Source organism: Flavobacterium sp. (genome assembly GCF_965657075.1).
Lineage (GTDB): Bacteria > Bacteroidota > Bacteroidia > Flavobacteriales > Flavobacteriaceae > Flavobacterium.
On record NZ_CBFHMV010000001.1, the window covers coordinates 184,301 to 241,971 of the forward strand.

Sequence of the window (57,671 nt, forward strand, 5' to 3'; positions counted from 1 at the left end):
GGAAGATTTTAAAGAAGGAACAACAGCATTCTTAGAAAAGAGAAAAGCTGTTTTTCCTGGCAAATAATTGAAAATAAATCAGTGTTCGGTTGCTGAATACTTCTAACTGAACACTGAATCTTAAATATCTCCATCCCATTCAGCATAAAATTGCGACAAGAATTTTTCCATAAAAACATGTCTTTCTTGTGCTATTTTTTTACCAGAATCGGTGTTCATTTTGTCTTTCAAAAGCAATAGTTTTTCGTAAAAATGATTTAAAGTTGGCGCTTCACTATTTTTATATTCTTCTTTACTCATGTTGAGGTTTGGAGCAATATTTGGAACATAAATAGGTCTGTTTTTAAAACCACCGTAATTAAATGTACGAGCAATTCCAATAGCACCCAACGCATCTAATCTATCCGCATCTTGTACAATATCTAATTCTTTAGAACTGAATTTTTTGTCAAAATTTCCACCTTTGAAAGATATATTTTCAATAATTCTTAAAATATGTGCAATAGTTGTTTCATTAACATTCTCTTCTTCAAGAAATGTACGAGCTATTTTTGGACCAACTGTTTCATCACCATCATGAAATTTACTATCAGCAATATCATGTAGTAAAGCACTTAACTTCACGATTTCTAAATCACAAGTTTCATGTTCAGCAATCAATAGTGCATTTTTGTAAACTCGTTCAATATGAAACCAATCATGGCCACCTTCTGCATTTTGAAGTTGTTCTTTTACAAATAAGATGGTTTTATCGATAATTGACATTAGTGTAATTTAAAAAAAATCCCAAAATTCTAAATTTATTTCAGAATTTAGAATTTGGAATTTTTACAATTTGATTTTAATATTTTTATTTTATCAAAGCCGGTTGAACCCATTTGAAAATGTGACTTTCTTGAGGAATAACTAGTCTTTCAGAAATTCTAGCCATACGAGCAGGTAATTTCATTAAAAAATCTCTTGCTTTTTCTGCTTCATCAGTAAGTCCAGTGATTTTATCAATTTCCCATTTGTCAATTAATTTTTGCATAATATCCACATAATCGTTTGCTGTATAAACGCCAATACGTTGAGCTGAATCTGAAAATTGTTCAAAAGCTGAACTGATTTTTTGTCCACTTTCTCTTAAAAAATGAGCTGGCATTGTAATTTTATGCTTCATCATGTGTTGGAAAGCCAACATCATTTCACTTGGATCAACTTTGAAAATTTGAGTAACAAATTCACTATAAGCATGATGATGACGCATTTCGTCACCAGCAATTAACTTACACATTTTTGACAATTTTTTGTCTCCATATTTTTTAGCAATTTGTGCTACACGATTATGAGAAACATAAGTGGCTAATTCCTGAAAACTGGTGTAAACAAAGTTTTTATAAGGATCAGTTCCAGTTCCAATGTCAAAACCATCATTGATTAGATGTTGTGTAGTCATTTCAATTTCTCGCATATTTACTCTTCCTGAAAGATATAAATATTTGTTTAATACATCACCATGACGATTTTCTTCACCAGTCCATTGGCGAATCCATTGGCTCCAGCCATTTCTACCTTCATTGTCAATGCCTTCAACTTCCATCAACCAAGATTCATAAGTTGGTAAAGCTTCTTCTGTAATGGTATCACCAACTAAGGTTACCCAAAAGTCATAAGGCAAATCTTTTGCAATTTCTCGTAATTCTCTAACTTCTTCGTAAAAATTTTCATTTTGTGAATCGGGTAATAAATCAGAAGGTTGCCAAATTTTTTCAACAGGAATTAAGTATTCATCAACAAAGCTATCAATCTTTTTTTCCAAAAATTGCATCACTTCTAATCTAACATTTTTAATAGACATAAATTTATATTTTAATAGCGTTAACTATTGTTTTTTCTGTTTTTTCAAATAGTTCTTCAAAAGGATAATCAGATATTTTTAAAGGATCATGAATCTGAAAATGAAGTTTGTTTCCTAAACCTAACGGAAATTGCCCAAATTTAGTCATTTTCCATGAATTATTTATAGTAATAGGAACAAAGTAAGCGTCTGGAGCAAATTTATATAACATTTTTAATCCGTTGATGGAAAAAGGTTTAGGAGTTCCTGTTTTGCTTCGGGTTCCTTCTGGAAAAATCACTACAGAATAATTATTTTTATTGATAAATGCACCACATTTTTTAATTTCACTTAAGGCTTGCTTAGGATCTTTTCTATCAATTAAAGCAGAACCGCCATTTCTTAAATTATAGGATACACTCGGAATTCCTTTTCCCAATTCTTTTTTACTTATAAATTTGGGATGCCAAGCTCTCATAAACCAAATAATTGCAGGAATATCGTATAAACTTTGATGATTTGCTACGATAATAAAAGGTACATTTTTAGGTAGTTTTTCCCTTCCATTAAAGGAATAAGTAGTTCCTAAAAGATGCGTATTTCTAACCAAAAACCAGTTTAAAACATAAACACTAATTCTGTGTGCATTGTAACCAAATACATTATAACATACCCATTGAATCGGATGAAAAAAGACTAACCAAAATAGGAATAGAGTATAATAAATTACCGATAAAGGATATGAAAGTAATTTTTCCATAAACAAAAATAATTTTCACAAATGTACTATTATAAATAAAAAAACCATCACAAATTAGACGGTTTTAGTATGCTTGCATAACAGATGTGATTTAATCTAAAATGGTACAAACTCCATTGTCACAACCAACAGTATTTGGTGGCCCTACAACCATGCAATCCGAAACTGCTCCAGTTTGTGTGTTAAAGGCAGAATCCATTTCATGGTATTCATTTACTAATGTTTCTAAAGTTGTCTGATTCACGGTGTTTGGATAAACCAAATACTCTCTTGGACCACCACAAGGCTTTGCTCCAAAAGCTATGGAATTACAAGAAGAAGCATCGGCACAAGAAAATGTAGAAATATAATTTAAAATTTCTTGTTTTTTTATGTTTAATTGTTCCTGAGTTATGTTGTTGTAATTAATATTATCTTCTTCACATTGCATACTTTGAAGAACAAAAGCCAGTAAAATGATTTTTATGGTAAATTTCATATCAGTTTAATTTGTTTATTGTGATTTCATATTTCCATTTTCATAGATGCTATTTTCCTCAAAAAGTTGCGTAAAAATAAAAAATCCCTAACTAATTAATTTAGATAGGGATTGATTTTTTAAAGCCTATCAATTAGCAATATTCGTTGTAAGCGTCTTGTAAGTTTTCAGCAATTAATTCCGCTGGACGACCTTCAATGTGATGACGTTCTAACATGTGCACTAATTCGCCATTTTTGAATAAAGCCATACTTGGTGAAGATGGTGGAAATGGGAACATTTGTTCTCTAGCTGCATCAACAGCCTCTTTATCAACACCTGCAAATACTGTGACTAATTTTGCAGGTTTTTTTTCACCTGCTAAACTCATTTTAGCACCTGGACGAGCATTTCTTGCTGCACAACCACAAACTGAATTTACTACCACTAAAGTAGTCCCTTCTGATTGAATGGCGTTTTTCACTTCGTCTGCACTATATAAATCTTGAAAACCTGCGTCGTTTAATTCAGCACGCATCGGTTTAACCATTTCTTCTGGATACATAATTATTAATTTAGATTTTCGGATATTCTGATTTTAGATTTTCCGATTATTTATTCAAGTGCAAAGATACAATGATTTTTAAAGAATTATTTTAAAGAAACTATAAAATTTTATTATGGTTACATAGAAAATAATCTACCAATCAAAGCTTTAATAAATGGAATTTTTGGACATTTTAGAATAACTTTTAAATCTTCCAACCATGCAGTTTCTTCGTCCAAAAATTTTAGAATTATACCCGAATTTCCATTTTTGAATAAATTGGAAAATAGTTTTGAACCCAAAGCATTATTTTGATATAAAACATCTATAAAAAGTAAATCATAAAACCAAAATTTATCTTTTTTATGAAATTTAGTAAAATCTGAATTTGTTGCTAAAAAGGTAACGAGTTGTTTAGATTTCTTCGTAACATTTTTAAATGTAAAACCGGTACTTGCTTTAGTCCATCCACCAGCTGACCCGATATGGATGATGTTTTTTGAATTATTTTTCCAAAAAAGAAAACATGTCATTGGAATATTACCTTGTTCTTTTTCTACAATTTCGTATTCGGTTATGCCTAAATTTTTGATGTACAGTACAATTTCGGTTTCATACTCTTCTTTGGAAAGCAAATCTTTGGAAAACAAAGTATATTCCAATAAAGCTTCATCTTTAGATGTTGGTAATACATACATGAACCTTGTATTGCCTTTTTGCCTCACTGAAAAATCCATAAAAGTGGCTGAATTTTCATCAAAAACAGGCTCTTTACTTTTTATAAACCAACCAATAAAATGCTGTTGCAATAAAGGATATTTTTTTTGGGAAGTAATTACATTTGGATTAAAGATGGAATTAAAAACTTTGTTGCAAGTAAAACTATTTTGTTCTGTTTTTACCAAACAATGATTGCCTAAATCTGAAAAATCAATTACTTTATCTTGTAAAAAATGTATGTTTTTGTTTTTTGAAATTTTCTTAAAAATAAACTCATAAAAATCTGAACCTTGAATCATTTTATAGTGATAAGGCTCAATGTTTAATTGCTTTCTGAAATTTTCATTGGCAAAAAGAGTGTTTTCCCATTCTTTAGAAATTATTTCTTCAAACCTATTGGAATCATCCCAAAAGCACCAAGTTCTATCATTTGATTTTTTAGCGTCAACATCAAGCAATAAAATAGATTTATCTTTCATTGTGTTGCTAACAATCATTTCGTACACTGTCATTAAGGCTGATAAACCTGAACCTGTAAAAATGTAGTTGTAGTGCTTCATTTGTCAAAGATAGAGAATTTTGATCGTGAAATATATCAATCTATTCTAAATCTCAATCCTAAAAAACCTCTTATTCCTTGATTAGGAGCAAACACATAACTAGTATCAAAAGTTAAAGCATAAGGATTATTTGGTGTAGCTAATGCGTTTCCATTGGTGTCAAAAACAACTTCTTTATCGAAAGGATCGTTTGCTCTTGCAATTAAAAAAGGGTTGTTTTTATTGGGTGTCCAATTTAATAGATTCTTTATTCCTCCATAAATCTCTAATCGGTTTATCTTTTTATAAGTAAATTGTATGTTTTGAATGCTCCAAAAAGGAGAATATTCTCTTCTTGGATCTAAATCGCCTAATAAGGGTAATCGCATTGGTCCGTATAAATTTCCAGTATAATCTATGGATAAATACCATTTAGGAAAGTCATAAGTGATTCCCCAAGTAGCGCTAAATTTTTCTGTTAAAATAGGTGAGCTAACAATTCCATCTCTTTTGTTTTTTGATTCTAAAGCTGTAATTCCAGCCATGGTTTTTAATCCGAAAGGAAAAATAAACTCAGCGTTTGCTGTTATTCCATAGGTTTTGGAATAGCCATTTAAATTTGCATAAATAATTTGATTGGGATTTGTATCATAATCCGGTAAAATTTGATTGTCAAAATGGGTGAACCAGCTAGAGAATTCTAAAACGGAATGCACACTATTTGCCATTTCAAATTTTCTTAAGTAATTAATGTTGATGTTGTATGATTTTTCTGGATTGAGATTTTCTGTAATTATAACATCTCTTGAGCCTGTTAGCGCTGCGTGTTCTTCGGTAAATAAATTCACAATTCTGAAACCAGTTCCTGCATTGATTCTGAAAATATCATTTGAAGTAGGTTTGTATTTATAAGCAATTCTAGGTGTAAAAATAGAACCATGAATAGAATTGTAATCGTATCTTGAGCCAAGTAATAGACTTTTTTTTTCATTAAACGAAATTTCATCTTGGACAAAAAGGCTCACTATTTTGCTTTTATCTGGTTGAAGGGTTGCGGTTGTATTGTCGTTGTAAAATTGATATCTGTACGCTGTTCCTAGCAGGAAATCATGATTTTTTATTTTTTTATCCCAAGTCATTTGGGCAAAAGCTATTTCTTGTTTGGCTAAAAAAAACATATCACCATAAACTGAATTTTGGTTGTGGTTGGTGTATGAAAAAGTGGTTGTTACGTTTTCTGTAAAAGGAAATTCATATTTACCAAGTAGTTCGTATCTGTTGGTATAAATGCTTTCGCCATAAACTTCTGTTCCTCCTCTAAAAGATTTATTCCATTGCATTTCTCCACCCCAACGGTCTTCATAAAAAAGTCTTCCAGCAAAACTTAATTCTTTTCTGCTTTTCCTATCAATACTAAATTTGTTAAAAACTGAAATTCTATCTTGAAGCGTTACATCTGTGAAATTGTCATGGTTATTGTCAATAGGGTTGTTGTAATTGAAATAATTTATTCCTAAAAGGGAATTTGTTTTTTTTCCTATTCTATATTTTGCACCAATGTCAATATTAGTTTCTAACCATGAAGTACTGAATATATCAGCATAAAATAAAGGTGCTGTTTCAGGTTTTTTTGTAATAATATTTATTAAGCCACCAACAGCTTCACTGCCATATAAGGAAGAAGCTGGTCCTTTTACAATTTCTACTCTTTCGATTAAAGAATTAGGAATTCCTGATAATCCATAAACGGTCGATAGTCCACTTACAATAGGCATTCCATCTATAGTAACCATAGTGTATGGCCCTTCTAAACCATTGATATGAATGTCTCCAGTGTTGCAAATGTTGCAATTTAACTGTGGACGAACACCATTTACATTTTGTAAAGCTTCAAAGATATTTGCTGTTGGATTTTTTTTAAAAAAGGTAGCCGTATAAACTTCAACAGGAACTGGAGTTTCTAATCTAGAAACAGGTTTTAATGTTCCAGTTAGTACAATTTCATCTAAAGTGTTTGATTCAGATAATGTACAGTTTAAAGTATATTCTGCTTGATTTTCAAGGGATATTTTTTTACTACTAGTTTTAAAACCAGTATATGAAAACTGAATAGTATAATTTCCCAAAGGAATATTTTCAAAACTGTAATAGCCGTTTTCATCTGCCGCAATACCTTTTTTAAGTTCTACAATTTGAACAGTTGCATAAGGTAAACTTTCATTTTCAGAAGAAACAATTCCTTTAACACTAGTTTGAGCATTTAACGATATGGTACAAAGTATGAATACAAAAATAATTTTCATTAAAAGTTAAAATAAATTTTAGACAAAACTAAAAATATAATTTACCAATGCAAAATAATATTTTATATATTTGCTTAAAATAATAGTTAATGACTACTTCAGAAGAAAATTATTTAAAGGTAATTTATCATTTATCTGTTGTTTCTCCGAAAGGAGTAAATACCAATGCTATTGCAGGAATGCTTGAAACCAAAGCCTCTTCTGTGACAGATATGTTGAAAAAATTATCCGAGAAAGATTTAGTAAAGTATAAAAAATACCAAGGAGCTTCTTTAACAGATAAAGGAACTTTGACTGCCAAAATGATTGTTAGAAAACATCGTTTATGGGAAGTTTTTTTGGTAGACAAATTAAATTTTTCATGGGATGAGGTACATGAAATAGCAGAAGAATTAGAACACATTCAATCAGCTAAATTAATCAATAAGCTAGATGCTTTTTTAGATTTTCCTGAGTTTGATCCACATGGTGATCCTATTCCTAATGAAAATGGAGAAATTAAGAAAGTTCAAAAACAACTATTAATAGATGCAAAAGTCAATGTTTCCTATAAATGTGTTGGAGTTAAAGATTCTTCAACAGAATTTTTACAATATTTAGATAAACAAAAAATTGCCTTAGGTTCTACTTTTAAGATTATTGAGAAAGACACTTTTGACGATATTCTTCATGTTGAAATCAACGGCAAAAAGATTACCATTTCGAATAAAATAGCTACTAATTTATACGTACACTAATTATGTTTCAAGATGTATTAACCTATTTCGAAAGCATAGATCCTATTTTAGCGGCTCTTTATGCTACACTTTTTACTTGGTTTTTAACCGCTTTAGGAGCTTCATTTGTGTTCTTTTTTAAAGGAATGAACCGAACATTTTTTGATGGAATGCTTGGTTTTACGGGTGGAGTTATGGTTGCTGCCAGTTTCTGGAGTTTATTGGCACCATCTATAGAAATGAGTGAAGGAGATGGATTTGTAAAAGTAATTCCAGCTGCGGTTGGTTTTGCCTTAGGAGCACTTTTTATTTTTGGGTTGGATAAAATTTTGCCTCACGTTCACATTAATTTTAAAGAAACTGAAGGTATTAAATCCCCTTGGCAGAAAACAACTTTATTGGTTTTAGCCATAACATTACATAATATCCCAGAAGGATTAGCGGTTGGTGTTTTGTTTGGTGGTGTGGCTGCTGGAATTCCAGAAGCTTCTATTGCTGGAGCAGTTACTTTAGCCATCGGAATTGGAATTCAAAATTTCCCTGAAGGAATTGCAGTTTCTATGCCTTTGAGAAGAATGGGAATGAGCAGAAGGAAAAGTTTTATGTATGGACAATCTTCTGCATTGGTTGAACCTATTGCTGGGGTTTTAGGTGCCGTTGCAGTTACCTTTTTTACACCTTTATTACCTTATGCTTTAGCTTTTGCAGCGGGCGCTATGATATTTGTAGTTGTGGAAGAAGTAATTCCAGAAACGCAACAAGCCAATAACACCGATATTGCTACTTTAGGTTTTATAGGTGGATTTATTGTAATGATGACTTTAGATGTGGCTTTGGGGTAAAGTATACTTCTATATTTAAAAACAAAAAGGCCTAAGAGTATATTTCTTAGACCTTTTTGTTTTTAAATTTTTACTCCAATTGAAATATAAAATGTTCGTCCTTCTCCAGGCAAAATTCCTGGTCCTGGATAGCCACTAGCTCTTCTGGTAGCATAATTTTCGTTTGTTATGTTGTTAATTCCGGTACGAATGTTATATTTTTTTAAGAATTTATATTCAGAAGAAAAATCTAATAGGTTATAACCTTCAAGCAAACCCGTTGTTCCATTTGCAGAAGGAGTTCTTGTATTATTTGCATCAGTAAATATTAAACCCGACATTTTATATTGTAAAGTTGTTGAAATATGATTATTACTCCATGAAATTCCAAAATTATGAATATACCTTGGCGCATTCTCCACCCGATTTCCGTCAAGATTACTTTCTGTAACTTGAATGTTTGGTGCAGAACCAGAAGTAGTGAAAGTTTTAAAATCAGTATAACGAGAATCTATAAAACTCATTGTAGCAAAAATATCTAAGTTTCCATAAGGTTTATCGATGCCAAATAAACCAGTTGCATTTAAGTTTATAAATGATTCAATTCCTTTGTTAATTGTTTCTCCTAAATTAGTTCTGAAAAGAAAAGTACCTTGTGTTGGGTCGTTGTTAATAAATTGTCTAACACCACCAATTCTATTATTGTAGCTTAAATAAAATAAACTTACATCAAAATTTAAAATATTTTTAAATGTTCCTCTGTAACCAAAATCAGCATTAAAACCATCTGCGTCTTTTAGATTTGGATCTATTATATCTGTAACCGCTGGAGGAGTTAAGTCAGAAAACAATACGGGTCTATAGGCTTGCGTTACATTAGCATATAAATTTGTTGCTCTGAACTTATACTCTAAACCAATTCCAAACAGCGGTTTTGATCTGGATAGTTCTCTATTTTCTAATACAACAGGAGATGAATTTTGTACTCCAAATTGACCTTTTGCTGTTGAATTTATTTGTTCAAAACGGACACCAGGTGTGACACTAAAATGATCCGTTACTTTTACTTGATTTTCTGCAAAAAAAGCAAAGTTTTGAGTTGTAAAATTTAAAGCTCTTGCAAATTCTTCAAAAACGGTTAAATCAAAATCAGAGCCAGTAGTTCCTTTTCCTTGTTGAAGTCTTACAGTATTTGCCTTATAATATCTAATTCCAAAAGCTAAATTATTAGCTGTTTTTCCTAACTTGTATTGGTAGATGCTTCTTGTTTCTAAACCATAATTTTCATATTTATCTCTATCGACCCTTCTGTTTTCGTATTGATTTGTGGTAGGATTTATAGCATCTTCATTATTAGGAGTTGCTGTAAAACCAACACTATTTCGTTCTGCCAATAATCCAAATAACTTGGTGTTAAAACTCCAATTATTTCTAAATTTAGTGTCAAAATTTACTGAAAATACATTCCAAGGAGTCCCAAACCAATTTCTTTCTCTTAACGATTGTCTAGAATTTTCTGCAAATTGTTCATCGGTTAGTCCACCAGCTTGTTGCATTTCATAGTCCATATTAGTATATTCTGCCGAAATTTTGGTTTTTTCGGTAAAACGATACTCTATAAAAGCATGGGTATTTCTTACAGAATAGTTGCTATTTTCTCTCCAACCGTCACCACTTCTTGAATGATTGTATAAGTAATATGAGAATTTATTATAATTTCCACCAATAGCATTATAAGAGCTCATAAGTCCATAACTTCCTACTGTATTTTGTGTCTCAAAAGAGAACTTTTTCTTTGTTTCACGTTTTAAAACGTAATTTAACATTCCACCAAATTGTGGGCCAAATTGTAATGACGAACCTCCACGAACTAATTCTATTGTTTCAACAGCTTCTAATGGTGGATTGTAGTAAGCTTCAGGATATCCAAAAACATCTGAAGAAATATCATAACCATTTTGTCTGGTGTTTAATTCCCAACTTCTGTTTGGACTCAAACCTCTAACTCCAACATTAATTTGAATTCCAGATCCTTCATTTTCCCATACGGTTACTCCGGGAACTCTTGAAAAAATTTCCCTTGCATTGTTTGTGGTAAAATTCCCGTTGATATTTGATAATTTTAGCACTTCATTTTTTTTCCCAGAATATAAAACATTGTCCTTTTTTTCGGGCATACGCTCAGGACTTTGCTGTTTTGCGGTTAGAATTATTGTATTTAAAACTTTAATACTATCATTCAATTCCAAATCATTTTCTTGACTGTAACTAGCAAAGAATAAAAAAAATGGGATAATTTTTAAAAAAGACTTCATTTTTATTTAGATTAATTCTACATTGTAAAGATATGTCCTTGTTTTTATTTAGACAAATTACAAATAGTTAAAATATAAATAAAATTTGGAAGCTATTGAAAATCAATAATTAGCAAATAAAGTTTAACATTTGTTCAAATTTAAATGAGCTTCATACTGATGAAAAAAAATCAAGTTTATCATGTAATCGCTACTAATGACAAGCACAATCATCACCACAAGATTTTGATTTTTTGGCAGATTTTTTCCAGAAGAATTTTTTAAGTAAAAATCCTACTGCTATAAAAAGGGCTATGTAAACTAATATTTCTTGCATTATTTTAAGAATTGATAAGCAATTAATGACACAACATAAGCAAATCCACTCATAACTATTAGTTGAACAACAGGCCATTTCCAAGAATTGGTTTCTTTTTTCACTATGGCTAACGTACTAATACATTGCATTGCAAATGCGTAAAATAATAATAAAGAAATTCCGGTAGCAAAATTAAAAACTTTTTCACCTGTTATTGGATTTATTTCAGCTTGCATTCTGTTTTTGATGGTTTTTTCCATATCATCATCGCTTCCTCCAACGCTGTAAATGGTTGCTAATGTACCTACAAAAACTTCACGAGCAGCAAACGAACTCACCACAGCAATTCCTATTTTCCAATCATAACCCAATGGTTTAATGGCTGGTTCAATTGCTTTTCCGATAATTCCAATGTAAGAATGTTCTAATTTATAAGTGTTAATTTTTGTTTCAATTTCATATGAAGTGAACTCCGAATCACTAACTGTTACTTCTTTAGTAATGATTTCTTCTGCATTATCAAATTCTTTTGTTGGACCATGTGAACCTAAAAACCAAAGAATAACTGATAAGGCTAAAATGATTTTTCCAGCTCCAAAAACGAAGGCTTTTGTTTTTTCTAAAACATTGATTCCAACATTTTTAAACATCGGAATTTTATAGCTTGGCATTTCTACCACAAAATAGGTTTTGCAACTTAATTTTAAAAATTTATCTAACAACCAAGAAGAAAAAATAGCCATAAAGAAACCAATTAAATACAGTAACATTAAGGCTAAACCTTGTAAACTAAGGAAACCTAAAACTTTTTCTTCAGGAATTATTAATGAAATTATAATCGCATATACAGGTAACCTTGCGGAACAAGTTGTAAAAGGTGTTACTAAAATTGTAATTAAACGTTCTTTCCAATTTTCAATATTTCTGGCACTCATTATGGCAGGAATGGCACAAGCTGTTCCCGAAATTAGTGGCACAATGCTTTTTCCTGATAAACCGTAACGTCGCATGATTTTATCCATCAAAAAAACAACACGGCTCATATAGCCACTTTCTTCTAGAACGGAAATGAATAAAAATAAGAAAGCAATTTGTGGTATAAAAATTACAATTCCTCCAATTCCTGGAATAATTCCTTCACTAATTAAATTGGTAAATTCCCCAGCAGGCAAATGTGTTTTTGAATAACTAGCTAAATTCGCAAAGGTTTCATCAATAAAATCCATTGGTATTGTAGACCATTCAAAAATAGATTGAAAAATAGCGAATAGTATGAAGAAGAATATCACATAGCCAAAAACTTTGTGTGTCAAAACTCTGTCTAATTTTGCTTGAATATCTGTGGCTTTTGATTGATCTACTTTTTGACCAATTTTTAAAGTGTCGTTTATAAATTGATACCTTTTTATGGTTTCTTTTTGCTGCAAACGTTTTAAATCGGAATGCGATTTTGTGAACGAACTTTTAATTTCATTTCGTTCTAAATTTAAGAAATTGACATCTTGAGTAATCACCAACCAAAGTTTGTATAACAATTGATTGGGAAATGTTTTTCTTAATTTATCAAAATATTCAGGATCAATAGAAGACGCATTTAAGCAAGGTTCAACTGAAATTTCTTCGTAGTTAAGTAATAAATTTTTTAACATGTCAATTCCAGTTTTTTTTCTAGAACTAACTAAAGCAATTTTTGTTTTTAATTCTTGTTCCAAATAAGGAATATCTAATTCAATTCCTTTCAATTTCATTCGGTCACTCATATTGATGACTAAAATGGTCGGAATTTCTAAGTCCTTAATTTGAGTAAAAAGAAGTAAATTTCGTTTCAAATTTTCTACATCTGAAACTACAACAGCTACATCTGGAAAATCTTCGTCTTTCTTATTTAAAAGTAATTCGATAACTACATTTTCATCAATTGAACTTGCATTTAAACTGTAAGTTCCTGGTAAATCAATTATTTTAGCTCTAACATCATTGGACAATTTAGCAAAACCTTGTTTTTTTTCTACGGTAATTCCAGGATAGTTTCCTACTTGTTGATTTAAACCCGTAAGTTGATTAAAAACAGATGTTTTTCCAACGTTTGGATTTCCTATTAAAGCAACTTTTATGTTTTTTTGAGCCATATTAATTTTGCCCTTTTATGATGCTAATTTCTTGTGCTGTTTCCAATCGAATGGCTACATGAGAATCATTAATACAATAATATAATGGATCTCCAAGAGGTGCAATTTGAATTAATTCAATACTATTACCAGGCAAGCAACCCATTTCAAGTAACTTTAACGGAATTACGTCAATATTTACCTCTAAAATTGTTGCAATTTCTCCTTTTTTAAGTTGTGTTAAATTAATTTCCACGCTTATTTAGATTGAATTAAAATACAAAAGTATAAATTAATTACTGATTTTTACTGATAAAAGTCATCTTTTAAGATATGTTTATTATTTTTTGGAATTAAAAAAGTGTTAAAGTATGAATAACCTGATTCTTATCAGTTTTTTATACTGATTTGTAATGTAATTTTGTACTATTAATTAAATGCAAAATGAAAAAAGCACTTATTATATTAAGCACATTAACTTTTTTAAGTTGTGGTGAAAACAAAGAGAAAGAAAATTTTGAAACTTCAAAAGGAAATGCAACACCAGAAAGTATTGAAAAATCATTATTGAGTGAAGGCAAAGCTATTTTTGAAGGAAAAGGAACATGTACTTCATGTCATCAACCCAATAGAAAAGTAATTGGTCCAAGTTTAACTGTTATTTCAAAAATTTATAAAGAAAATAACGCAAATATGGTTTCCTTTTTAAAAGGTAAAGGTGAAGCAATTGTTGATCCAAGTCAGTACGAAATTATGAAAACTAATTTTGCCATCACAAAAAACATGAGTGACGAAGAATTAAAAGCTTTAGAGGCTTACATTTTAAGTTATTAAAATTGAATTATTCTAAAACAAATTTAAAACCAACTCTGGGAATATTTTCAATTCGTACTGCATTTTCATCTTTTATTATTTTTCTTAGCCTTGAGATAAATACATCTAAACTTCTGCCCATAAAATAATCGTCTGTTCCCCAAAGAGCAGTTAAAATTTTTTCTCGTTTAAGAACGGTGTTAGGATTTTCTATAAACAATTGCAATAATGCCGATTCTCTTTCGGTTAAAGTTATGTTTTTATCTTTGCTTTTTAACTGATAATTTCCAGGTTCAAACTCAAATGAACCAAAAGCGTAAGTTTTTACGGTTTTGTCACTAGTTTTTTGACTTCGGTTTAAAAAGATTTCGATTTTCAGAATTAATTCTTCAATAGAATAAGGCTTTATTAAATAATCATCAGCACCTAATTTCAATCCTTTAATTCGATCTTCTTTCATGGTTTTTGCCGACAGAAAAATAATAGGGATTTCGGTGTTTCTTTTTCGAATTTCTGAAGCAATTTCAAATCCATCCATATCTGGCAACATGATATCTAAAACACACAAATCAAAGGTTTGATTGCAAAAAGATTCAAAACCTTCTTTTCCATTAGCACAATGAACCACTTCAAAATGTTGTTCAAGATTATCGGCTGTTAAAAAAGCTAAAGTTTCGTCATCTTCAACATATAAAATTTTTTTCTTAGTGTTCATGAACGTCTGCATTTGGGATTATTATGTTTACTGTAATTCCTTTAAGATCATTATTTTTCAAATTAATTTTCCATTTATGCAATTCACAAATGCGTTTTACATAGGAAAGACCAATTCCAAAACCTTCAATATCTTTGCTGTCTTCTCTTTTTACACGATAAAATTTATCAAAAACAAAAGGTAAATCTTCGTTAGGAATTCCTTTGCCATTATCAGAAAATGAGAGCACAATGTCTTTTGGATTTTTAGTAGTGTTGAGTTTAATTTTTATATCAGATTCAGCATATTTAATGGCGTTATCAAACAAATTATAAATGATATTGTACAAATGAAATTCATCAGCATTTATTTTTAGATTGTCGTTAATAGCATTGTCCAAAGTAATATTTTTTTGGTATTTAAGTTCTATATTTTCTCTTACTAGTGCAATGATATCATTAACTTTTAGCGTGGATTTATTTAAAAGTATTTGTTTACTATCTGTTTTGGCAACGTATAATATTTTTTCAATATGTTCATTAAGTTTATTACTTTGATTAATGATAATTTGCATGTATTTAGATAACTTCGGATTTTCTAAGATTTCAGATTGTTTGTTGGCATAATTAGAAGCAATTAAAATAGATGCTAAAGGCGTTTTAAACTCGTGCGTCATATTATTAATAAAATCTTTTTGTAAATCGGTATATCTTTTTTGTTGTAACATTAAAAAAACGGAGTAAACATATATGATAAGTACCAAAAATAAAACGATAGTAAAAATCCAATATTGTTGTAAATTACCATAATAATGAGCGTTTATTTTAGGAAATCGAATGGCAAAATAATAGGTCAGATTAGAATCTTTGGTAAAGCAATCTAAACATTTTGATGGATTACTGTTATCCGTTGAAGAAACATAATTTCCATAAACCATTTTATCTGAACTGCAATCATAAATTGCGTATTCATAATCTAAATCTATTTTTAGTTTTCTAAATTCTGTTTTTAAATAATGTTCTAAAATGTTGTTTTCAAGTGCATCATCAATATTTACCAAATAATAATCATCGGTAACTTTATCAACTTGATTGGTATAAGTTAAATTGGTTTTGTTTCCAGAGTAAACCCTTTCCACTACATTTTTTAAAGCAAAGAAAATTTTATTTTCAAGTTCTTTTTTCTCAAACTTATAAACGTTGTTTAATAACAACAATTGCATGATAATTACACCAACAATTGCCAAAAACCCAATAAATATAACACTTTTTAAGCGTGAAAATTTCATAAAGTATACGTGTTCAATTATAATAAGTTGCTATATTAGCAATAAATTAAGCCTAAAAACCACCATTAACAAGTCGTTAACAATCATTTAAAAGTACTTAACATTGTTTATTATTAAAAATTTTAGTTTTGTAAAGGTAAAACAATATACAAATTTTTAAAACATAATATTTATGAAATCTTTTAAATTAACATTAGCTGCTGTTTTAATTTCAGCTTTATCTTTTGCACAAAAAGTTGAATCTAAACCAACCACTTTTACTGTAGATGCTCCAGCTAAATCAACAGCTCCAACAGGATTAAAATTTGAAAAAGAGGTTTATGACTTTGGAAATTTAGAGAAAGGAAAACCAGCAACTTATGAATTTACTTTTACAAATAGTTCAAACGAAACAATTTTAATTTCTAGCGTTAAGCCTTCATGTGGATGTACTGCTGCAAATTATACAAAAACACCTATTAAGCCAGGAGAAAAAGGTTTTATAGCTGCAACATATAATGCTGCTTCTGTAGGAAATTTTACAAAAAATATTACAGTAATTACAAGCGATACAACTGCACCAAAATCATTGGTAATCAAAGGAAAAGTTGAAGACAAAACAGCTACAACTACACCAACTGAGGTGAAATCATAATAAAAGTACAACAACTTTTTTATATAATTAATTCAAGTTAAAAGCCACGTTTTGCGTGGCTTTTTTTATTTTAAATAAATGGAAGAAGAGCAAGCGTTTATCAGATCAGCATTAGGTACTATTGTTATAGTTGGTTGTGCTAAAGGAGTTTCCAAAATAACTATAACTGATGTTGAAATAGAATTAAGTATCAATATACCAAATAATCTAAGGGATGCAGTACAACAATTAAAAGACTATTTTGAAGGTAAAAGAACTTATTTTGATTTTAAAATACATTTAAAAGGTACTGCATTTCAAAACAAGGTTTGGAAAGAATTACAAAAAATTCCTTTTGGTAAAACGGTTTCTTATCATCAGCTTTCCTTGCGTTTAGGTGATGCTAAAGCCATTAGAGCTGTGGCCAATGCTAACGGTAAAAATCCACTTTGGATTGTAGTTCCATGCCATAGAGTTATAGGTTCAGACGGATCATTAACAGGTTATGCTGGTGGTTTGTGGAGAAAAAAATGGTTATTAGATCACGAAAATCCTGTTAAGCAGCAAAGTTTATTTTAAAATAGTGGTTGTAAAATTCAATCAGAAAAAGAATTTTCATTAAATTCGTACTAAACAATTCTAAAATGAAATTCCTTCTGAAGTTTTTGAAATGGTTCATTATTACTCTGACAAGTATAATAATTTTAATGTATGTTTTTAATGTAGATTATTTAATTAGAGCGGTTAGAACAATTTATTTTAAAGGGTATACAACTGCCTTTTTAGAAGACTATAAAGAATTTCCAAATAGAGAAGTAAAAACAGGAGAAGCTCAACCTTGGTCAATATCCAATGATTACAATAGTGTAAATCCTACCAAAATCCTTCAGTCTACTCACAAAAACTTACAAACTATAGCTTATTTAATTATTAAAAATGATAGTATTTGGCATGAAAGTTATTTTGATGGCTTTGATGAACATTCTAAAACCAATTCTTTTTCAATGGCGAAAAGTATTGTTACTTCTGCTTTAGGAAAGGCAATTATGCAAGGTAAAATAAACGGATTAGATCAAAAAGTTAAGGATTTTTTCCCTGAGATTAAAGGGAAATTCGCCAACGATGTTACAGTTGGAGATTTAGCTTCAATGGCATCTGGAATGGAATGGGACGAAAAATATTATAGTCCTTTATCTATTGTTACACGTGTATATTTTGATGATGATTTAAAGGATATTATTTTAGATTTAAAATTCAATAATAAACCAGGACAATTTTTTAAATATTCTAGTGGTGACACACAGTTATTAGGAATGTGTATAGAGAAAGCTACTGGGAAATATTTATCGGATTATATTTCAGAACACTTTTGGCAACCAATGGGTGCAGAAAATGAAGCATTGTGGCAATTAGATCATGAACCAGACGGAATTGAAAAAGCTTTTTGTTGCTTTGCAAGTAATGCCAGAGATTTTGCAAGATTTGGTAAATTGTACTTAAATGATGGTAGATGGAATGGCAATGTTATTTTAGACAGTACGTTTGTTAAAAAAAGTATTTCACCACGATTTGAAAATTCACCAGAATATGGTTATGGCTGGTGGATGAATACTTTTTTAGGTAAAAAAATGTTTTACATGAGAGGACATTTAGGACAGTTTGTGATTGTAATTCCAGAAGATGAAATGATCATAGTTCGATTAGGACATCAAAAAGGAGTCCAAACCAATGCTGACGCTCATAGTGAAGATTTTTATGTATATGTAAAAGAAGCTTATGAAATGTTGAAACAAAGAAAATCTAAATGAAATGAGTGGACACTTTGATGCCTTTAAAAATAGAGAAAAAATAAGTGAGTTTAAGAAAAAATCACTTAGAGAGGCATTGCTAAATAAAAAAGAAAATTTACTAGGAAAAGATACTCTTTTAGATTATTCTTTCCCAAAGTTATCAGCATCTGAACTTGAAAAAGTAAAACTAGAAATTCATCAGTCAATAAAGATTAAAAAACAACAACAATCAAAAGTAATGCTTGTTTTTTTTAGTTTAATTATTGCAATTATTTTATTCATGGGTATCAAATTTAATATTTTCTAACAAAAAGAATTCCTATTATGATTGAAAAAATTAACCTCAACAACATTTTATTTTTAGACATTGAAACGGTTCCTCAAGAAACCAGTTATTTGGGAATGGATGATGAAACCAAAAAACTTTGGGAACAAAAAACACAATACCAAAGAAGAGATGAAGTTAGTGCTGAAGACTTTTACGAACGTGCAGGTATTTGGGCTGAATTTGGAAAAATCATCTGTATTTCGGTTGGATTTTTTAATAATAAAAGCGACATAAGAAACTTTAGAGTAACCTCCTATTTTGGTGAAGAAAAAGAAATATTGAGAAACTTTTCTAAGTTACTTAATGAAAATTTTCATCTTACAGCGCATCTTTTGTGTGGTCATAACATCAAAGAATTTGATATTCCATTTATTGCTCGTAGGATGATAATTAATGATTTGGCATTACCAGCCAAAATTAATTTATTTGGAAAAAAACCTTGGGAAGTTCCACATTTAGACACCTTAGAGTTATGGAAATTTGGTGATTATAAGCATTTTACTTCATTAAAATTACTAACAAAAATTTTAGGTATTCAATCTCCAAAAGATGATATTGATGGAAGCGAAGTAGCAAGGGTTTTTTACATAGAAAATGATATTGATAGAATTGTAACTTACTGTGAAAAAGATGTAATTGCAGTAGCTCAAGTGTTCTTGAAAATGCGAAGAGAAGATTTGTTAGTGGATGATGAGATTTTACATGTATAAAAAAAGGACTTAATTTTAATTAAGTCCTTTTTTGAATTTATAAACTTTGTTGTTTTAATTTTTTACCACAATTTTTCTTGTAGTTTGAATATTTCCATTTGAAATAGATAACAAGTAAATACCTTCAGTAAGATTTTTTACATCAATAGTTTCAATGTCATTTGTAGATTTTTTTTCAATTATATTTCTACCTTGAATATCATATAATATAAAATTTGTTGTTCCATCCAATACATTGTTTAAATTAATATTAATTAAATCATTAGTTGGATTAGGATATACAGCAATTTTTGATAATTCAAAATCGTCATTACTTAAAGGAGCTTGTAAACTACAAAATTCTAGAGTTACAGCGTTAATAGAACCACCATCGCCATTAAATGGATCGTCAACGCTTAATATCCATGTTCCATCTGCAATTAAACCATTAAAATTACTTAAATTTTCAAATGGCTTAACAACGCCAGAAATTGCAGGTGGAGTAGAAGCACATGTAAAGTTTATTCCAGAATCATCCACAGTGCAGTTAATATCATCATTATCACCGCAAGGTTGATTAAATAACATAACGGTCGGACTTCCAATTGAAGCTGGTCCTTCCAGAGTGTAGGTCATGTCTTGGATATAAGTATGTGAAATATTTAGTACCACATTTAAATCGCCAATAGTAAAACCCCCACTAACTTGAATTGGAACACTAGCGCTACTATTGGGTGTATTTGCAATAAATGCATTTGAAAAATCAGTTGCACTAAAATTGTTTCCACAAATCAATTCACCTGTTTGGAAATTAAATACTGTGGCATCAACCTCTAATCCATTAGCACAAGTATTAGAAGGAATAACTCTCCAGTAATAATTTGTTGCTTCTAATAATCCACTAACCGGGAAGCTGTTTCCTAAAGTATTTGTATTGACTAAGAAAGTATTAAAATTTGGAGATGTTGATACCTGAACATTATAGCTTAATACATTAAAATCTAATTCCCATTTTAAAATAGTCGAGGTAGATACAGTGTTTTCGTTATTAGTTGGGGTATTAAGTTCTATAGGTTGAAAATTTGTTGAATAAATTTTTAGCTTTCTAGTTCTTATTTCGGTTTCGATTCCATTATCTCCCTTTATTTGTAAGTTGTAATCACCAGCACTAACTGAAGATAAATTACTAATTGTAAGGGTCACCACTCCACTAGTATTTAAACTACTTGGGGAAAAATTTGCCACTGCACCAAGAGGTAAATTTGGGACTGAAAAAGTTGTGTTTCCTGGACCAGCATGAATATAATCAAATGTGTAAATTGCATCCTGATTGCTACACAATTCAAGGTCATTTGATTTTGGAATAATTGCAAATCTAGAGTTTACGCCAGTTATAATTAAAGAAAAATTTTGATGACCATTTATCAATACTCCTTTATTTTTGACAGTAATTGTATAATTTCCAGACACTGGTGAGTCTATTTTTACCTGTTCAACATTATCAACATCATTGTCACTGTTCCTCGTTGCTAATTCTGAGGGATTTAATGTTAGTTTCCAAGGATAAAAAACTTCTGTATCATCTTTAGTTATTTTTATATCTAAATTATTAACTAAAGCAGGAGTAATGTCATTTGCTGGTCTTTGGCCTAGGTTAGCATCTCCTGGTACATCTGTCCAACAAATAGTTGCTATCAAGGGTGAATTTCCGTTTGATTTAACGGTCATTGAATATGTTTCATTATTTTTAAGATCTTCTTCGGAAACCCATGAACTTAAGCCGTTATTATTAATTGCTTCAACAGCAACTTTTGCATTCAATAAACCCCACCCGAATTTTGCATCTGGACCAATATTACCGGCATCATCTGCAGTATGACATGCTAAACCTTTTAAAGTTGCAGCTTTCATGAAAGATGTGGTTTTATTCTTATAATGTTGTTGTAGAAGTAATAAAGTACCTGCGATATTGGGACTAGACATTGATGTTCCACTGTAAGTAGATGTAGCAAAATCACTTTCACTAGTTGAAGAAGTTAGATTAGTACCATTACCAGTAATATCTGGTTTTATCCTTCTATCATCAGTAGGCCCTTGACTACTAGATGAATTGATTTGAACATTAATTAATGAACCATCAACTTGAGAAATATTAGCATCTTGAGCATTTGCCACAGTTAGAATGTTTTTGGCTGTTTTATTACTTGTTAATTTATCATACCCTATCGCAATTGGATTTGTATTATTATTATTGTTACCATCATTCCCCGCAGACATTACTGGAAGATAATATGGTGCTAAAAAAGTAATCTCATCCCATTGTTTTGCCTCTAAACTATAAGTTCCAACATACCATGCTGGAAGAGTGGAACCGCTACTACTAGTCAATGGAACACCATAAGAATGATTTGAAATTAGCATTCCTAAAAGAGCTTCACTAGCTGCTTCACTTTCATCATTTGTCCAATTAAAAGTTCTTCCCGTAGCTTGAAATGCCATACCTTTTGTTGAAGGGTTTATATTAGACGCCAAAATAGTGCCAGTTACATGTGTGGCATGGGCACTGTAACTATTTCCAGACAGATCATCGACAGTAGTTATTCTATTGTCAAAAAAGCTATGTGTTCTTCTGACTGTTCCACCGTCCCAAATCCTTGCAATCATATTTTGACCATTAAGATCAAGTCCTAATTGTCCACCTGAGTTAATAAAATTAGTTCTTGTAGAAATTGCAGCGTCTTGATTTTCAGTTGAATAATATATAGGAAAACCATCCGGTGTTATATCCATTAATTCTTGAAAATTTCCATCATCTTTTTTAATAAATTCTTGCCAACCATTATTTCTTGCCTGAATTAGAGCATATTCTTTTTGTTTTTTTTCAAAGATTTCAAATTCAACAATTTTTTGGTTAATGGCATTTTTATCATATTTTTTTGTAATAATTTCAACATCGTCTTTAGATTGTCCAAAAGAAATCAAAAATGTAAATACTATTAATAAATAAGTGAATAAGTTTTTTTTCATAAAATTTTTTTAAGTAATTACAAATATAATTTTTATTTTACAATTGAAAGTTGAATAGTTGTTAAAAAGTTAGCGCAAACAAGCTTTTGTAATATTTAAATATTAATCTTTAATGAATTATATTTACAAAAATTAATTTTATGGTACTTAGTAGATTTTGGCTAACAATTTTTATCTCGTCAATATTTTTTGTTGTAATAAGTTTTTTAATAAAAGATGTTTACACCATTGACTATATTATAAACGGCAAAAAAGGAGATCCGGTTTTAGTTTCTGAAAAGTTTTTAAATGAAATTCCAGTTTCTATCAAAGATAGCATCATTAATTCAAAAGATAGTACCTATGTTTTAAAAACTTTTAGAGTTAATACAGATATAACTTCATTACAAAAGTCAATAAGAATTAAGCCTGATACTTCTTATGTTTATAAAAACAAAACGGTAAAAATATACAGTGGTGTTCAAAAATCCGATGGGTTGTTGGAAACGGCTAAGTATAGTTTGGTAGAATTAATAATTCCGTTAATTGCTTATTTAGCATTTTTTTGTGGTTTGATGCAACTACTTATCGATTCTGGTGCTTCTGAAAAATTAGCTAAAAAATTAAGCCCAGTTTTTTCAAAAATATTTCCTTCTGTACCCAAAAACCATGAGTCAATTTCTTACATGACACTGAATTTTGCGGCAAATTTTCTTGGATTAGATTCTGCTGCAACTCCATTTGGACTGAAAGCTATGCAAAGTTTACAAGAAATAAATCCAGATAAAGATAAAGCTAGTGATGCTCAAATTATGTTTATGTGTTTACATGCCGCTGGTTTAACTCTAATACCTACATCAATTATTGGATATCGAGCAGCCGAAAATGCAGCAAATCCAGCAGATGTCATGTTACCTTGTATAATCACTTCATTTATTGGTACTATAGCTGCTTTTTTAATAGTTGGAATACGTCAGAAAATTAATTTTAAAAGTGCCACTTTATTAGTAGGATTAATGAGTTTAATTGGAGCAATAGTTGGTTTGTTATTTTTTATAAATAAAATGAATCTAGTAGAAAAAAACTTTTTTACTTCTAATTTATCAGGATTAATGCTGGTAGGAATTATTGCAGTAACATTAATATTTTCATTCATAAACGAAAAGAAATTCACAGCCTTAAACACCACTATTTTTGATTCATTTGTGGTTGGTGCTAACAACGGTTTAAAAACGGGAGTAACTATTTTTCCTTATGTTTTAGCGATGCTAGTTGCAATTTCAATGTTTAGAAATAGCGGTTTGTTTGATTTGATTTCTAATGGAATTTCATTTGTAGCTTCACATGCAGGAATGAGTAAAGAAATTACAGATTCGTTACCAGTTGCCATGTTACGACCCTTTAGTTCTGGAGGTTCTCGTGGTTTTATGATTGATGCAATGAAAACTTATGGACCAGATTCATTAACAGGAAGATTGAGTAGTATTTTTCAATGTAGTGCTGAAACAACGTTCTACGTAATTGCGGTTTATTTTGGAAGTATCAATATGAAAAATACAAGATATACACTAGGAACAATGCTTTTAGTAGATTTAATTTGTGTAATAACTGCTATCTTTGTGGCCAGTTGGTTTTTTTAGTCTTATTTATCATTCTGAACTTGATTCAGAATCTCTAAATGTTATGGAAATTAAAAATCTTGAATCAAGTTCAGGAGTAAAAAAAATAAACAAAGCCTATCAATTAATAACAAAAAGTATGTTTGACGATTCTTTCAAAGATTTTTATTCGAAATTTAAAACAAGTTTAGCTGATGGAACTTTTGCAAAATTAACTTTTGCAAAAACCATCGGAAATACGGAATTAAAAAACATTTACATTCGTCCTACAATAGATGAAAACGATCTAAAATTAGAGTTAAAATTTAGGTTTCAACAGGATGAGTTATTTGAAATTTATACCATTGATAAAGCATTCGACAGATTACTTCCATTTTTAAACAATCCTTTTTTATCAGTAATTTTATTTACTACCGAATTTGATTTGACTTATAAATTAAATAAAAAGAGAATAGTGAATTTATCAGACCAACACCCAACTTTTGGCAATGCCAGTGAAGTTTTATTGGAATATTTGAATAGTGGGAAAACAGTAAATTTATGAGATACTTTTCAATAATAGGGCTACTTTTTATTTTCGCTTGTAATAAAGAGAAAAAAGAAATATTAGCTAAAAATACAACTTCTAAAATCGCTAACGAAATAGTTTTAAAAACAGATACTTTAAAATTAAGCTTTGATAAAGACTTGGAAGAAGATGATTTTATTTTAATCAAATTACTTGAGAAAAACTTTACTAATGATGGTATTGAAGAGTCGAAATTTAAATTTGATTTTTATAGAAATGGTAAACTTGAAAATAATTTTTCCGTTAATGTAAATTTTTTAATAGATGAGTCTGATTGGCATGGAAATACATTATTTAATTTTAGTGAAAAGCATGAATATTCTCCTTATATAATTATTACAAATGGATATCCTGCATGTGGATATACACAAACCAATTTTTTAATTGACGTTAGAAAAGAAAATATTCAGTTAATAGACACTTTTTATAGTGTTGGTGATGGTGGTTGGTTCACTTCAACTACCTTTGAAGAAATAAGTAATTCAAAATTAGGAGCTAGACATGAAAATTATTGGCAAGAAGAAGATGATAATGATGAGATGGGAACTTTAACATTTTCTGATTCTGTCAATTATATTCTGGAAAACAAAAATTGGATAAAAAAATATATAACTCCAAAAGACAGCATTTATAAAAAACAAAAAATTAGTTTTGATGTCATGCATAAGATTCAATAATAAAAAAATCCCGATTACAAATTGCAATCGAAATTCTTATTATATCTTTAATTTAAATTCATTTCAGGAATTTCCCCTTCTATAATTAATGTGCCTTCGGTCGCTTTTTGAATTTCTTCGACAGTAACTCCTGGAGCTCTTTCCAATAATTTAAATCCTTTTGGAGTTACTTCAATCACAGCTAATTCTGTAACGATTTTCTTAACACAACCAACGCCTGTTAAGGGAAGCGAACATCTTTTTAGTAGTTTAGATTCTCCTGCTCTATTAACGTGCATCATTGCCACAATAATATTTTCTGCCGAAGCTACTAAATCCATTGCTCCACCCATCCCTTTGACCATTTTTCCTGGAATTTTCCAATTGGCTATATCACCATTTTCAGAAACTTCCATGGCTCCCAAAATTGTTAAATCTACTTTTTGAGCTCTTATCATTCCAAAACTAAACGCTGAATCAAAGAAACTTGCTCCTGGTAAAGTGGTGATGGTTTGCTTTCCTGCGTTAATAATATCTGCATCTTCTTCACCTTCAAAAGGAAAAGGACCCATTCCTAAAACGCCATTTTCAGATTGAAATTCAACAGAAATATCATTTCTTACAAAATTGGCTACAAGAGTTGGAATTCCTATTCCTAAGTTTACGTAGTAACCATCTTTTACTTCTTTTGCAATTCGTTTTGCTATATCTTCTTTTGTTAACATGATTTTAAAATTTATACCATTTAGAAATTAAGAATAATTAAATTTTCAAAATTATCCCAAAATTGGTTTTTTAATACTTTTTACTGAACACTAAAAACTAAACACTTCCATCTACTTTTGTCTAACAGTTCTTTGTTCAATTCTCTTTTCAAATTTTTTTCCTTGGAAAATACGATTCACCATGATTCCTGGAATATGAATTTGATTGGGATCTAATGTTCCTGCAGGTACTAATTCTTCTACTTCAGCTATTGTGATTTTTGCAGCTCCAGCCATAACAGCATTAAAGTTTCTAGCGGTTCCTTTAAAAATTAAATTTCCAGCTTCATCTCCTTTCCATGCTTTTACAATGGAAAAATCAGCTTGATAAGCTAATTCCATAACGTGCATTTTTCCGTTGAATTCTCTAGTTTCTTTTCCTTCAGCTACTTCTGTACCGTAACCTGCTGGTGTAAAAAAAGCTGGAATTCCTGCTTGAGCTGCTCTACATTTTTCCGCTAAGGTTCCTTGAGGCGTTAATTCAACATCTAATTCTCCTGAAAGCATTTGGCGTTCAAATTCTGCATTTTCTCCTACATAAGAAGAAATCATTTTTTTGATTTGTTTTTTTTGAAGTAAGAGGCCAAGTCCAAAATCGTCAACACCTGCATTATTTGAAATGCAAGTTAAACCAGAAACGTTCATTTTTACTAATTCAGCAATACTGTTTTCTGGAATTCCACAAAGACCAAAACCGCCTAACATTATTGTGATGTTGTCTTTTATACCTAGCAAGGCTTCTTGTACATTATTGACTTTTCTATTTATCATTTTTGAAGTTAAATTTTTTTAAAAGTATAAAAAAAACACCTTTTTTCAAAGATGTTTTTAGTTTGTTATAATTCTAGTTCATTTGGATCAGACATGTTTGTGTCTAAAGAATCAATCACTTTTCTTGGCGTCCAACAATCTACTTTAATTGAAGTATTTTCTGGTCGAGGAAAATTTTCTTGAGAAATATTTAACGATTTATCTTTATAACACTTATCCATAAAAATTCCCCAAATAGGAAGAGCCATAGTTGCTCCTTGACCTAAAGCTGTGCTCCTAAAGTGAGCAGCTCTGTCTTCATTACCTACCCAAACACCGCAAGTTAAATTTGGAACCATACCAATAAACCATCCGTCTGAGTTATTTTGAGTTGTTCCTGTTTTACCAGCAATTTCATTAGTAAATGCATAATTATATGTTGTAATTCCTGCGCCGCCTCTTCTTAATCTTTCACCGGAACCATCAGTTGTTACGCCAGTCATTAATTTTACAACAGCATAGGCAACATCTTTGTTTACAACTTCTCTAGTTTCTGGAATTACCTCATAAATAACAACTCCATTTTTGTCTTCTATTCGGGTTATAATTTGAGGTTTTACATATTGCCCTTCGTTAACAAAAGTACTCATAGCAGCTACCATATCACTTACCGTAATTTCTACAGCACCAAGACAAATGGCTGGTTTTTCTGGAATTTCAGAATTTACTCCCAAATTATTGGCCATTTTTACAACAGCCGCTGGACCAACTTTATCCATGAGTTTTGCAGAAACCGTATTTAAAGATTTCGCTAATGCAGTTTTAAGATTAACTAATCCAAAATATTTGTTTCCTGAATTTTCTGGCGACCACGATTGAGGAATTCCCCATCTGCCTTTAGGCATTGTAAATCTTGAATCATAAATAGAGTCACAAGGCGACATTCCTAATTCGTTAATAGCGGTTGCATATACAAAAGGCTTAAATGTAGAACCCACTTGCCTAGCTCCTTGACCTACGTGATCGTACTGAAAAAATTTATGATCTATTCCGCCAACCCAAGCTTTTACATAACCCGTTTGAGGTTCCATAGCCATTAAACCTGTTTGAAGAAAGTGCTTGTAGTAAATAATAGAATCCTTAGGAGTCATTATTGTATCTCTTTCACCATTCCAAGTAAAGATTTTCATTTTGGTTTTTACATCAAATGATTTGATTATTTCCTCTTCTGTTTTATCATCTTTTTTCATTATTCTCCAACGTTCAGAATTTTTCATGGAACGGTTGATGATACTTTTTGTTTCTTCTTCAGTTAAATCAACAAATGGAGCATTTTTTCTTCCTTTTGATGCTATGAAAAATTCTTTTTGAAGATTTTTTAAATGTTGTGTTACAGCTGCTTCGGCATGAACTTGCATTTTAGAATCAATTGTGGTGTAAATTTTTAATCCATCTTTATGAATGTCATAAGTACTTCCATCTGGTTTTGGATTATTTTTTGTCCATTTTTTTAAATATTCACGTAAATATTCTCTAAAATAAGTTGCAATTCCATCGTTATGATTTTCTAGTTTAAAATCTAATTTTATAGGTTTTACTATTAGTTCATTATATTTAGCTTCGGTTAAATGATTGTTTCTAACCATTTGGCCAAGAACAGTATTTCTTCTTTCTAAAACAATTTTTTCTCTAGATTTTCTGTTGGGATTATACAAAGATGGGTTTTTTAGCATTCCTACTAAAACGGCACTTTCTTCGGTTGTTAAATCCTTTGTTTTTTTATTAAAATAGGTTTTAGAAGCAGAAGAAATTCCGATCGCGTTATTAACAAAATCAACCTGATTCAGGTACATTGCAATTATTTCTTGTTTGGTATATTGTCGTTCTAATTTGACAGCAATAATCCATTCTTTTACTTTTTGAACAATTCTGACAATAATATTTTTTGCGCCATCACTACCGTGAAATAAGTTTTTTGCTAATTGTTGAGTAATGGTACTTGCACCACCATCTTTACCAAGTTTTACAACTGCACGTAAAGTACCTTTTGCATCTATACCTGAGTGTTCATAAAAACGTTCGTCTTCAGTTGAAACTAAGGCATTTATTAAATCTTTAGGTAAATCTTTATATTTAATAGGAATTCTGTTTTCTAGAGCGAACTTTCCAATAGTTTTTCCGTCAGAAGATATAATTTCGGAAGCAATATTTGAATTTGGATTTTCTAATTCATCAAATGAAGGCATTTCACCAAAAAAGCCCCAAGATGCTAAAAAGAAAAAAGCTACAGAACCAACTAACCCATAAATAAAAAGTGTCCAAAACTTTTTTACATAATCGGAAAAATCGTCTTTATTTGTTTTTTTTGCAGTTGCCATACTCTAAATTATTTTTTTTCAATTCTAAAACCTACTTCAGTAACACCTTCAAGAACATCTGTTCCATTAATTTTTCCAGATTCTCTATTGGCTTGTTCAACAGTAACGGTATATTTCCCTTTTAATGGGAATTTATAGTTTTCTTTATACCAAAGTTTATTGTGTTTAGTGTCTGTAATGCCTTCCCCTAATAAAGTACCGTCAGGTTTAGTCATTTCATATTGCAAAGTATCAATTTTGATTACATTATCCGGCTGATTCATTTTAACAATTAGAAATAAATTATTAAATGGATAATCATTATTATTTCTAATATTTACAAACATATTATAAAGATTGATGCTATCATTCTGCTCAAAAGAAAAACTAATGTCTTCTTTGTTAGACCATTTCCCGTCGAGGTTTTTATAATCATCAAAATATCTTTTTTCATCACAAGAGACAAAAAAGACAACTAAAATTAAAAAAAATACCTTACTTATTTTTAGGTGCATTGGGCTTTTTATTAAAATTTTTCTTCTTTTTCTTATTGTTGTTTTTTCTAACTGGTTGATCAAATCTCGTTAAACTGTCTTGACCTACAACATTTTGATATGTTTTTTCGATGGTTGGAATTACTTCAATAACAAAATCTTCTAAAGAAGCAACTCTTTCTTTTTTCTTATTTACAGTTAAAATTTCTTGTACTTGAGCTACTGGTAAAACATGCCAATGAGCCGGATTGTTTGCATAAGAAAACCACATTAGTTCTTTAAAAATATCAATTTTTTGACAAAAAGCATCTCCTTTTTCAGTGTACAATTTGGTATCCATATCTGGAATGTGTTTTAAAGCATCTAAATAAGTGTCTAATTCATAATTTAAACAACATTTTAACTTACCACACTGTCCTGCAAGCTTTTGTGGGTTTAATGACAGTTGTTGGTAACGAGCTGCCGATGTATTTACACTTCTAAAATCGGTCAACCAAGTAGAACAACATAATTCTCTACCACATGAACCAATTCCTCCAAGTCTAGAAGCTTCTTGACGGAATCCAACTTGTTTCATTTCGATTCTTATGCTGAATTCACGAGCAAATTCTTTGATTAATTGTCTAAAATCTACTCTGTCATTGGCTGTATAATAAAAAGTTGCTTTAGAACCATCACCTTGAAATTCAATATCAGAAATTTTCATTTCTAGTTTAAGGTTTATAGCAATTTCTCTTGCTTTAACTTTTATTTTTTCTTCTTTTTCTCTGCATTGACTCCATATATCAATGTCTTTTTGAGAAGCTTTTCTGTAAACTTTTGCTAATTCTGCATCAGGATTTTCACCTTTTTTCTTCATTTGAACCTTAACAAGTTCACCAGTTAATGATACGATTCCTATGTCATGACCGGGTGAAGCTTCGGTTGCAACAACATCTCCTATAGAGAGAGTTAGTTTTTCGGTATTTCTAAAAAATTCTTTTCTACCATTTTTAAATCGTATTTCAACTGCATTGAAGGGTTCCTGACCACCAGGTAAAGTCATGTTGGCTAACCAATCAAAAACTGTTAATTTATTGCAGCTATCGGTGCCGCAAGTCCCGTTATTTTTACATCCTTTTGGTGTGCCATCTTTAGCACCCGTGGAACAGTTTGTACATGCCATAATTTGTATATATATTGGTTGTTCCGATTAAAGAACTACTTGTCAAAAATGTGTTTTGAGTGTAAAGATACTATAATTTTACATATAGTAAAACGTTAAATAGCTACACCAAAAGAAAACCTACTTACATTTAAACGTAAATAGGTTTTTTAAAGTATATTGTTGTTGTAATCTTAATTTAAAATCTTAAATACTTTATCGGAAAGTCTTACTCTAAAAGGAACTTCAAAAGTGATTTTGTCACCATTTTTAGCTTCAGAAGCTTCTTGTCCGTTTACAAACATTTTTTCTAAAATTAATTCTTGACTTCCAGTTGTTGGTCCTGTAATTAAAATTTTATCGCCAACCTTAATTTCTTGATTTTCAATAGAAAAAAGTCCTATTTGTGCTTTTACATAGTAATGTTCTGCTTTGCCAAGTAAGATTTTTTTTACTTTAATTTTTTGACGAATATCTTTCGTTTTACTAACAACAGCTAATGAAACATCACTTAATTCACCTGAATGTTTGAATTTTAAATTTTCAGATTTTCCTTTTCTAAAAACTTTGTTTCCTACTTGTTTTCCACTTCTTAATTTTACTTGTTCAGCCAAAGATAAATGAGTTGTTTCTTGACATTCTACGGAACAACAATTTTCCATTACAGCTTTACATTCATCACATTGAATAAACAATAAATGGCAACCATCATTGTAACAATTGGTATGATTATCACAAGGTTTTCCACATTGATGACATTGCGCAACAATATCTTCAGTAATTCTTTCCCCTAAACGATTATCAAAAACGAAGTTTTTTCCAATGAATTTGCTTTCAAGACCTTCTTCTTTGATTTGTTTAGCGTATTGAATAATTCCACCTTCTAATTGAAATACATTTTTGAAACCCTTATGTTTGTAATAAGCACTCGCTTTTTCACAACGAATTCCTCCAGTACAATACATCACTAGATTTTTGGTTTCTTTAAATTCCTTTAATTGTTCGTTTATTATTGGTAAACTTTCTCTAAAAGTTTCTACATCAGGAGTTATTGCTCCTTTGAAATGTCCAACTTCACTTTCGTAGTGATTTCTAAAATCTACAACAATAGTGTTTGGATCTTCTAAAATCGCATTGAATTCTTTAGCTCTTAAATGAACTCCTTTATTGGTTACATCAAAAGTAGCATCGTTTAAACCGTCTGCTACAATTTTGTGACGTACTTTTATCGTTAATTTAAGAAATGAATGGTCATCTTGATCAACAGCTTCATTTAATCGAATACCTTTCATGAAATCATAAACTTCCAGCGTTTCGCGAAAAGCTTCAAAATTATCGGCAGGAACACTCATTTGAGCATTTATTCCTTCATAAGCTACATAGATTCGACCTAGCGCATCGAGTGCATTCCAAGCTACGAATAAATCATTTCTAAATTTTTTGGGGTCTTCAATTTTGGCATACGCATAAAAAGAAAGTGTAAGACGTTGCTTACCTGCTTCATCAATAAGTTGAGCTCTTTCTTCTGCGCTTAAGGTGTTATACAGTTGCATGCTATAAACGTTTAAGTGAGAAACTATTATTTTGAAATTCTAAATGGAAGAATTCTAATGCAAAGTTAAAAAAATGACTTAAAAATCAAATTTTTAAATCTAAAATAAAACATATTAACAATTTTTGGCACAACAAAAAAAAGAAGTATTTTTACGAAAAATATATGCGATTATGAGTTCAGATAAAGAAGCCAAATTAAAAGCGTTACAGCTAACATTAGACAAATTAGATAAAACCTACGGAAAAGGAACCGTAATGAAATTGGGTGATACAGCCGTTGAAGAAGTTGAGGCTATACCTTCTGGTTCATTGGGTATTGATATTGCGTTGGGTGTAAATGGTTATCCTAGAGGAAGAATCATTGAAATTTATGGTCCAGAATCTTCAGGTAAAACAACTTTAACTTTACATGCCATTGCAGAAGCTCAAAAAGCAGGAGGAATTGCCGCTTTTATTGATGCTGAACATGCCTTTGATCGTTTTTATGCTCAAAAATTAGGAGTTGATATTGATAATTTAATTATTTCTCAACCGGATAATGGGGAACAAGCTTTAGAAATTGCTGAGGGTTTAATTCGTTCAGGAGCTATAGATATTGTTGTAATTGACTCTGTAGCTGCTTTAACCCCAAAGAGCGAAATTGAGGGAGACATGGGAGATTCAAAAATGGGATTACATGCTCGTTTAATGTCACAAGCTCTAAGAAAATTAACAGGAACTATTCACAAAACTAATTGTACCGTATTCTTCATCAATCAGTTAAGAGATAAAATTGGTGTTATGTTTGGAAGTCCCGAAACAACAACAGGAGGAAATGCACTTAAATTTTATGCTTCTGTAAGGTTAGATATTAGAAAATCATCTCAGATAAAAGATGGAGATAGCGTAATTGGAAACAGAGCTAAAGTTAAAGTGGTGAAAAATAAAGTTGCACCACCTTTTAGAACGGCAGAGTTTGATATTATGTATGGTGAAGGAATTTCTAAAGTAGGTGAAATTTTAGATTTAGCAGTTGAATTTGAAATAGTAAAGAAAAGCGGTTCTTGGTTTAGTTATGGTGAAACCAAACTAGGTCAAGGTCGTGATAGTGTTAAAATTTTAATTAAAGATAATCCAGAATTAATGGATGAATTGGAACAAAAAATAAAAGAAACTTTGAAAGAAAAAGCAGAATAAAAAAAATCCCGTTGTTATTAACGGGATTTTTTTTAAAACAGACGCAACCTTTTACAAATTTTAGAATCTATTAATAAAATGTTTACATATGAATAGCTTAAAAAAAATAACACTAATTTTATTTTTAACATTGTTTTCTATTTCATGTAGTTTAGATGACAATGAGCCAAACTATCGTTTTGAAATATTAGAAATTGAATCTGTAGTTGTTCCTGATGAATTGCATTTAGGAGAAACACACACCTTTACAATAAGATATAAAAGACCGACTACCTGTCATGGTTTTAATTCCTTTTATTATGAAAAGAATTTAAATGTAAGAACAGTTGCCGTGCAGGGATTTGTTGTTGAAAGTAACGATTGTTTACCTCTTGAAAATAACATTCAAGAACAATCATTAGATTTTTTTGTAACCAATAACGGGTCATACATTTTTAAATTTTTTCAGGGTAAAGATGATAATGGGCAAGATGTATTTTTAGAGTATGAAATCCCGGTAATATAGAAAACTTTGATAATCGAACAGCTGATAAATGACTGTAAAAAAGATGATACTAAGGCTCAAGAACAAATATATAGGTTGTTAGCACCTAAATTATTCTCCGTTTGTCTTAAGTATTCACGAAGTTATGAAGAAGCTCAAGATAATTTACAAGACGGATTTATTTTAATTTTTGAAAAAATAAGTCAGTTTAAAAATTTAGGTTCGTTTGAAGGATGGTGTAAGCGATTAATGACCAATCATATTCTTCAACAATATAAGAAAAAAAAGATTTTTGAAATAGTTTCAGATAATTATCCAGAAGTTGAAGACGTTGAAATTGAAGATGAAGATGTTTCGATTGATTTTTTGACTAAAATTATTCAAGAATTACCGGAACGCTACAGATTGGTTTTTAATCTTTATGTGATGGATGGTTTTTCGCACAAAGAAATTGCAGAAATGCTTGATATTAATATAGGAACATCAAAATCTAATTTAGCAAGAGCTAAAGGCATTTTAAAACAAAAAATAGAACAGAACAACAATATTTCAGTTCCAAAGATTAAATGAAAGAAAACAAAAATATAGAACGTTTATTTCAAGAAAAATTCAAAGATTTTGAAGCAATGCCACCAGCTGATGCCTGGAACAATATTGCCCAAAGATTAAATGAAAAGAAAAAGAAAAGAAGAGTTATTCCTCTTTGGTTTATGTCAACGGGAATAGCGGCTTCGTTTTTATTGTTAGGGTTAATAGGGTATGATTATTTCAATACAACTACACCAACAATTGAAAATAAAAAATTAAATAATAAAACAAACACTTTTGAGCTTAACAATAATACCAAGTATGTTAACGGCAGTAAAAATACAGATGAAAATGTAAAACAATTTGAAGATAATTCAAGTTCAAATCTCACCAATAGCAACAAAAAAAATATTACTGACAACATAGAAAATTCGGGTAAATTTTACTCAAATAAAAGCATATTTACAGATAATTCAAACAGTTCTAATAACTCTAACGGTTCTAATTTATTCAAAGAATCTAATAGTATTAATTCTGAATTATCAGAAAAAGAATTGATTTTTGATAAAAAAAATACAACAACAAATGATTTAGTTTTTAATATAAATGAAATTAAATCGGTTAACGATAGTACTCTAGTAGCTACAATTTCGAAGGAAGTTTCTGAATTAGAGGAATTGCTAAAAGAAAAAGAAGTGGGATTAAATGCTGATGAAAAAGAAAAAAGAAATAGATGGGGAGTTATGTCTAACGTAGCTCCTGTTTATTTCAATTCTTTGACTAACGGTTCACCTTTAGGCAATCAATTTGCAGAAAACACAAAAACATTTAAACCAAGTGTGAGTTATGGGGTTGGAGTTGGCTATGCAATTACAGACAAATTGAATGTAAGAGCAGGAGTCAATAATTTAAATTTTGAATATAATACCAACGATGTGTTTTACAGTTCAACTCTTAATGCTGTTGCTAATGACAATACGAATTTGAGTAGAAATGCAAACGGTCAAGGAATTGTTTTTATTGATAAAAGCAAAGTGACATCCTTGTCAACAGATGTTGAAAATGTAGTGATAAACACAAAAGGAATTTTAAACCAACAAATTAATTTTATTGAAATGCCTGTAGAATTAAGTTATAAGTTAATTGACAATAAATTTAGTGTTGATGTTATTGGCGGATTTAGTTCCTTGTTTTTAAATCAAAATTCAGTTTCATTAATATCTAATGGAATGACTATGGAAATAGGTGAGGCCAGTAACTTAAATAATGTTCACTTTAGTGGAAATTTAGGTTTAGGAATAAAATATAACTTCTTAAAATCGTTTGAAGCTAGTTTTAATCCTATGATAAAACATCAAATAAATACTTATAAAAACAATTCAGGAAACTTTAATCCTTATTTTATCGGATTATACTCAGGATTAATTTATAAGTTTTAGAAAAAGAAAGTTAAGTTTTAGTTTAGATGTTTCATACCTTGTAAAGGGTGAAAATAGAAAAGTGTCCTAGCCATGGATGCTTTTTTATTTTACAACTATTTCCTAATGGCTTTGTTAACCATATATAATCCAAAAATAGTAACAATTCCACCAATTATTATTGGAACAGTTAATGGTTCATTAAATAATACATATCCAAAAAACAAGGCTACAATTGGATTGATATAAGCATACAAACTACTAACTTCCTTTGGTAAATGTTCTAGGGCATAAATAAAAGCTATAAAAGTTAATACAGAACCAAACACAACTAAATAAGCAATAGACCACCATGAAATAGCTGGAATTTCATTTAAAGGTATAGAACTACCATTAAAACCAATAACGCCAGAAATCACAAAACAAGAAATCAACATTTGCAATCCTAGACTAAAGTACGGATTAAAATTAGTCTTGTTTTCTCTAATATAAATAGAAGATAAAGCCCAAGTAAAGGTTGCTATTATTGATAAAAGAATTCCAAATCTAAATTCAGGTTCTAAAAAGTCGTTTAAATAATCGTAAAAAATCACACAAATACCAGAAAAGCAAATTAATAAGCCAACTACAGCTCTCCAAGACATTTTTTCACCTCTAAAAAAACTTATCATTACAATCCAAAGTGGAAAAATAGATCCAATTATTGCTCCTAAACCACTCGAAATATATTTAACACCCCATGTACTTAATCCATTACTAAGCATAAAATTTAATACACTTAAAATGAAGATATTTCTCCATTGACGTTTGTTGGGCCAAGGTTCTTTTTTTATTATAAAATAAGCTAAATATAAAATACCACCAAAAAACTGTCTTAATACTACCAATTGCATTGCAGGCATATGTTTTACACCTTCTTTCGAAGCAATCCAAGTGGTTCCCCAAAAGAAGCTGATCCAGCAAAGCGCTAGAAAAGGTAGTCCTACTGCATTTTTTGTTTTCTTAATATATTCGTGAAAAACACTAAAATAAGCCATCAAATTTCTTTTTTGAATCTATAGTTTAAAACAGTTTCAATTTTAGTACTTGAAATTAGTTTTCCAATAGATTCTTGATTTTTGGCAAAGATAGGTAAAGGGAGATTTGAATTTTCAGCTTTTTTTTGATAATATTCTTTTCTTGTGGGATGATGAGGTGCAACAGCATTGAAAATGATATTGTCATTCTGAACTTGATTTAGAATTGCACAAATTATTCCAATACAATCTTTTTGATGAATTAAATTAATAGGAGCATCAGGATTTTCAACATTTGTTTTTCCGGCTAAGAATTTTATGGGATGTCTGTCTTCTCCAATTAATCCTCCAAAACGAAGAATTGTAGTTTGAAAATTCTTATTAGTAAGTAAAATTTCTTCCGTTTGAAGTAATTGTTTGCTGCTTTCAGAATCTGGATTTGGAATTGAGTTTTCATCAATTTCAGCAATAGGAAAATCATCAACATAAACACTTGTAGAGCTAACAAAAAGCACATTTTTTACGGTTGATTTTTCAATGTAGCAAGTTAAGAGTTTTATCTTTTCTTCAAAATTCTCTGTTGGATTACTTCTTAATTTAGGTGGAATATCAATAATCAGAAATTCAGAATCATTTAAAAATGCTTCAATATTTCCTTTAATTTCCTTTTCAGAAAGTTCAATTTGATAAGGTTGAATATTGTTATTTTTCAAATGTTCTAATTTATTTTCAGAAGTTGTAGAACCTTTTACTTCATAACCAATTTCGATTAACTTTTTTGCTAATGGAAATCCAAGCCAGCCTATGCCTAAAATTGAGATTTTTTTTCTTTTTTCTTGCATCTTTTTTCTAAAATCAGATTTCTTTTTTAACCAACATTATAAACTCATCTTCCAATAAACGATACCCTTGATCATACAAAAAGTAATACGTATTTCCGGTTTTTGTTTGTAAAATGCTTGTAAAAAACTCCATATCAAAACCTTTGCTTAACAATTTAGTTTTAGTCGTTTTTCCTTTTCCATCTGGATTCAGGTCACAAAGAATTCTGTAATTTTTACGTAATTTATTATTCACATTACGCATCAAATTATTTTGATCTTTGTTCATTTTGTTATTGTAGGCATTTCTGCATCCATCAGAACAAAACTTTTTGTCTTCTCTTCCTATAATTTTATCGCCACATTCTAAACAGTTTTTACTCATAACTTACTTCTTAAAATTAAAAACTACTTCTTCCTTAGAATCTTCAAAATAAGCATAAAGATTCACTTCATTTTCAGAAATATATTCAAAAGTGAAGTTATCAAAATACATTCGGTTTCCTTCTTTTTTAATGAATCTAAAATCTTCTGATTGGTCTTTTTCTTCCCAACCTTTCAAATCTGCTCCAAAATGTTTTATTTGGTATAATAATGTTCCTTCTTTTTCTACAATATGACCTAATTCGTAAAACACTGTTTTTCCTTCAACAACAAGTTTGAAGTTAAACATCATTGAACCACCAAAAGCTTCTCCAGTCCAATTTCCTTCGAGCCAACTTATATCTTTTAAAGTAGCTTTTTCTGAACCTTTTTCATCGTTATAATGCAAAGTGTTTTGAGCAAATCCGAAAGTTGTAAATAATAAAAATAAGATTAGTTTTTTCATGATTATTAAGTTTTAAATGAAATTCTGAAATCAGTTTAGAATGACAAAAATTGGATTATTTCAGTTTTTTCAGTTGGTATAAATCTGTTCTTCGGTCTTTCATAGTGTTTACACTTCCATGCTCATGTAATTCTTTCAATAAATTCATATCGACATCAACAATTAAAGTCATTTCCGTATTTGGAGTTGCTTCAGCTTTTATTCCGTTACTTGGAAAAGCAAAATCAGAAGGTGTAAAAACAGCCGCTTGCGCATACTGAATGTCCATGTTATTTACTTTTGGTAGATTTCCAACACAACCTGTAATAGCTACATAACATTCATTTTCTATGGCTCTTGCTTGTGCACAATGTTTTACACGTGTATAACCATTTTGGGTATCAGTTAAGAAAGGGACGAACAAAATATTCATTCCTTGATCAGCCATTAATCTTGATAATTCTGGGAATTCAACATCATAACAAATTACAATTCCAATTTTCCCACAATCCGTATCAAAGGTTTGAATCACATCTCCACCAGTAATTCCCCAATGGAAAACTTCGTTGGGTGTAATATGAATTTTGCGATACATTTCATTAGTTCCATCACGTTTACAGAGGAATCCAACATTATAAACATGTCCATTTTCAATAAAAGGCATGCTTCCTGTGATGATGTTTATGTTATAAGAAATCGCAAATTCTTGAAATTTTAATTTTACGGCTTCAGTATGTCTTGCTAATTCTTTAATAGCTTCAGCTTCAGATAAATGATTGTAATCAGCCATTAATGGTGCAGTGAATAATTCTGGAAACAAAGCAAAATCACTTCCGTAACCAGAAACCGCATCAATGAAAAATTCGGCTTGTTCAAATAAAGCTTCCAAATTATTTAAAGAACGCATTTGCCATTGAATTAAACCCAATCGAACAACACTTTTTGTGGTATTAATTAATTTCGGACTGTCGTCATAATAAACGTTATTCCATTCAAGTAAAACTGCATATTCTTGAGATTCTTTATCACCTTCTAAATAATTTTTTAGGACACGAACTTCATGAAAATCATTACTTAATTGAAAAGACAAAACTGGATCATAAATTTCTTTTTTCTTTACTTTATCAATGTAAATTTTTGGGGTGATTTCATCTTTATATTTTCCATAATTCGGGATTCTTCCTGCAAAAATGATGGATTTTAGATTTAATTGATCACATAATTCTTTTCGGGCATCATATAATCTTCTTCCCAAACGAAGTCCACGATATTTTGGATTGATAAACACGTCAATTCCATAAATAACTTCTCCATCTGGATTGTGAGTTGAAAAAGAATAATTTCCTGTAACCCCTTTGTAATTTCTGGTTTTAAATGCAAAATCTTCGGTAACTAAAATTGATAATGCCGAACCTACAACAATTCCATCAACAACAATTACCAATTGTCCTTCAGGAAATATATTTAAAAGATTTTCGATTTGATTTTCTTTCCAAAATGAATCCAACATTTCTGGATACGATTCAACCATGGATTTTTTTAATTCTTTATAATCTTCTATTTGAAGATTTCTTAATTCGATAGATTTAATGTTTGTGGGCATATATAATTCATTTTTAACAAATATAAGAAAAAAATTATCCGTTTACAAATGCTTACAAACATTTACAACCGAAAGTAAACAGATAATTACCGAATAATTTTTGAAAGCCATCTAATCTTTGCACTGTCGAAATGAAACACTAACAATTACAATATCAAAAATTAATTACAATTTCAAGTTTCAATAGACAAAAAACATTTTATATAAACCATTTAAATTTTTACACGCCATGAATGCATTAAGAAACAAAGTACAATTAATCGGTCACGTAGGACAAGAACCTGAAATCAAAACTTTTGAAGGAGGGAAAAAATTAGCAAACATTACGCTAGCCACAAACGAAAGCTACACCAATGCAAAAGGTGAAAAAGTTGAACAAACCGAATGGCATCGTTTAACCGCTTGGGGAAAAACAGCTGATTTAATCGAAAGCTACGTTATCAAAGGTAAGGAAATTGCTATCGAAGGGAAGTTAACACACCGAAGTTATGACGACAAAGATGGTGTAAAACGCTACATCACAGAAGTTGTAATTAGTGATTTGCTTTTATTAGGAAAGTAATTTTTAGGAAAGATTGCACGGATTTCTTAATTGAAGTTCGTGCAATTTCTTTTTTAACCTTTAAAATTTAAGATTATGAATATCAGAGTTTTCAATATCCGATTAAGTAAAGAGTTTTGCATAATAGATCAAAACCGAATGAATGAATTTTTAGATTCAGTAGAAGTAAAGTTAACTTCAACTAATTTTGTAACAACAGGAACAATGGATTATTGGTCAGCTGTTGTTTTTTATGACACCAAAAAAAACAATGAAAAGCCAAAAGAAGAGAAATCAATTTTTGAAGATTTATCGCAACAAGAAAAGGAAATTTTTTTGGTATTAAAACAATGGAGAAATGATTTTGCTTCCAATTTAGGTTGGTCAGCTTTTAGAGTTTGTCACAATTCACATCTTATAGCTATTGCTGAAGCTAAACCAGAAACTTTAGAAGAATTAGCTAAAGTAAAAGGATTTGGAGAAGTTAGAACCGAAAAATATGGTGAAGATATTATGGCAGTTTTAAATGCTTTTTAAAAGATATTTTTAGCAACTCGATACGTATTTGCATGAGCTTCAATAATGGTTTTAATTTCTGGAGAATAGCCACCACCCATAGAAACTTGGACTGGAATTTGATATTTAGCACATAATTCAAAGACGATTTCATCTCTTTTTTTGCAACCTTCTAAAGTGCAGCCTAGTTTTCCTAATTTGTCAGAAGCTAAAATATCAACACCAGCTAAATAAAAGATAAAATCGGGTTTTTGCGTTTCAATAAGTTTTGTAATTACTTCTGAAATGGTTTTTAAAAATACATCATCAGAAGTATTATCCTCAAAAGGAATGTCTAAATCAGATGTTTCTTTTTTGAAAGGATAATTTGTTTTTCCATGAGTTGAAAAGGTAAAAACATTAGAATTATTATGAAAAATTTCAGCAGTTCCATTGCCTTGGTGAACGTCTAAATCTATAATTAGAATCTTTTTAACGAGATTGTTGACTAATAAAAATTGAGAAGCAATCGCTTGGTCATTCAACATGCAAAAAGCCTCACCATGAGAAGAATAAGCATGATGAGTTCCACCAGCGATATTAAAAGATACTTTTGTTTTAAAACATTTTTGAGCACCAATTATTGTTCCTTGAGCAATTCGAAGTTTTCTTTCTACTAATTCTTTTGAAAGTGGAAATCCGATTTTTCGAGCTGCTCTTGCATCTAGAGTCAGATTAAGTAAATCATCCACATATTCTTTTGTATGAATGGCTAAAACGTGATTAATATCGCAAATTTCAGGTTCAAAGAAGTCTGATTTTAATGCTGTTCCTTCGTGTAAAAGTTGTTCAGGAAGCAATTCATATTTTAACATAGGAAAACGATGTCCTTCAGGTAAAGGATGTTTATAAATGGGATGAAATGCTATTGGAAACATACTGAAAACTATTCTAAAACAGTCAAAACTTCTTTCACATTTGAAAGTGCTAAAAAGTTTTCATGTTCAATTTCGAAATCAATTTTTTCGTATTCCCAAGTGGTGTGATACGGAATATGAATTCCAAAACCACCTAAATTTAAAATAGGCAAAACATCCGATTTTAAGGAATTTCCAATCATTAATATGTCTTCGGCTTTGCATTCTAAACGGCCAAACATTTTTTCGTAATCTAATTCGGTTTTGTCACTCAAAACTTCAATATGATGAAAATAATGCCCAATTCCTGAATCGTGTAATTTCCTGTGCTGGTCTTTTAAATCACCTTTTGTAGCCACAACCAATTTGTATTTACCTTTAAGTTCTTTTAAAACATCTTCTACATTTGGAAGTAATTCAACAGGCTTTTGCAATAAATCTTTACCAATGGTAATAATTTTTTCGATGCCTTTTCCAGAAATTTGGTGATTGGTTAATTCCAAAGCAGATTCAATCATCGAAAGGGTAAAAGCTTTAATTCCAAAGCCATACAAAGATAAATTTTTAACTTGATGATTTAATATCAAACCCAAAATCTCTTGACTAGAAGCATAATCTTGAAACAATTGACAAAAACGCTCTTGGGCTTCATCGAAATAGGGTTCGTTGTGCCAAAGTGTGTCATCTGCGTCGAAAGCTATTATTTTTGGGGTCATAAATTTTTTTTAAGAAATCAAAGCACCATTCATAACACCATCACTATCAGGATTTACGAAAACTAATTTTCCTTCTGCGTTATTGGTCATTAAAATCATACCAGCACTTTCAACACCACGAAGAGCTCTTGGTGCTAAATTTACTAAAACAGTTACTCGTTTGCCCACAACTTCTTCTGGTGAAAAATGTTCCGCAATTCCAGAAACAATAGTTCTTACATCAATTCCAGTATCCACTTTTAAAACTAAAAGTTTGTTGGCTTTTGGCATTTTTTCAGCTTCTAAAATGGTTCCAACTCTAATATCTAATTTAGAAAAATCTTCAAAAGTCGAAACTTCTTTTTGTGGTTCAGCTTTAGCATTTTCCATTTCGTTTGCTTTTTTAGTCGCTAGTAATTTATCAACTTGTTTTTGAACTTCTTCGTCTTCTATTTTTGAGAAAAGTAATTCGGCTTGACCAATTTTACTTCCAGCTGGTAATAGATCTGAATTTGATGAAACATCATTCCAAGCTAATTTGCACTGCAACATGTTTTCTAATTTAGTTGCTGTAAAAGGTAAGAAAGGTTCAGCTAAAACACTCAAAGCAGCAGCAATTTGCAAAGCAACATACATTTGTGTTTGAACTCTTTCTGGGTTTTCTTTCACCATTTTCCATGGTTCTTCGTCTGCTAAATATTTGTTTCCTAGACGAGCTACATTCATCATTTCTCCTAAAGCTTCTCTAAAACGATAACGCTCAATAGAACTTGAAATCACTTCTGGATAGGCTTTTAATTCCGTTAATGTTGCTTCATCAACTTCGGTGAATTCATTTGGGCTTGGAACAATTCCATCGTAATATTTGTTGGTTAAAACCACAACACGATTTATGAAATTTCCAAAAACAGCTACTAATTCATTGTTATTTCTCGCTTGAAAATCTTTCCAAGTAAAGTCATTGTCTTTGGTTTCAGGAGCATTTGAGGTTAAAGCATATCGCAAAACGTCTTGTTGGTTTGGAAAATCTTGTAAATATTCGTGCAACCAAACAGCCCAATTTTTAGAAGTAGACAATTTATTTCCTTCTAAATTTAAAAATTCATTAGCTGGAACATTGTCAGGCAAAATATAACTTCCTTCAGCTTTCAACATGGCTGGGAAAATAATACAATGAAACACAATATTATCTTTCCCGATGAAATGCACTAATTTTGTATCTGCATTTTTCCAATAAGGTTCCCAATCTTTTCCTTCTTTAGCAGCCCATTCTTTGGTTGACGAAATGTACCCAATAGGAGCATCAAACCAAACGTATAATTTTTTGCCTTCTGCACCTTCCACAGGAACATCAATTCCCCAATCTAAATCTCTGGTTACGGCTCTTGGTTTTAAACCATCATCTAACCACGATTTGACTTGTCCTAAAACATTCGTTTTCCAATCGTTTTTATGGTCTTGAAGAATCCATTTTTCAAGAAAATCTTGGTATCTATCTAAAGGTAAAAACCAATGTTTAGTTTCTTTTAAAATAGGAGTTTCACCTGTAATTGTTGATTTTGGATTAATTAAATCTGTTGCATTTAAAGTAGAACCACAGCGTTCACATTGGTCACCGTAAGCTTCAGGATTATCACATTTTGGACAAGTTCCTGTTACAAATCTATCGGCTAAAAATTGGTCTGCTTTTGCATCATATAATTGTTCTGTAACTTCTTCAATAAAATCACCTTGGCCATACAATTTTCTAAAAAATTCCTGAGCTGTTTTATGGTGAATCTCAGAAGAAGTTCTGGAATAATTATCAAACGATATTCCAAAATCTATAAAAGACTGACGAATAATTCCGTCATATTTATCAATTACTTGTTGAGGTGTAATGCCTTCTTTTTTTGCTTTCATTGAAATCGCAACACCGTGTTCATCACTTCCGCAAATAAAAGCAACGTCTTTTCCTTGTAATCTTAAATATCTTGAATAAATATCACTTGGAACATAAACTCCAGCTAAATGACCAATGTGAATTGGACCATTAGTGTAAGGCAATGCAGCCGTAATTGTATATCTTTTTGGATTTTGTATCATAAAATGTTAATTTCTCGATAAGACGCAAAGACACAAATAATTGTAGATAAACGTTTAGCGAAGATTGTTGTTTTTTGAAATTAGACTACAAAAATAAAGGTTTACATACAATTAACGCAACTATTTACTCATTTTAATATCTTTGAAATTAATATCTACTTATGAGAAATTCAATTTTGTTTTTTTTATTACTTTTTATTACCAAAAATTATTGTAATAATTTAATCATTAACGATTCAATAAAGAAAGAGAATCCAATACTTTTTGCCGAAATGGCTATAGGTTTTTCAAATGGAGATATTAAAGGATTTACAGGTATAGGTTCATTAAATTATCAATATAAAAATAACCTTTTTACATTTAGAACATTAGAAATTATTGATAATAAAAAAGTTGGTAGCTTTTTATTTTTACCTTTATTGGTTCTTGAAGATAGAGTAAATGAGTATTCTTTCCTGTATGGTAGAAGGTATGTTTATGACAATTCTTCATTTAGTTATAGTTTGGGTTTAGCCTATATCAATAGAGAATATTTAATTGATGATTTAAATATTGTTCCTAATTTTAATGACTTGAATTATGCCAATGAATCGTTTTTGGGTTTACCATTCGAATTAAATTTTAAATGGTTCAATTCAAAAAAGAAAAGGTATAGAATTTATGGTCTTATTCCTGTTGGAAAACCAGTAGGTTTTGCCAATAGTATAGGATTTAAATTTTATGGTACTGTTGCCAAGAAATCCTATTTTGGTATTGGTGTTTCATTTGGTTTAGGCTGGCATAAAACGTATTAAAAATAAATTAATTATTTTTGAATAAAAGTTGTCCAATGCTTTCACATTTATGATTCGATTTATACTTTTACTCTTAATAATTACTAATTTATCCTATTCCCAAAAGATGAATATTCCATCGTATTTAAAAAAAGGCGACACCGTTGCAATTGTATGTACAGCTCGAAAATTTTTTCCAGAAGATGCTATTCCTGCTAAAGAACTATTGGAATCATGGGGTTTGAAAGTCAAATTAGGTACAACCATTGGCTTAGATAGTTGTCAATTAGGAGGAACCGATTTAGAAAGAGCTTCTGATTTTCAAAACATGATGGATGATGAAAACATCAAAGCAATTTGGTGTGCTCGTGGTGGTTATGGCACTGTTCGAATGGTTGATTTATTAGATTTTACCAAATTCAATAAAAATCCGAAATGGATTATGGGTTTTAGTGATGTTACTGTTTTACATTCTCAAGCCAATGTTGAAGGTGTGGCATCTTTGCATTGTATCATGCCATTTACAGTTCCAAAGGCTTCTGATGAAGTGAAAGAAACTTTGCGAAAAGCCTTATTTGGAGAAAAATTAGAATATACAATTCCATCAAAACCTTATGATATTCTTGGGAAAGCTTCAGGAGAATTGGTTGGAGGAAATTTATCGATTTTGTATAGTTTGTTAGGATCGAAATCATCACTGGATACGAATAATAAAATCCTTTTTATTGAAGATTTAGATGAATATTTATACCATATAGATAGAATGATGCAAAATATAAAACGAAACGGATACTTTGAAAATTTAAAAGGGTTAGTAGTTGGTGGGATGACCGATATGCACGACAATGAAATTCCGTTTGGGCAAAATGCTGTACAAATAATATCAGCTATTGCCAAAGAATACAATATTCCAGTTTGTTTTGATTTTCCTGCCGGACATGTTAAAGATAATCGTACGCTTCAATTGGGAAAACAAGTAGACTTTGAAGTGAATGAAAAGGAAATCAAATTGAAATTTAGAAATTAATGTAAGAACAAGTCGCGACTTGTCCCTTCAAAACAAATGGCAGAACACAACGATTTAGGACAATTAGGAGAAGATTTAGCGGTTGAATTCCTGCAAAAAAACGGATACGAAATCTTGGATAGAAATTGGCGATTTCAAAAGGCTGAAATAGATATTATTGCTCAAAAAAAAGATATTTTAGCTGTAGTTGAGGTAAAAACGCGTTCAAGTTTAGAGTTTGGATTGCCTCAAGATTTTGTAAAACCTAAAAAGATTCAATTATTGGTGAAAGCTGTAAATGAATATGTTGTACGTAAGGATTTAGATGTAACCGTTCGTTTTGACATTATCGCTATTCATTACACCCAAAAAAATATCGATATAGAACATATTGAAGAAGCCTTTTATTATTTTTAAAAATAATTTGTTGTAATTATAACATTTTGTTTTTATTTTGTATCATTGCAAAAATATTTTTAAAATGAAAACCGTATCATCAGTAGTTGAAGATTATATTAAATCTAAACCGTTTTTGTTGACTTCTTTAGCACAAGGAATCATTAATTTAACATCATTAGCTCGAATAATGATGCCAGAAATTGAGGCTCAAATTGGAAAAGACTTGAAGCAAGGAGCTGTAGTTATGGCTTTGAAAAGATTGAGCGAAGAATTGGATTTTAAAATCAATCACAAAATTAACAAGGTCTTACGAAATATTGGAGAAATTACGGTTCGTTCTTCTTTAAACGACTATACTTTTGTAGTTTCTGATACTATTTTAGAAAATAAAACCCGCTTATTAGACGAAATAAAACAAAGACCTGATGTTTTTTATACTTCTTCACGTGGTGTTAACGAAGCAAATTTAGTTATAAGCGATAGTGTTGCTAATTTGGTTGAAAAACATTTTAAAGATGAAAAATTATCTCATAAATTAGAAAACCTTTCTTCGATAACGGTTAAATTACCTATTGAAAACATTACTGTGCCTGGTGTTTATTATTTTATTTTTCAGCGCTTGGCTTGGGAAGGTATTGTTTTGAATGAGGTAATTTCAACCACAAACGAATTTACTATTATTGTAGATGATGAATATGTTGATAAAGCTTTTAAAGTGATTAAGGATTTGAAGAGTGTTTAGTGGCATTAATTAATTTTTGGAGTTGATCTATAATAATATCTTTGTCTTTGAGTCTTTCTTCATATAACTCAATGATTTTAGTATTCTGTTCTTTGCTTTCTTGGTAAAAATTATCAATTTGCTGTAAATATCCTGTAGAGCTGTCTCTATTTGTTTGAATTAATTCATTTTTAGTAGATATTCCTAATATTTTTGAAACAGATACCTCTAATATATCCGAAATACTATAAAGTCTTTCTACTGTTAATTTTGTTTTATTACTTTCTATTTTTGAATAAGCTACTTGACTTATATTTAGCATGCTTGCAACATATTCATGCGAATATCCTTTACTTTTTCTTATTTCTTCAATATTTTTGAGTATTTGTTTCATAACCATTAGTTTTAAATTATACTGTAAAAGTAATAATTATATTTTAAAAGTTTTAGTTTTTTATAAAATTGTAATTTTACTTTGTTATTCTATTAATTTTTAAATATTTATTTTATGAAAAAAAGATTTATTTTTATGGCATTATTAATTATGTATAGTAGTTCTTTACTTTATGCTAATTATGGGACACAAAGTATGTCTGGACCAGATTGTAGTAGTTGTACTAAAATTAAATTAATTTTTGTGACTATTTGGTCAGGTAGTTGTGTAACAACAACGACATCTGTAAATCCTTTGAACGGAGATATTACTACAACCCAGACAAGCACACCTTGTGGAAAAAATGGTGGAAGTTGGGATTGGTTTTGGGAATAATATAAAAAGCCATGAAGTTGAAAAAAACTTCATGGCAAATTTAAAATATGAAATACTTAATATTTTTATACTCTTGCTTAGTTTTTTGTCAAAGCACAAAGATCAAAGTAATATCTTCTTTAGATAGTCTTCCAATTTCTGGTGTGGAAATATTTTTGGACACAAATAATCAAAAGCTTATAACCAATGAAGAGGGTTATTTTATTTTTAATTTTAAAAATAATACGGAAGTTGATTTTGTAAAAGAAGGATATATAGATAAAAGAGAAATTATTTCTAATAAAACTGAAATTGTAGTTTTAACAAAAATAGCACCAATACAACTAAAAGAGATTCAGTTAATTTATTTATCAAATAATGATTTATTAGACACTATTTATAAAAAAATAAACGATAATACTTTATATGAAACAAATTTTAATTATCACTTTTTTAATTATTTAGGAGCTAATAAAGATACTTTACATTATTTAAATGATAGGATTAAGTTCATTCAAAATCAAGGATATTATATTTCAAAAAAATCAAAAATTATTAGAAATTTTAGTAATGAAGAAGTAAAACAAAAGGATTTAGGAACCTATCAACAAATTGTTTATAAATACAAAAATCAGGATTTAGTTTTCTTTAAGAATTTTATAGGTTTTATAAATTCACCAAAGAGTTTTACCGGTTTCAATGATTTAATTACCAACAAAGAAAAATACAATATTGTCTTTTCAAAAAATGATGATTATTATATAATTGAATTTAATTCAAAAAAGAAAGATAGATATTATGGAAAATTTATTGTTGATAAATTAGATTTCGGCATCTATGAATTAGTTATTAATGCAGAAATTAAAAATTTTAATGTAGTTAATTACAATAAGTCTAAACCTGAAAAATCAGAATATTTAGTGTTAACTGAAAATGTTTACTTTAAAAACTTCAAGCAAAACGATAAATATCAATTAAGTTTTGTAAATCTAGATTATAAATTCAAACAAATAAAAGGAAAGTATAAAGGAACAATATTTACTAATTCTATTAAAATTGAACCAACTGTAGAATTTAAAAACGAAAATTTAACGAAATTTGATGTAATTAATTTTAAAGTAAATTAAAACCTTTGCATCAATTCCAAAGCTTTAGAAATACTCTTTACATTATCAAAAGTCAGTAATAATCGTAAGCCATTTTTGGTGTCTTTTTCTTTAATTTTACAAAGATTGCCGTTGTGTTGGACAAACTGCATCACTTTTATAAATCGGTTTGATTGATAGAAATTAGATTGCTGGTCACTTATAAAATAGCCAATCATTTTACCTTGCTTCATGATTAGTTTTTCAAGTCCAATTCGAGTTGCAATCCATTTTATTCGAACACTGTTTAATAAAGCAATTGCCTGTTTTGGTAAAGCACCAAATCTATCAATTAGTTTTTGTTCAAAAACTTGTAACTGTTCTTCGGTTTTTAAAGTTCCTAATTCGTTATACAAAGCCAATCGCTCCGAAACACTATTGATATAATCATCTGGAAACAGCAATTCAAAATCAGCATCAATCAAAATATCTTTAACAAACTCTTTAGTTTCAATGTCATTATCAGCTTCGTATAAATCTTTGAATTCGTTTTCTTTTAATTCATCAATCGCTTCATTCATAATTTTTTGATACGTATCAAAACCAATATCATTAATAAAACCACTTTGTTCACCACCTAGTAAATCTCCAGCACCACGAATTTCCAAATCTTTCATCGCAATGTTAAATCCGCTTCCTAATTCACTAAATTGTTCCAAAGCATTAATACGTTTTTGAGCTTCACTTGTCATCATCGAATAAGGTGGTGTAATGAAATAACAAAACGCTTTTTTATTACTTCGGCCCACTCGCCCTCGCATTTGATGCAAATCAGATAATCCAAAATTATTGGCATTATTAATGAAAATCGTATTCGCATTTGGCACATCTAAACCACTTTCAATAATGGTTGTTGCGACTAAAACATCAAATTCTCCTTCCATAAAAGCCAGCATCAGTTCTTCTAATTTTTTGCCATCCATTTGTCCGTGACCAATGCCAACTCGTGCATCAGGCACTAATCGTTGAATCATTCCAGCCACTTCTTTAATGTTTTCAATTCGATTATTGATGAAGAAAACTTGACCATTTCTCTGAATTTCATACGAAATAGCATCACGAATCAACTCTTCACTAAAACGAATTACGTTTGTTTCGATAGGATAACGATTTGGTGGTGGTGTTGTAATTACAGACAAATCTCGAGCAGCCATCAATGAAAACTGTAAGGTTCTCGGAATTGGAGTTGCAGTCAGAGTCAACGTATCAACGTTTGAAGCAATAGTTTTCAATTTATCTTTAACATTAACTCCAAATTTTTGTTCTTCATCAACAATTAACAATCCTAAATTTTTAAAAACCACATTTTTATTCACTAATTGATGCGTTCCGATAATGATATCTACTTTACCTTCAGCTAATTCCTTAATAGTTTCTGCTTTCTGTTTGGCAGTTCTAAATCGGTTTAAATAATTTACCGTTACAGGCATTTCTTTCAATCGTTCTGAAAAAGTACGATAATGTTGATAAGCTAAAATGGTTGTTGGAACTAAAACTGCCACTTGTTTTCCATTATCAACAGCTTTGAATGCAGCACGAATTGCAACTTCAGTTTTTCCAAAACCAACATCACCACAAACTAATCTGTCCATTGGTCGTTCGTTTTCCATATCAGCTTTTACATCAGCTGTTGCGGTAACTTGGTCTGGTGTATCTTCATAAATAAAAGAACTTTCTAATTCTTTTTGTAAATAACTATCTGGAGCATACTGAAAGCCTTTTTCTAATCTTCGCTTCGCATACAATTGAATCAAATTGAAAGCAATATGTTTAACTCGTGCTTTAGTTTTTTGTTTTAAAGCTTTCCAAGCACCACTTCCTAATTTATAAATTTTAGGAGCAATTCCATCTTTACCATTAAACTTGGAAATTTTATGTAAGGAATGAATACTTACATAAACAATATCATTGTCTGCATAAGCAATTTTAATAGCTTCTTGTGTTTTTCCTTCAACCTGAATTTTTTGCAAACCACCAAATTTTCCAATTCCGTGATCAATGTGTGTTACATAATCTCCAACTTGCAAAGAAGTCAATTCTTTGAGCGTTATAGTTTGCTTTTTCGAATAATTACTCTTGATGTTGAATTTGTGATAACGTTCAAAAATTTGATGATCCGTGTAACAAGTCAGTTGCAATTCTTCATCAATAAATCCTTGATAAATGGGCAACACCAAACCTTGGAATTTGGAATTTGGAATTTCACCATTGGAATTTTCGTCAGTTAAATCCTCAAAAATATCTTGAAAACGAGTGATTTGATTGCTATTGGAACAACAAATAAAGTTGGTATACCCATTAAAATGATGTTCGTTAATGTCATTCAACAACAAGTCAAACTGCTTGTTAAATGAGGGTTGAGGTTGAATATGAAATTCAAATACTTTCGTTGTTTTGAATAAAGCTGTATTGTTTAATTCTACTATATTAAAATGAACTGCTTGTTTTAAAAATTGTTCTTGATTAACAAATAATTCTTCTGGTTGCGTATGTTTGATGTCTTTGGAAAGTTTACCAAAAGCTTCCACAGCTTTTCCAAATAATTTATCTAATTGGTTGCAAATGAATTCAGTATTTTGGGTGAAAATAACTGTTTTTTCATTGATGTAATTCAGAAATGTTTCACGATTTTCATCCAAAAACTTGTTTTCAACATTAGGAATGACCGAAATTTTCTTCAATTTTTCAACGGAAAGTTGGGTTTCCACATCAAAACTTCTGATGCTATCGACTTCATTTCCAAAAAATTCAATTCTGTAAGGATGATCATTGGAGAATGAAAACACATCGATAATTCCACCACGAACCGAAAATTCTCCAGGTTCAGTTACAAAATCTACTCTTTTAAAATTGTATTCAAATAAAGTTTCGTTTATAAAATCAATTGATAATTTATCGTTTACCGAAACCTTTAAAGTGTTTTTTTCTAATTCTTTTCGAGTAACAACTTTTTCAAATAAAGCTTCTGGATACGAAACAATTATGGCAGGTTTTTTTCTGGAATTGATTCGGTTTAAAACTTCTGCGCGAAGCAAAACATTCGCATTATCCGTTTCATCAATTTGATACGGTCTTCTGTAAGAACCTGGATAAAACAGCACATCATTTGTATTGATAAGCAATTCCAAATCATTCAAAAAATAAGCAGCTTCTTCTTTATCATTAAAAAGCAAAAGGAAAGGCAAATCCGATTTTTCAAACAAAGCTTGAATTACAAACGAAATGGAAGAACCTAATAAACCTTTGGCGTGTATTTTTTGGTTTTGTTGTGCTAACGTTTCGGCAAAAAGACTGATTTTTGCTGAATTTTTATAATAGTTGTTAATAGTAGGTTTCAAAAAAGAGGTTATTTGTTTTTTTTGTTTTTCAACCAATAATTTACTGAATCTTGCTGTTTGTTCATTTTTTTCATCATTTCAAATGCGTTGGCACTTCTTGTGGTGTCTTTGGCTTTTAAAAGATAAGATTCTCCTTCTTCAATTGGAATTTGCTCTTTTAAGATAATTTCTTCCAATTGATTTACTAAAGCAATTATTTCGGCATTAATTTCTGGTAAAATAGTTTTTATTTTTTTTTCAGGAACGTCAGATAAGTTGATAAAATTATCCAACATTTTAACTTTGGTATTTAATGAAGCAATTCTACTTTTTACAGCAGGTTTGTTGTATTTAAAAGGAATATTATATTCCAAAGAATCAATTTTTCCAGATAAATTTTTAGTTTTTAATTGAAAAGCTGTTAAATTGCTTTTAGGTTTTTGTTGCAATTCTATCACAAACTGTTGCCATTCGTTCCAATTTGCAATATCGTTTTTCACTATTGGAGATGGATTAGGAATGGTTAAGTTCCAAACCGAATTAATTAAATTATAAGTCTGTTTGTTATTAGCCAAAATCTTTTCATTATCCAAAGTATTATTTTCCTGATTACAAGAAATTAAAAACAAAGAACACAATAAAAGAAAAAGTGATTTATGCATAGCTTTTCATTTGATTGCAAATGTACATAAGTTTAAAAAAATATAAATTACGAATTATAATAAGTTAACATATTTATATCAAATATTAACTATTGTAAAATCAATTCATTAAAAACCTAAATTGAAGATAATAAAATCAAATCTTAAAATCGTTTATTTATTTTATGAATATGACAAAAATTTAAGCTATTTTTTTTAAATCCGATAGGTGAATATAGTATATTTGTGATGCGAAATAACTCATTTTTTAGCAATTCAATTTCAGGAAATTACTTTTAAATACAATTGTTCTTTTAGTTAAAAAAACATTAGAACAACTAAAAGAAAAGATACACATATGAAAACAAAGGTATTAATTATTGGTGCTTGTGGGCAAATAGGAACAGAACTTACTAAAAAGCTTCGTGAAATTTATGGAGTAGAAAATGTAGTAGCCTCTGACATTAGAAAATTAAATATTGATGTTGTAAATGACGGAATTTTTGAAGTTGTAAATGCTTTAGATTACAATCAAATTGAGCATTTAGTAGAACAATATGAAATAACAGATGTTTATTTAATGGCAGCTTTGTTGTCTGCAACGGCCGAAAAAAACCCAGCATTTGCTTGGGATTTAAATATGAATTCTCTTTTTCATGTTTTAAATATAGCTAAAGCAGGTAAAATTAAAAAAATATTTTGGCCTTCAAGTATAGCCGTTTTTGGACCAACAACTCCAAGACAGAATACTCCTCAATATACTATTATGGAACCTTCAACAGTTTACGGAATCAGCAAACAATCTGGGGAACGTTGGTGTGAATATTACAGTAAACAGTACGATGTTGATGTAAGAAGTATTCGCTATCCGGGATTAATTAGTTGGGTTTCGGAACCAGGTGGTGGAACTACAGATTATGCTGTTGAAATTTATCACAAAGCCATTACAGAAGGAAAATATACCAGTTTTTTGACTGAAGATTCAGCACTTCCAATGATGTATATGGATGATGCTATTAAAGCTACGGTTCAAATAATGCAAGCACCTCAAGATCAAATTAAAATCCGCTCGTCTTATAATTTAAGCGCAATGAGTTTTACACCAAAAGAAATTGCCTTAGAAATTAAGAAACATTTTCCTGATTTTGAAATGAGTTATGAGCCAGATTTCAGACAAAAAATTGCAAACAGTTGGCCAGCAAGTATAGACGATTCTTCTGCTCGCGAAGATTGGAATTGGAAAAATGATTTCAATTTAGAAAACATGACTGTTGAAATGATAGAAAACTTGAAGAAATACAAATATTAGAAATACATACGTATATCAAAAACACAAGTAAAGGTTGTTTATAAATTTATTTTAATAGAATTGAATATACAAAAGGCAAACTTAACTAGTTGAAATTATTTTGTTTTTTCTTCAATAATTTTTTCTTCAATGAATGTTTTTATTTTAATGACTTCATTTGAATTTTCATTTGGAACAGTCATTGAAAGCACATAATGTTTTATTTTCCATTGATTATTTTCTTTAATCAACGTACCAGAACCTCTACAAATTTTCATTTGAGTGTTTAGTAATTCATCAAACCAAGCCGTTTTTCCATTTTCTGAAAAATAAACATTTCGTTCCAATGAAGTAAAATTCCATGCTTTTCCTTTATCAAAAAAAGGTTTTGCAAAAGCCATAAATTCTTTTTTGTTCCAATTTTCAGTGGCATCTGTACCTATAAATACAGATTCTTTAGCCATAGCATTAAAATAATTTTCAAAGTTGGTGTTAGAAGCGTCTTTATGCCAATTGTCAAGAATATTGTTTATAATTATATTTTCACTGCCTAAATCTTTAGTCGATTTACAACTAGTTAAAGCAATAAACGCTAAAAAGAATATTTTTTTCATCAGAATAAGTTTTTATAAAAGTATAAAATCTTATTTGTGTTTTAAAATTTTTCTCCATGTTGTGAAACATCTAAACCTAATTTTTCAGATTCTTCTGTGACTCTTAACGGAATTATCAAATCTGTAAATTTGAATAATAAATAAGCACCTCCAAATGTAAAAATTGCAACAAGAACTAAAGCCATCATATGATGTCCAAAAACAGACCAACCACCATGAAGCAAGCTGGCGTTTTCACCTTGAGCAAAAATAGCGGTTAAAATCATACCCATAATTCCACCTACACCATGACATGCAAAAACATCTAATGTATCATCGATTTGTTTAAGCTTTTTCCAATACACCATTTTATTTGATACAATGGCACCAATAAATCCAAAGAAAATACTTTGAGGAATTGTAATAAAACCTGCTGCAGGAGTAATCACAACTAAACCAACAACGGCTCCAATACAAGCTCCTAATGCAGAAACTTTTCTTCCATTTATTCTGTCAAAGAAAACCCAAGTCATCATTGCAGATGCTGAAGCAATTGTAGTGGTTGCAAATGCCATTGCAGCTGTTGCATTAGCCGCTAAAGCAGAACCCGCATTAAATCCAAACCATCCAAACCAAAGTAATCCAGTTCCTAAAAGAACAAAAGGAATATTTGTAGGTATATGTTCGTTGTTTTTTCTTTTACCTAGAACAATTACACCCGCAAGAGCTGCAAAACCAGCACTCATATGCACAACAGTTCCACCAGCAAAATCTTTAACACCAAAATAGCCGCACAATAAACCGTTTGGATGCCAAATCATGTGGCACAAAGGTGCATAAATCATCAAAGTAAATAAACTTATAAAAAGTAAAAAAGAAATAAATCGAATGCGTTCAGCCAATGCTCCAGTTATAATTGCAGGTGTAATTACAGCAAATTTCATTTGAAACAAGGCAAAAAGGATAAAAGGTATGCTTGTTCCCAATGATTTATGAGGAAGCATTTCAACTTGATCAAAAAAAGTAAAATCCAATGGGTTTCCAATTATTCCGTAGTAAGTACCATTCAAAGTAATTCCAATAGAATCTCCAAAAGACAAACTGAAACCAACAGTTACCCAAATTAGACTCACAACTCCTAGGCATATAAAACTTTTTAACATGGTTGATATTACATTTTTTTTACCAACCATTCCTCCGTAAAAAAAGGATAATCCAGGTGTCATTAATAAAACCAAACAAGAAGCGGTTAATAACCAAGCAATGTCGGCAAAGTTAAGTTCAGAGACATTGTTAAAATTCACTTCAGGACTTTGATGTTTCCAAAACAAACTAGTAATGGCTACCAAGCTAATTATAACAAATGATGAAATCCATCTTTTTTCTATTTTCATGTATTGAATTTTTATAGGGGTAAAAGTATAAAAAAATGATTTAAATAAAAATACACCTTAAATAATTTAGGGTATAATATTTAATTTTTATATTTTAATTACATAAACCCTTCTTTTTTGAATTAATATTTAAATTTAATGTATAATTAATTTTAATTATTTAATAATGTTTTTTCAATTGAATTTTAATTTAAATTCGCATGTTATTTGTACTTTCAGATAACTAACATAATGGAGGCAAGTTTTGAAGAATTAATCTCAAGTTTTATTGAAAATAAAGTAGGAATTTCAAAGGATTTTTTGAGTGAAGCTTTAGCTAATAATTTAAAAAATAATTTATTAAACTTATATAAAGAAGAAGAACTAAAATCTGCCGGAATCGGACATTTCGGTTCATTCACAAAAAACAAAGAAATTAGAAGTGACGTAATTTATTGGTTGGATAAAAAAAACAATAATCCTCATGAAATGGAATTTTTTGCCCTTATTGAAGAATTTATTGCCTACTTAAATAAGGAATGTTTTACGG

Annotated in this window: 59 protein-coding genes (2 of these 59 running past the window's edge); 26 read left to right on the forward strand and 33 right to left on the reverse strand. The window is 30.0% G+C overall.

Annotation, left to right across the window (positions count from 1 at the left end; translation table 11 throughout):
- Positions 1-67: the 3' end of an enoyl-CoA hydratase/isomerase family protein gene (locus ACTF56_RS00865; RefSeq protein ID WP_438965012.1), read on the forward strand. The gene continues 710 nt to the left of window position 1, outside the view; 67 of the gene's 777 nt are visible here — the last part of the coding sequence; the start codon falls outside the window, past its left edge; the stop codon is at positions 65-67.
- Positions 68-120: 53 nt separating this feature from the next.
- On the opposite strand, the gene ACTF56_RS00870 is transcribed toward ACTF56_RS00865, so the two are convergent.
- From ACTF56_RS00870 to ACTF56_RS00900, 7 genes are all read right to left on the reverse strand, one after another.
- Entirely contained in the window at positions 121-765 is a 645-nt protein-coding gene (locus ACTF56_RS00870; RefSeq protein ID WP_438965013.1) for an HD domain-containing protein, read from the reverse strand.
- An 85-nt stretch (positions 766-850) separates the two neighbouring features.
- Positions 851-1,840 (reverse strand): acyl-ACP desaturase, encoded by a 990-nt coding sequence (locus ACTF56_RS00875; RefSeq protein WP_438965014.1) that lies wholly within the window; start codon positions 1,838-1,840, stop codon positions 851-853.
- 4 nt (positions 1,841-1,844) lie between these two features.
- The gene (locus ACTF56_RS00880) at positions 1,845-2,579 is read right to left on the reverse strand and encodes a lysophospholipid acyltransferase family protein (RefSeq protein ID WP_438965015.1); all 735 of its coding nucleotides are present in this window, start codon (positions 2,577-2,579) and stop codon (positions 1,845-1,847) included.
- A 91-nt stretch (positions 2,580-2,670) separates the two neighbouring features.
- Positions 2,671-3,057 (reverse strand): hypothetical protein, encoded by a 387-nt coding sequence (locus tag ACTF56_RS00885; protein ID WP_438965016.1) that lies wholly within the window; start codon positions 3,055-3,057, stop codon positions 2,671-2,673.
- Between the two features lie 133 nt (positions 3,058-3,190).
- Positions 3,191-3,601, reverse strand: coding sequence for a BrxA/BrxB family bacilliredoxin (locus ACTF56_RS00890; protein WP_438965017.1), 411 nt, complete (start codon positions 3,599-3,601; stop codon positions 3,191-3,193).
- Between the two features lie 119 nt (positions 3,602-3,720).
- Positions 3,721-4,863 (reverse strand): lycopene cyclase family protein, encoded by a 1,143-nt coding sequence (locus tag ACTF56_RS00895; RefSeq protein WP_438965018.1) that lies wholly within the window; start codon positions 4,861-4,863, stop codon positions 3,721-3,723.
- 35 nt (positions 4,864-4,898) lie between these two features.
- Positions 4,899-7,145, reverse strand: coding sequence for a TonB-dependent receptor (locus tag ACTF56_RS00900; protein WP_438965019.1), 2,247 nt, complete (start codon positions 7,143-7,145; stop codon positions 4,899-4,901).
- A gap of 89 nt (positions 7,146-7,234) precedes the next feature.
- On the opposite strand from ACTF56_RS00900, the gene ACTF56_RS00905 reads away from it, so the two are divergent.
- Complete coding sequence (locus ACTF56_RS00905; protein ID WP_438965020.1) at positions 7,235-7,882, forward strand: metal-dependent transcriptional regulator; 648 nt, start codon at positions 7,235-7,237, stop codon at positions 7,880-7,882.
- A 2-nt stretch (positions 7,883-7,884) separates the two neighbouring features.
- Positions 7,885-8,703, forward strand: a complete 819-nt coding sequence (locus ACTF56_RS00910) for a ZIP family metal transporter (RefSeq protein ID WP_438965021.1) — start codon at positions 7,885-7,887, stop codon at positions 8,701-8,703.
- 62 nt (positions 8,704-8,765) lie between these two features.
- Here ACTF56_RS00910 and ACTF56_RS00915 read toward each other — a convergent pair whose 3' ends face one another.
- The 4 genes from ACTF56_RS00915 to ACTF56_RS00930 all read right to left on the reverse strand — a co-directional run bounded on the left by ACTF56_RS00915 (position 8,766) and on the right by ACTF56_RS00930 (position 13,659).
- A complete protein-coding gene (locus ACTF56_RS00915) occupies positions 8,766-10,997 on the reverse strand; it encodes a TonB-dependent receptor family protein (RefSeq protein ID WP_438965022.1) in 2,232 nt (743 codons plus the stop codon).
- Positions 10,998-11,190: 193 nt separating this feature from the next.
- Positions 11,191-11,313 carry a FeoB-associated Cys-rich membrane protein gene (locus ACTF56_RS00920; protein ID WP_379737522.1) on the reverse strand — a complete coding sequence of 41 codons (123 nt, stop codon included), beginning with the start codon at positions 11,311-11,313 and terminating at the stop codon, positions 11,191-11,193.
- Positions 11,313-13,424 (reverse strand): ferrous iron transport protein B, encoded by a 2,112-nt coding sequence (gene feoB, locus ACTF56_RS00925; RefSeq protein WP_438965023.1) that lies wholly within the window; start codon positions 13,422-13,424, stop codon positions 11,313-11,315. Before feoB ends, ACTF56_RS00920 begins: the two co-directional genes overlap by 1 nt.
- A 1-nt stretch (position 13,425) precedes the next feature.
- Positions 13,426-13,659, reverse strand: a complete 234-nt coding sequence (locus tag ACTF56_RS00930) for a FeoA family protein (RefSeq protein WP_438965024.1) — start codon at positions 13,657-13,659, stop codon at positions 13,426-13,428.
- Between the two features lie 188 nt (positions 13,660-13,847).
- Here ACTF56_RS00930 and ACTF56_RS00935 point away from each other — a divergent pair, with 188 nt between their 5' ends.
- A complete protein-coding gene (locus ACTF56_RS00935) occupies positions 13,848-14,237 on the forward strand; it encodes a c-type cytochrome (protein ID WP_438965025.1) in 390 nt (129 codons plus the stop codon).
- Between the two features lie 7 nt (positions 14,238-14,244).
- Here the strand turns inward: ACTF56_RS00935 and ACTF56_RS00940 are convergent, their stop codons facing one another.
- Both ACTF56_RS00940 and ACTF56_RS00945 read right to left on the reverse strand, forming a co-directional pair.
- Positions 14,245-14,931, reverse strand: coding sequence for a response regulator transcription factor (locus tag ACTF56_RS00940; protein ID WP_438965026.1), 687 nt, complete (start codon positions 14,929-14,931; stop codon positions 14,245-14,247).
- Positions 14,921-16,198: a sensor histidine kinase gene (locus ACTF56_RS00945; RefSeq protein ID WP_438965027.1), complete on the reverse strand. Its 1,278-nt coding sequence runs from the start codon at positions 16,196-16,198 to the stop codon at positions 14,921-14,923. Before ACTF56_RS00945 ends, ACTF56_RS00940 begins: the two co-directional genes overlap by 11 nt.
- A gap of 172 nt (positions 16,199-16,370) precedes the next feature.
- Here ACTF56_RS00945 and ACTF56_RS00950 point away from each other — a divergent pair, with 172 nt between their 5' ends.
- The 5 genes from ACTF56_RS00950 to ACTF56_RS00970 all read left to right on the forward strand — a co-directional run bounded on the left by ACTF56_RS00950 (position 16,371) and on the right by ACTF56_RS00970 (position 19,639).
- A complete protein-coding gene (locus ACTF56_RS00950; protein WP_438965028.1) occupies positions 16,371-16,832 on the forward strand; it encodes a DUF1573 domain-containing protein in 462 nt (153 codons plus the stop codon).
- 78 nt (positions 16,833-16,910) lie between these two features.
- On the forward strand, positions 16,911-17,390 hold the full coding sequence (locus ACTF56_RS00955; RefSeq protein WP_438965029.1) for a methylated-DNA--[protein]-cysteine S-methyltransferase: 480 nt from the start codon (positions 16,911-16,913) through the stop codon (positions 17,388-17,390).
- A 65-nt stretch (positions 17,391-17,455) separates the two neighbouring features.
- Positions 17,456-18,619 carry a serine hydrolase domain-containing protein gene (locus tag ACTF56_RS00960; RefSeq protein WP_438965030.1) on the forward strand — a complete coding sequence of 388 codons (1,164 nt, stop codon included), beginning with the start codon at positions 17,456-17,458 and terminating at the stop codon, positions 18,617-18,619.
- 1 nt (position 18,620) lies between these two features.
- On the forward strand, positions 18,621-18,908 hold the full coding sequence (locus ACTF56_RS00965; RefSeq protein ID WP_438965031.1) for a hypothetical protein: 288 nt from the start codon (positions 18,621-18,623) through the stop codon (positions 18,906-18,908).
- Between the two features lie 17 nt (positions 18,909-18,925).
- Positions 18,926-19,639, forward strand: a complete 714-nt coding sequence (locus ACTF56_RS00970) for a 3'-5' exonuclease (protein ID WP_438965032.1) — start codon at positions 18,926-18,928, stop codon at positions 19,637-19,639.
- A 54-nt stretch (positions 19,640-19,693) separates the two neighbouring features.
- Here ACTF56_RS00970 and ACTF56_RS00975 read toward each other — a convergent pair whose 3' ends face one another.
- The gene (locus ACTF56_RS00975; RefSeq protein ID WP_438965033.1) at positions 19,694-22,645 is read right to left on the reverse strand and encodes a S8 family serine peptidase; all 2,952 of its coding nucleotides are present in this window, start codon (positions 22,643-22,645) and stop codon (positions 19,694-19,696) included.
- Positions 22,646-22,785: 140 nt separating this feature from the next.
- Here ACTF56_RS00975 and ACTF56_RS00980 point away from each other — a divergent pair, with 140 nt between their 5' ends.
- The 3 genes from ACTF56_RS00980 to ACTF56_RS00990 are packed head-to-tail and all read left to right on the forward strand — an operon-like array spanning position 22,786 to position 25,488.
- Positions 22,786-24,264, forward strand: coding sequence for a nucleoside recognition domain-containing protein (locus ACTF56_RS00980; RefSeq protein ID WP_438965034.1), 1,479 nt, complete (start codon positions 22,786-22,788; stop codon positions 24,262-24,264).
- 43 nt (positions 24,265-24,307) lie between these two features.
- Positions 24,308-24,787, forward strand: a complete 480-nt coding sequence (locus tag ACTF56_RS00985; protein WP_438965035.1) for a hypothetical protein — start codon at positions 24,308-24,310, stop codon at positions 24,785-24,787.
- Entirely contained in the window at positions 24,784-25,488 is a 705-nt protein-coding gene (locus ACTF56_RS00990; RefSeq protein ID WP_438965036.1) for a hypothetical protein, read from the forward strand. Before ACTF56_RS00985 ends, ACTF56_RS00990 begins: the two co-directional genes overlap by 4 nt.
- A 47-nt stretch (positions 25,489-25,535) precedes the next feature.
- On the opposite strand, the gene ACTF56_RS00995 is transcribed toward ACTF56_RS00990, so the two are convergent.
- The 6 genes from ACTF56_RS00995 to trhO form a co-directional block, all read right to left on the reverse strand.
- Positions 25,536-26,192 carry a CoA transferase subunit B gene (locus ACTF56_RS00995; protein ID WP_438965037.1) on the reverse strand — a complete coding sequence of 219 codons (657 nt, stop codon included), beginning with the start codon at positions 26,190-26,192 and terminating at the stop codon, positions 25,536-25,538.
- 111 nt (positions 26,193-26,303) lie between these two features.
- Positions 26,304-27,002, reverse strand: coding sequence for a CoA transferase subunit A (locus tag ACTF56_RS01000; protein ID WP_438965038.1), 699 nt, complete (start codon positions 27,000-27,002; stop codon positions 26,304-26,306).
- 65 nt (positions 27,003-27,067) lie between these two features.
- Complete coding sequence (locus ACTF56_RS01005; protein WP_438965039.1) at positions 27,068-29,359, reverse strand: penicillin-binding protein 1A; 2,292 nt, start codon at positions 29,357-29,359, stop codon at positions 27,068-27,070.
- Between the two features lie 8 nt (positions 29,360-29,367).
- Positions 29,368-29,853: a gliding motility lipoprotein GldH gene (locus ACTF56_RS01010; RefSeq protein WP_438965040.1), complete on the reverse strand. Its 486-nt coding sequence runs from the start codon at positions 29,851-29,853 to the stop codon at positions 29,368-29,370.
- Positions 29,834-30,997: a PSP1 domain-containing protein gene (locus tag ACTF56_RS01015; RefSeq protein WP_438965041.1), complete on the reverse strand. Its 1,164-nt coding sequence runs from the start codon at positions 30,995-30,997 to the stop codon at positions 29,834-29,836. Before ACTF56_RS01015 ends, ACTF56_RS01010 begins: the two co-directional genes overlap by 20 nt.
- Positions 30,998-31,170: 173 nt before the next feature.
- Positions 31,171-32,529: an oxygen-dependent tRNA uridine(34) hydroxylase TrhO gene (gene trhO / locus ACTF56_RS01020; protein ID WP_438965042.1), complete on the reverse strand. Its 1,359-nt coding sequence runs from the start codon at positions 32,527-32,529 to the stop codon at positions 31,171-31,173.
- A gap of 172 nt (positions 32,530-32,701) precedes the next feature.
- Here trhO and recA point away from each other — a divergent pair, with 172 nt between their 5' ends.
- The 4 genes from recA to ACTF56_RS01040 all read left to right on the forward strand — a co-directional run bounded on the left by recA (position 32,702) and on the right by ACTF56_RS01040 (position 36,157).
- On the forward strand, positions 32,702-33,706 hold the full coding sequence (gene recA / locus ACTF56_RS01025; protein ID WP_438965043.1) for a recombinase RecA: 1,005 nt from the start codon (positions 32,702-32,704) through the stop codon (positions 33,704-33,706).
- Positions 33,707-33,794: 88 nt separating this feature from the next.
- Positions 33,795-34,211, forward strand: a complete 417-nt coding sequence (locus ACTF56_RS01030) for a hypothetical protein (protein WP_438965044.1) — start codon at positions 33,795-33,797, stop codon at positions 34,209-34,211.
- A gap of 6 nt (positions 34,212-34,217) precedes the next feature.
- Positions 34,218-34,760 carry an RNA polymerase sigma factor gene (locus ACTF56_RS01035; RefSeq protein WP_438965045.1) on the forward strand — a complete coding sequence of 181 codons (543 nt, stop codon included), beginning with the start codon at positions 34,218-34,220 and terminating at the stop codon, positions 34,758-34,760.
- On the forward strand, positions 34,757-36,157 hold the full coding sequence (locus ACTF56_RS01040; RefSeq protein WP_438965046.1) for a hypothetical protein: 1,401 nt from the start codon (positions 34,757-34,759) through the stop codon (positions 36,155-36,157). The genes ACTF56_RS01035 and ACTF56_RS01040 overlap by 4 nt, the downstream gene beginning before the upstream one ends.
- Before the next feature lie 95 nt (positions 36,158-36,252).
- Here the strand turns inward: ACTF56_RS01040 and ACTF56_RS01045 are convergent, their stop codons facing one another.
- Genes ACTF56_RS01045 through ACTF56_RS01065 form a run of 5 tightly spaced genes read right to left on the reverse strand, consistent with a single transcriptional unit; the run spans position 36,253 to position 40,384 of the window.
- On the reverse strand, positions 36,253-37,173 hold the full coding sequence (locus ACTF56_RS01045) for a DMT family transporter (protein ID WP_438965047.1): 921 nt from the start codon (positions 37,171-37,173) through the stop codon (positions 36,253-36,255).
- Positions 37,173-37,994 (reverse strand): SDR family NAD(P)-dependent oxidoreductase, encoded by an 822-nt coding sequence (locus tag ACTF56_RS01050; protein ID WP_438965048.1) that lies wholly within the window; start codon positions 37,992-37,994, stop codon positions 37,173-37,175. Before ACTF56_RS01050 ends, ACTF56_RS01045 begins: the two co-directional genes overlap by 1 nt.
- Positions 37,995-38,007: 13 nt before the next feature.
- Positions 38,008-38,358: a hypothetical protein gene (locus ACTF56_RS01055; RefSeq protein WP_379737537.1), complete on the reverse strand. Its 351-nt coding sequence runs from the start codon at positions 38,356-38,358 to the stop codon at positions 38,008-38,010.
- Positions 38,359-38,361: 3 nt separating this feature from the next.
- The gene (locus ACTF56_RS01060; RefSeq protein WP_438965049.1) at positions 38,362-38,802 is read right to left on the reverse strand and encodes a DUF6265 family protein; all 441 of its coding nucleotides are present in this window, start codon (positions 38,800-38,802) and stop codon (positions 38,362-38,364) included.
- Between the two features lie 55 nt (positions 38,803-38,857).
- Positions 38,858-40,384, reverse strand: coding sequence for a carbon-nitrogen hydrolase family protein (locus ACTF56_RS01065; protein ID WP_438965050.1), 1,527 nt, complete (start codon positions 40,382-40,384; stop codon positions 38,858-38,860).
- 229 nt (positions 40,385-40,613) lie between these two features.
- Between ACTF56_RS01065 and ACTF56_RS01070 the strand changes: the two genes are divergently transcribed.
- Both ACTF56_RS01070 and ACTF56_RS01075 read left to right on the forward strand, forming a co-directional pair.
- On the forward strand, positions 40,614-40,946 hold the full coding sequence (locus ACTF56_RS01070) for a single-stranded DNA-binding protein (RefSeq protein ID WP_438965051.1): 333 nt from the start codon (positions 40,614-40,616) through the stop codon (positions 40,944-40,946).
- Positions 40,947-41,021: 75 nt separating this feature from the next.
- On the forward strand, positions 41,022-41,462 hold the full coding sequence (locus ACTF56_RS01075; protein ID WP_438965052.1) for an HRDC domain-containing protein: 441 nt from the start codon (positions 41,022-41,024) through the stop codon (positions 41,460-41,462).
- Here ACTF56_RS01075 and ACTF56_RS01080 read toward each other — a convergent pair.
- Genes ACTF56_RS01080 through metG form a run of 3 tightly spaced genes read right to left on the reverse strand, consistent with a single transcriptional unit; the run spans position 41,459 to position 45,117 of the window.
- Complete coding sequence (locus ACTF56_RS01080) at positions 41,459-42,358, reverse strand: histone deacetylase family protein (RefSeq protein WP_438965053.1); 900 nt, start codon at positions 42,356-42,358, stop codon at positions 41,459-41,461. The two genes, ACTF56_RS01075 and ACTF56_RS01080, sit on opposite strands and share 4 nt — an antisense overlap.
- Before the next feature lie 8 nt (positions 42,359-42,366).
- Positions 42,367-43,053 (reverse strand): HAD family hydrolase, encoded by a 687-nt coding sequence (locus ACTF56_RS01085; RefSeq protein WP_438965054.1) that lies wholly within the window; start codon positions 43,051-43,053, stop codon positions 42,367-42,369.
- Positions 43,054-43,062: 9 nt separating this feature from the next.
- Entirely contained in the window at positions 43,063-45,117 is a 2,055-nt protein-coding gene (metG, locus tag ACTF56_RS01090; protein ID WP_438965055.1) for a methionine--tRNA ligase, read from the reverse strand.
- Positions 45,118-45,278: 161 nt separating this feature from the next.
- Between metG and ACTF56_RS01095 the strand changes: the two genes are divergently transcribed.
- The 4 genes from ACTF56_RS01095 (at position 45,279) to ACTF56_RS01110 (ending at position 48,037) form a co-directional block, all read left to right on the forward strand.
- Complete coding sequence (locus tag ACTF56_RS01095) at positions 45,279-45,911, forward strand: hypothetical protein (protein ID WP_438965056.1); 633 nt, start codon at positions 45,279-45,281, stop codon at positions 45,909-45,911.
- Positions 45,912-46,017: 106 nt separating this feature from the next.
- Positions 46,018-46,917 (forward strand): S66 peptidase family protein, encoded by a 900-nt coding sequence (locus ACTF56_RS01100; RefSeq protein WP_438965057.1) that lies wholly within the window; start codon positions 46,018-46,020, stop codon positions 46,915-46,917.
- Between the two features lie 36 nt (positions 46,918-46,953).
- A complete protein-coding gene (locus ACTF56_RS01105) occupies positions 46,954-47,313 on the forward strand; it encodes a YraN family protein (RefSeq protein ID WP_438965058.1) in 360 nt (119 codons plus the stop codon).
- Between the two features lie 64 nt (positions 47,314-47,377).
- A complete protein-coding gene (locus ACTF56_RS01110; protein WP_438965059.1) occupies positions 47,378-48,037 on the forward strand; it encodes an aspartate kinase in 660 nt (219 codons plus the stop codon).
- On the opposite strand, the gene ACTF56_RS01115 is transcribed toward ACTF56_RS01110, so the two are convergent.
- The gene (locus ACTF56_RS01115) at positions 48,015-48,410 is read right to left on the reverse strand and encodes a helix-turn-helix domain-containing protein (protein ID WP_438965060.1); all 396 of its coding nucleotides are present in this window, start codon (positions 48,408-48,410) and stop codon (positions 48,015-48,017) included. The two genes, ACTF56_RS01110 and ACTF56_RS01115, sit on opposite strands and share 23 nt — an antisense overlap.
- A 114-nt stretch (positions 48,411-48,524) precedes the next feature.
- On the opposite strand from ACTF56_RS01115, the gene ACTF56_RS01120 reads away from it, so the two are divergent.
- A complete protein-coding gene (locus tag ACTF56_RS01120; RefSeq protein WP_438965061.1) occupies positions 48,525-48,785 on the forward strand; it encodes a hypothetical protein in 261 nt (86 codons plus the stop codon).
- A 47-nt stretch (positions 48,786-48,832) separates the two neighbouring features.
- On the forward strand, positions 48,833-49,891 hold the full coding sequence (locus tag ACTF56_RS01125; RefSeq protein WP_438965062.1) for a hypothetical protein: 1,059 nt from the start codon (positions 48,833-48,835) through the stop codon (positions 49,889-49,891).
- On the opposite strand, the gene mfd is transcribed toward ACTF56_RS01125, so the two are convergent.
- Both mfd and ACTF56_RS01135 read right to left on the reverse strand, forming a co-directional pair.
- Positions 49,888-53,205 (reverse strand): transcription-repair coupling factor, encoded by a 3,318-nt coding sequence (gene mfd / locus ACTF56_RS01130; protein ID WP_438965149.1) that lies wholly within the window; start codon positions 53,203-53,205, stop codon positions 49,888-49,890. The genes ACTF56_RS01125 and mfd overlap by 4 nt on opposite strands.
- A 50-nt stretch (positions 53,206-53,255) precedes the next feature.
- A complete protein-coding gene (locus tag ACTF56_RS01135; protein WP_438965063.1) occupies positions 53,256-53,888 on the reverse strand; it encodes a hypothetical protein in 633 nt (210 codons plus the stop codon).
- Positions 53,889-54,225: 337 nt separating this feature from the next.
- Here ACTF56_RS01135 and ACTF56_RS01140 point away from each other — a divergent pair, with 337 nt between their 5' ends.
- Positions 54,226-55,176, forward strand: a complete 951-nt coding sequence (locus tag ACTF56_RS01140; protein ID WP_438965064.1) for an NAD-dependent epimerase/dehydratase family protein — start codon at positions 54,226-54,228, stop codon at positions 55,174-55,176.
- 95 nt (positions 55,177-55,271) lie between these two features.
- On the opposite strand, the gene ACTF56_RS01145 is transcribed toward ACTF56_RS01140, so the two are convergent.
- The gene (locus ACTF56_RS01145; RefSeq protein ID WP_438965065.1) at positions 55,272-55,769 is read right to left on the reverse strand and encodes a nuclear transport factor 2 family protein; all 498 of its coding nucleotides are present in this window, start codon (positions 55,767-55,769) and stop codon (positions 55,272-55,274) included.
- Between the two features lie 41 nt (positions 55,770-55,810).
- Complete coding sequence (locus ACTF56_RS01150; RefSeq protein WP_438965066.1) at positions 55,811-57,142, reverse strand: ammonium transporter; 1,332 nt, start codon at positions 57,140-57,142, stop codon at positions 55,811-55,813.
- A 231-nt stretch (positions 57,143-57,373) separates the two neighbouring features.
- Between ACTF56_RS01150 and ACTF56_RS01155 the strand changes: the two genes are divergently transcribed.
- Positions 57,374-57,671: the 5' end (the start) of a 2OG-Fe(II) oxygenase gene (locus ACTF56_RS01155; protein WP_438965067.1), read on the forward strand. Its footprint extends 302 nt past the window's final position; only the first 298 of its 600 coding nucleotides appear in the window; it begins with the start codon at positions 57,374-57,376; its stop codon lies beyond the right edge, outside the window.

Excerpts from the sequence above, each read along its gene's own strand:
- ACTF56_RS01100 (WP_438965057.1), top strand. The coding sequence starts at position 46,018 with ATGAATATTCCATCGTATTTAAAAAAAGGCGACACCGTTGCAATTGTA.
- trhO (WP_438965042.1), bottom strand. The coding sequence starts at position 32,529 with ATGCAACTGTATAACACCTTAAGCGCAGAAGAAAGAGCTCAACTTATT.
- ACTF56_RS00950 (WP_438965028.1), top strand. The coding sequence starts at position 16,371 with ATGAAATCTTTTAAATTAACATTAGCTGCTGTTTTAATTTCAGCTTTA.
- ACTF56_RS01010 (WP_438965040.1), bottom strand. The coding sequence starts at position 29,853 with ATGCACCTAAAAATAAGTAAGGTATTTTTTTTAATTTTAGTTGTCTTT.
- ACTF56_RS01030 (WP_438965044.1), top strand. The coding sequence starts at position 33,795 with ATGAATAGCTTAAAAAAAATAACACTAATTTTATTTTTAACATTGTTT.
- ACTF56_RS00880 (WP_438965015.1), bottom strand. The coding sequence starts at position 2,579 with ATGGAAAAATTACTTTCATATCCTTTATCGGTAATTTATTATACTCTA.
- ACTF56_RS00945 (WP_438965027.1), bottom strand. The coding sequence starts at position 16,198 with ATGAAATTTTCACGCTTAAAAAGTGTTATATTTATTGGGTTTTTGGCA.
- ACTF56_RS00885 (WP_438965016.1), bottom strand. The coding sequence starts at position 3,057 with ATGAAATTTACCATAAAAATCATTTTACTGGCTTTTGTTCTTCAAAGT.
- ACTF56_RS01085 (WP_438965054.1), bottom strand. The coding sequence starts at position 43,053 with ATGACCCCAAAAATAATAGCTTTCGACGCAGATGACACACTTTGGCAC.
- ACTF56_RS00935 (WP_438965025.1), top strand. The coding sequence starts at position 13,848 with ATGAAAAAAGCACTTATTATATTAAGCACATTAACTTTTTTAAGTTGT.
- ACTF56_RS00920 (WP_379737522.1), bottom strand. The coding sequence starts at position 11,313 with ATGCAAGAAATATTAGTTTACATAGCCCTTTTTATAGCAGTAGGATTT.
- ACTF56_RS01070 (WP_438965051.1), top strand. The coding sequence starts at position 40,614 with ATGAATGCATTAAGAAACAAAGTACAATTAATCGGTCACGTAGGACAA.
- ACTF56_RS01145 (WP_438965065.1), bottom strand. The coding sequence starts at position 55,769 with ATGAAAAAAATATTCTTTTTAGCGTTTATTGCTTTAACTAGTTGTAAA.
- ACTF56_RS01080 (WP_438965053.1), bottom strand. The coding sequence starts at position 42,358 with ATGTTTCCAATAGCATTTCATCCCATTTATAAACATCCTTTACCTGAA.
- ACTF56_RS00980 (WP_438965034.1), top strand. The coding sequence starts at position 22,786 with ATGGTACTTAGTAGATTTTGGCTAACAATTTTTATCTCGTCAATATTT.
- ACTF56_RS00970 (WP_438965032.1), top strand. The coding sequence starts at position 18,926 with ATGATTGAAAAAATTAACCTCAACAACATTTTATTTTTAGACATTGAA.
- ACTF56_RS01105 (WP_438965058.1), top strand. The coding sequence starts at position 46,954 with ATGGCAGAACACAACGATTTAGGACAATTAGGAGAAGATTTAGCGGTT.
- ACTF56_RS00905 (WP_438965020.1), top strand. The coding sequence starts at position 7,235 with ATGACTACTTCAGAAGAAAATTATTTAAAGGTAATTTATCATTTATCT.
- ACTF56_RS01055 (WP_379737537.1), bottom strand. The coding sequence starts at position 38,358 with ATGAGTAAAAACTGTTTAGAATGTGGCGATAAAATTATAGGAAGAGAA.
- recA (WP_438965043.1), top strand. The coding sequence starts at position 32,702 with ATGAGTTCAGATAAAGAAGCCAAATTAAAAGCGTTACAGCTAACATTA.
- ACTF56_RS00940 (WP_438965026.1), bottom strand. The coding sequence starts at position 14,931 with ATGAACACTAAGAAAAAAATTTTATATGTTGAAGATGACGAAACTTTA.
- ACTF56_RS00995 (WP_438965037.1), bottom strand. The coding sequence starts at position 26,192 with ATGTTAACAAAAGAAGATATAGCAAAACGAATTGCAAAAGAAGTAAAA.
- ACTF56_RS01005 (WP_438965039.1), bottom strand. The coding sequence starts at position 29,359 with ATGGCAACTGCAAAAAAAACAAATAAAGACGATTTTTCCGATTATGTA.
- ACTF56_RS00895 (WP_438965018.1), bottom strand. The coding sequence starts at position 4,863 with ATGAAGCACTACAACTACATTTTTACAGGTTCAGGTTTATCAGCCTTA.
- ACTF56_RS01125 (WP_438965062.1), top strand. The coding sequence starts at position 48,833 with ATGAAATACTTAATATTTTTATACTCTTGCTTAGTTTTTTGTCAAAGC.
- ACTF56_RS00910 (WP_438965021.1), top strand. The coding sequence starts at position 7,885 with ATGTTTCAAGATGTATTAACCTATTTCGAAAGCATAGATCCTATTTTA.
- ACTF56_RS01000 (WP_438965038.1), bottom strand. The coding sequence starts at position 27,002 with ATGATAAATAGAAAAGTCAATAATGTACAAGAAGCCTTGCTAGGTATA.
- ACTF56_RS01045 (WP_438965047.1), bottom strand. The coding sequence starts at position 37,173 with ATGGCTTATTTTAGTGTTTTTCACGAATATATTAAGAAAACAAAAAAT.
- ACTF56_RS01015 (WP_438965041.1), bottom strand. The coding sequence starts at position 30,997 with ATGGCATGTACAAACTGTTCCACGGGTGCTAAAGATGGCACACCAAAA.
- ACTF56_RS01150 (WP_438965066.1), bottom strand. The coding sequence starts at position 57,142 with ATGAAAATAGAAAAAAGATGGATTTCATCATTTGTTATAATTAGCTTG.
- ACTF56_RS00955 (WP_438965029.1), top strand. The coding sequence starts at position 16,911 with ATGGAAGAAGAGCAAGCGTTTATCAGATCAGCATTAGGTACTATTGTT.
- ACTF56_RS01075 (WP_438965052.1), top strand. The coding sequence starts at position 41,022 with ATGAATATCAGAGTTTTCAATATCCGATTAAGTAAAGAGTTTTGCATA.
- ACTF56_RS01110 (WP_438965059.1), top strand. The coding sequence starts at position 47,378 with ATGAAAACCGTATCATCAGTAGTTGAAGATTATATTAAATCTAAACCG.
- ACTF56_RS00985 (WP_438965035.1), top strand. The coding sequence starts at position 24,308 with ATGGAAATTAAAAATCTTGAATCAAGTTCAGGAGTAAAAAAAATAAAC.
- ACTF56_RS00975 (WP_438965033.1), bottom strand. The coding sequence starts at position 22,645 with ATGAAAAAAAACTTATTCACTTATTTATTAATAGTATTTACATTTTTG.
- feoB (WP_438965023.1), bottom strand. The coding sequence starts at position 13,424 with ATGGCTCAAAAAAACATAAAAGTTGCTTTAATAGGAAATCCAAACGTT.
- ACTF56_RS01120 (WP_438965061.1), top strand. The coding sequence starts at position 48,525 with ATGAAAAAAAGATTTATTTTTATGGCATTATTAATTATGTATAGTAGT.
- ACTF56_RS01135 (WP_438965063.1), bottom strand. The coding sequence starts at position 53,888 with ATGCATAAATCACTTTTTCTTTTATTGTGTTCTTTGTTTTTAATTTCT.
- ACTF56_RS00870 (WP_438965013.1), bottom strand. The coding sequence starts at position 765 with ATGTCAATTATCGATAAAACCATCTTATTTGTAAAAGAACAACTTCAA.
- ACTF56_RS00965 (WP_438965031.1), top strand. The coding sequence starts at position 18,621 with ATGAGTGGACACTTTGATGCCTTTAAAAATAGAGAAAAAATAAGTGAG.
- ACTF56_RS01040 (WP_438965046.1), top strand. The coding sequence starts at position 34,757 with ATGAAAGAAAACAAAAATATAGAACGTTTATTTCAAGAAAAATTCAAA.
- ACTF56_RS00990 (WP_438965036.1), top strand. The coding sequence starts at position 24,784 with ATGAGATACTTTTCAATAATAGGGCTACTTTTTATTTTCGCTTGTAAT.
- ACTF56_RS00890 (WP_438965017.1), bottom strand. The coding sequence starts at position 3,601 with ATGTATCCAGAAGAAATGGTTAAACCGATGCGTGCTGAATTAAACGAC.
- ACTF56_RS00875 (WP_438965014.1), bottom strand. The coding sequence starts at position 1,840 with ATGTCTATTAAAAATGTTAGATTAGAAGTGATGCAATTTTTGGAAAAA.
- ACTF56_RS01115 (WP_438965060.1), bottom strand. The coding sequence starts at position 48,410 with ATGAAACAAATACTCAAAAATATTGAAGAAATAAGAAAAAGTAAAGGA.
- ACTF56_RS01050 (WP_438965048.1), bottom strand. The coding sequence starts at position 37,994 with ATGCAAGAAAAAAGAAAAAAAATCTCAATTTTAGGCATAGGCTGGCTT.
- ACTF56_RS01140 (WP_438965064.1), top strand. The coding sequence starts at position 54,226 with ATGAAAACAAAGGTATTAATTATTGGTGCTTGTGGGCAAATAGGAACA.
- ACTF56_RS01095 (WP_438965056.1), top strand. The coding sequence starts at position 45,279 with ATGAGAAATTCAATTTTGTTTTTTTTATTACTTTTTATTACCAAAAAT.
- ACTF56_RS00915 (WP_438965022.1), bottom strand. The coding sequence starts at position 10,997 with ATGAAGTCTTTTTTAAAAATTATCCCATTTTTTTTATTCTTTGCTAGT.
- ACTF56_RS00900 (WP_438965019.1), bottom strand. The coding sequence starts at position 7,145 with ATGAAAATTATTTTTGTATTCATACTTTGTACCATATCGTTAAATGCT.
- ACTF56_RS01065 (WP_438965050.1), bottom strand. The coding sequence starts at position 40,384 with ATGCCCACAAACATTAAATCTATCGAATTAAGAAATCTTCAAATAGAA.
- metG (WP_438965055.1), bottom strand. The coding sequence starts at position 45,117 with ATGATACAAAATCCAAAAAGATATACAATTACGGCTGCATTGCCTTAC.
- ACTF56_RS00960 (WP_438965030.1), top strand. The coding sequence starts at position 17,456 with ATGAAATTCCTTCTGAAGTTTTTGAAATGGTTCATTATTACTCTGACA.
- ACTF56_RS01060 (WP_438965049.1), bottom strand. The coding sequence starts at position 38,802 with ATGAAAAAACTAATCTTATTTTTATTATTTACAACTTTCGGATTTGCT.